Annotated in this window: 50 protein-coding genes and 2 pseudogenes (1 of these 52 running past the window's edge); 30 read left to right on the top strand and 22 right to left on the bottom strand. The window is 73.3% G+C overall.

Features of this window, described 5'->3' with window-relative positions; all coding sequences use genetic code 11:
* Positions 1-8 precede the first annotated feature (8 nt).
* Positions 9-1472, top strand: a complete 1464-nt coding sequence (locus ACZ64A_RS24405) for a phytoene desaturase family protein (protein WP_469813074.1) — start codon at positions 9-11, stop codon at positions 1470-1472.
* On the opposite strand, the gene ACZ64A_RS24400 is transcribed toward ACZ64A_RS24405, so the two are convergent.
* From ACZ64A_RS24400 to mdlC, 4 genes are all read right to left on the bottom strand, one after another.
* Complete coding sequence (locus ACZ64A_RS24400) at positions 1453-1827, bottom strand: VOC family protein (protein WP_469813072.1); 375 nt, start codon at positions 1825-1827, stop codon at positions 1453-1455. The two genes, ACZ64A_RS24405 and ACZ64A_RS24400, sit on opposite strands and share 20 nt — an antisense overlap.
* Positions 1828-2043: 216 nt before the next feature.
* The gene (locus ACZ64A_RS24395) at positions 2044-3288 is read right to left on the bottom strand and encodes an MFS transporter (RefSeq protein WP_469813071.1); all 1245 of its coding nucleotides are present in this window, start codon (positions 3286-3288) and stop codon (positions 2044-2046) included.
* Between the two features lie 54 nt (positions 3289-3342).
* Complete coding sequence (locus tag ACZ64A_RS24390; RefSeq protein ID WP_469813069.1) at positions 3343-4797, bottom strand: benzaldehyde dehydrogenase; 1455 nt, start codon at positions 4795-4797, stop codon at positions 3343-3345.
* Between the two features lie 73 nt (positions 4798-4870).
* On the bottom strand, positions 4871-6451 hold the full coding sequence (mdlC, locus tag ACZ64A_RS24385) for a benzoylformate decarboxylase (protein ID WP_469813067.1): 1581 nt from the start codon (positions 6449-6451) through the stop codon (positions 4871-4873).
* Positions 6452-6559: 108 nt separating this feature from the next.
* Here mdlC and ACZ64A_RS24380 point away from each other — a divergent pair, with 108 nt between their 5' ends.
* The gene (locus ACZ64A_RS24380; protein ID WP_469813065.1) at positions 6560-7495 is read left to right on the top strand and encodes a LysR family transcriptional regulator; all 936 of its coding nucleotides are present in this window, start codon (positions 6560-6562) and stop codon (positions 7493-7495) included.
* Here the strand turns inward: ACZ64A_RS24380 and ACZ64A_RS24375 are convergent.
* Entirely contained in the window at positions 7492-8913 is a 1422-nt protein-coding gene (locus ACZ64A_RS24375; RefSeq protein ID WP_469813064.1) for a cellulase family glycosylhydrolase, read from the bottom strand. The genes ACZ64A_RS24380 and ACZ64A_RS24375 overlap by 4 nt on opposite strands.
* 112 nt (positions 8914-9025) lie before the next feature.
* Between ACZ64A_RS24375 and ACZ64A_RS24370 the strand changes: the two genes are divergently transcribed.
* The 3 genes from ACZ64A_RS24370 (at position 9026) to ACZ64A_RS24360 (ending at position 11545) form a co-directional block, all read left to right on the top strand.
* Positions 9026-10567, top strand: coding sequence for a ricin-type beta-trefoil lectin domain protein (locus ACZ64A_RS24370; RefSeq protein ID WP_469813062.1), 1542 nt, complete (start codon positions 9026-9028; stop codon positions 10565-10567).
* 201 nt (positions 10568-10768) lie between these two features.
* A complete protein-coding gene (locus tag ACZ64A_RS24365; RefSeq protein ID WP_469813060.1) occupies positions 10769-10945 on the top strand; it encodes a hypothetical protein in 177 nt (58 codons plus the stop codon).
* A 186-nt stretch (positions 10946-11131) separates the two neighbouring features.
* A complete protein-coding gene (locus ACZ64A_RS24360) occupies positions 11132-11545 on the top strand; it encodes a hypothetical protein (RefSeq protein WP_469813058.1) in 414 nt (137 codons plus the stop codon).
* Positions 11546-11607: 62 nt separating this feature from the next.
* Here the strand turns inward: ACZ64A_RS24360 and ACZ64A_RS24355 are convergent, their stop codons facing one another.
* The gene (locus tag ACZ64A_RS24355) at positions 11608-11940 is read right to left on the bottom strand and encodes a hypothetical protein (RefSeq protein ID WP_469813056.1); all 333 of its coding nucleotides are present in this window, start codon (positions 11938-11940) and stop codon (positions 11608-11610) included.
* A gap of 290 nt (positions 11941-12230) precedes the next feature.
* On the opposite strand from ACZ64A_RS24355, the gene ACZ64A_RS24350 reads away from it, so the two are divergent.
* Positions 12231-14840 carry a helix-turn-helix transcriptional regulator gene (locus ACZ64A_RS24350; protein ID WP_469813054.1) on the top strand — a complete coding sequence of 870 codons (2610 nt, stop codon included), beginning with the start codon at positions 12231-12233 and terminating at the stop codon, positions 14838-14840.
* Between the two features lie 66 nt (positions 14841-14906).
* Here the strand turns inward: ACZ64A_RS24350 and ACZ64A_RS24345 are convergent, their stop codons facing one another.
* Positions 14907-16385 (bottom strand): glutamate-cysteine ligase family protein, encoded by a 1479-nt coding sequence (locus ACZ64A_RS24345; RefSeq protein ID WP_469813052.1) that lies wholly within the window; start codon positions 16383-16385, stop codon positions 14907-14909.
* A 221-nt stretch (positions 16386-16606) separates the two neighbouring features.
* On the opposite strand from ACZ64A_RS24345, the gene ACZ64A_RS24340 reads away from it, so the two are divergent.
* Complete coding sequence (locus ACZ64A_RS24340) at positions 16607-17203, top strand: hypothetical protein (RefSeq protein WP_469813050.1); 597 nt, start codon at positions 16607-16609, stop codon at positions 17201-17203.
* A 136-nt stretch (positions 17204-17339) separates the two neighbouring features.
* On the opposite strand, the gene ACZ64A_RS24335 is transcribed toward ACZ64A_RS24340, so the two are convergent.
* The 3 genes and pseudogenes from ACZ64A_RS24335 to ACZ64A_RS24325 form a co-directional block, all read right to left on the bottom strand.
* Positions 17340-17711, bottom strand: a complete 372-nt coding sequence (locus ACZ64A_RS24335; RefSeq protein ID WP_469813048.1) for a hypothetical protein — start codon at positions 17709-17711, stop codon at positions 17340-17342.
* Positions 17711-19447: an aa3-type cytochrome oxidase subunit I gene (ctaD, locus tag ACZ64A_RS24330; RefSeq protein WP_469813046.1), complete on the bottom strand. Its 1737-nt coding sequence runs from the start codon at positions 19445-19447 to the stop codon at positions 17711-17713. The genes ACZ64A_RS24335 and ctaD overlap by 1 nt, the downstream gene beginning before the upstream one ends.
* A gap of 268 nt (positions 19448-19715) precedes the next feature.
* Positions 19716-19865: pseudogene (locus tag ACZ64A_RS24325) on the bottom strand (helix-turn-helix domain-containing protein); the annotation flags it as partial.
* A gap of 183 nt (positions 19866-20048) precedes the next feature.
* Here ACZ64A_RS24325 and ACZ64A_RS24320 point away from each other — a divergent pair.
* Positions 20049-20570, top strand: coding sequence for a hypothetical protein (locus ACZ64A_RS24320; RefSeq protein WP_469813230.1), 522 nt, complete (start codon positions 20049-20051; stop codon positions 20568-20570).
* A gap of 9 nt (positions 20571-20579) precedes the next feature.
* Here the strand turns inward: ACZ64A_RS24320 and ACZ64A_RS24315 are convergent, their stop codons facing one another.
* Positions 20580-22646 (bottom strand): SpoIIE family protein phosphatase, encoded by a 2067-nt coding sequence (locus ACZ64A_RS24315; RefSeq protein WP_469813044.1) that lies wholly within the window; start codon positions 22644-22646, stop codon positions 20580-20582.
* A gap of 264 nt (positions 22647-22910) precedes the next feature.
* Between ACZ64A_RS24315 and ACZ64A_RS24310 the strand changes: the two genes are divergently transcribed.
* The gene (locus ACZ64A_RS24310) at positions 22911-25592 is read left to right on the top strand and encodes a SpoIIE family protein phosphatase (protein ID WP_469813042.1); all 2682 of its coding nucleotides are present in this window, start codon (positions 22911-22913) and stop codon (positions 25590-25592) included.
* Positions 25593-25638: 46 nt separating this feature from the next.
* Here ACZ64A_RS24310 and ACZ64A_RS24305 read toward each other — a convergent pair whose 3' ends face one another.
* Positions 25639-26610 (bottom strand): hypothetical protein, encoded by a 972-nt coding sequence (locus tag ACZ64A_RS24305; protein ID WP_469813040.1) that lies wholly within the window; start codon positions 26608-26610, stop codon positions 25639-25641.
* 288 nt (positions 26611-26898) lie between these two features.
* Between ACZ64A_RS24305 and ACZ64A_RS24300 the strand changes: the two genes are divergently transcribed.
* The 4 genes from ACZ64A_RS24300 to ACZ64A_RS24285 all read left to right on the top strand — a co-directional run bounded on the left by ACZ64A_RS24300 (position 26899) and on the right by ACZ64A_RS24285 (position 32458).
* On the top strand, positions 26899-27339 hold the full coding sequence (locus ACZ64A_RS24300) for a DUF7144 family membrane protein (RefSeq protein ID WP_469813038.1): 441 nt from the start codon (positions 26899-26901) through the stop codon (positions 27337-27339).
* A 12-nt stretch (positions 27340-27351) separates the two neighbouring features.
* The gene (locus ACZ64A_RS24295) at positions 27352-29178 is read left to right on the top strand and encodes a glycoside hydrolase family 15 protein (protein ID WP_469813037.1); all 1827 of its coding nucleotides are present in this window, start codon (positions 27352-27354) and stop codon (positions 29176-29178) included.
* A gap of 464 nt (positions 29179-29642) precedes the next feature.
* Positions 29643-31709 (top strand): putative Ig domain-containing protein, encoded by a 2067-nt coding sequence (locus tag ACZ64A_RS24290; protein WP_469813035.1) that lies wholly within the window; start codon positions 29643-29645, stop codon positions 31707-31709.
* A 272-nt stretch (positions 31710-31981) separates the two neighbouring features.
* Complete coding sequence (locus ACZ64A_RS24285; RefSeq protein WP_469813034.1) at positions 31982-32458, top strand: ATP-binding protein; 477 nt, start codon at positions 31982-31984, stop codon at positions 32456-32458.
* 132 nt (positions 32459-32590) lie between these two features.
* On the opposite strand, the gene ACZ64A_RS24280 is transcribed toward ACZ64A_RS24285, so the two are convergent.
* The 6 genes from ACZ64A_RS24280 to ACZ64A_RS24255 all read right to left on the bottom strand — a co-directional run bounded on the left by ACZ64A_RS24280 (position 32591) and on the right by ACZ64A_RS24255 (position 37374).
* Positions 32591-32851, bottom strand: a complete 261-nt coding sequence (locus tag ACZ64A_RS24280) for a GlsB/YeaQ/YmgE family stress response membrane protein (RefSeq protein WP_469813032.1) — start codon at positions 32849-32851, stop codon at positions 32591-32593.
* A 114-nt stretch (positions 32852-32965) separates the two neighbouring features.
* Entirely contained in the window at positions 32966-33325 is a 360-nt protein-coding gene (locus ACZ64A_RS24275; RefSeq protein ID WP_469813030.1) for an STAS domain-containing protein, read from the bottom strand.
* Between the two features lie 106 nt (positions 33326-33431).
* Entirely contained in the window at positions 33432-33803 is a 372-nt protein-coding gene (locus ACZ64A_RS24270; protein WP_469813028.1) for an STAS domain-containing protein, read from the bottom strand.
* Complete coding sequence (locus tag ACZ64A_RS24265; protein ID WP_469813228.1) at positions 33800-34867, bottom strand: cobalamin B12-binding domain-containing protein; 1068 nt, start codon at positions 34865-34867, stop codon at positions 33800-33802. The genes ACZ64A_RS24270 and ACZ64A_RS24265 overlap by 4 nt, the downstream gene beginning before the upstream one ends.
* Before the next feature lie 26 nt (positions 34868-34893).
* Entirely contained in the window at positions 34894-36567 is a 1674-nt protein-coding gene (locus ACZ64A_RS24260) for a PP2C family protein-serine/threonine phosphatase (RefSeq protein WP_469813027.1), read from the bottom strand.
* 246 nt (positions 36568-36813) lie between these two features.
* Positions 36814-37374: a Dps family protein gene (locus ACZ64A_RS24255; protein ID WP_469813025.1), complete on the bottom strand. Its 561-nt coding sequence runs from the start codon at positions 37372-37374 to the stop codon at positions 36814-36816.
* Positions 37375-37874: 500 nt separating this feature from the next.
* Between ACZ64A_RS24255 and ACZ64A_RS24250 the strand changes: the two genes are divergently transcribed.
* The 8 genes from ACZ64A_RS24250 to ACZ64A_RS24215 all read left to right on the top strand — a co-directional run bounded on the left by ACZ64A_RS24250 (position 37875) and on the right by ACZ64A_RS24215 (position 45449).
* Positions 37875-38378 (top strand): SRPBCC family protein, encoded by a 504-nt coding sequence (locus ACZ64A_RS24250; RefSeq protein WP_469813023.1) that lies wholly within the window; start codon positions 37875-37877, stop codon positions 38376-38378.
* Positions 38371-39990: a phytoene desaturase family protein gene (locus tag ACZ64A_RS24245; protein ID WP_469813021.1), complete on the top strand. Its 1620-nt coding sequence runs from the start codon at positions 38371-38373 to the stop codon at positions 39988-39990. Before ACZ64A_RS24250 ends, ACZ64A_RS24245 begins: the two co-directional genes overlap by 8 nt.
* A 43-nt stretch (positions 39991-40033) precedes the next feature.
* Entirely contained in the window at positions 40034-40483 is a 450-nt protein-coding gene (locus ACZ64A_RS24240) for a hypothetical protein (protein ID WP_469813019.1), read from the top strand.
* A 145-nt stretch (positions 40484-40628) separates the two neighbouring features.
* On the top strand, positions 40629-41510 hold the full coding sequence (locus tag ACZ64A_RS24235; protein ID WP_469813018.1) for an SDR family oxidoreductase: 882 nt from the start codon (positions 40629-40631) through the stop codon (positions 41508-41510).
* A 30-nt stretch (positions 41511-41540) separates the two neighbouring features.
* Positions 41541-41777 (top strand): hypervirulence associated TUDOR domain-containing protein, encoded by a 237-nt coding sequence (locus tag ACZ64A_RS24230; RefSeq protein ID WP_469813016.1) that lies wholly within the window; start codon positions 41541-41543, stop codon positions 41775-41777.
* 15 nt (positions 41778-41792) lie between these two features.
* Entirely contained in the window at positions 41793-42272 is a 480-nt protein-coding gene (locus tag ACZ64A_RS24225; protein WP_469813014.1) for an MSMEG_6728 family protein, read from the top strand.
* Between the two features lie 130 nt (positions 42273-42402).
* Entirely contained in the window at positions 42403-44040 is a 1638-nt protein-coding gene (locus tag ACZ64A_RS24220) for an SDR family oxidoreductase (protein ID WP_469813013.1), read from the top strand.
* A 5-nt stretch (positions 44041-44045) separates the two neighbouring features.
* On the top strand, positions 44046-45449 hold the full coding sequence (locus tag ACZ64A_RS24215) for a cryptochrome/photolyase family protein (protein WP_469813011.1): 1404 nt from the start codon (positions 44046-44048) through the stop codon (positions 45447-45449).
* A gap of 222 nt (positions 45450-45671) precedes the next feature.
* Here the strand turns inward: ACZ64A_RS24215 and ACZ64A_RS24210 are convergent, their stop codons facing one another.
* The gene (locus ACZ64A_RS24210) at positions 45672-46721 is read right to left on the bottom strand and encodes a MerR family transcriptional regulator (protein ID WP_469813010.1); all 1050 of its coding nucleotides are present in this window, start codon (positions 46719-46721) and stop codon (positions 45672-45674) included.
* Between the two features lie 238 nt (positions 46722-46959).
* Between ACZ64A_RS24210 and ACZ64A_RS24205 the strand changes: the two genes are divergently transcribed.
* The 5 genes and pseudogenes from ACZ64A_RS24205 to ACZ64A_RS24185 all read left to right on the top strand — a co-directional run bounded on the left by ACZ64A_RS24205 (position 46960) and on the right by ACZ64A_RS24185 (position 51497).
* Positions 46960-47532, top strand: a complete 573-nt coding sequence (locus ACZ64A_RS24205; RefSeq protein WP_469813009.1) for a sigma-70 family RNA polymerase sigma factor — start codon at positions 46960-46962, stop codon at positions 47530-47532.
* A 291-nt stretch (positions 47533-47823) separates the two neighbouring features.
* A complete protein-coding gene (locus ACZ64A_RS24200; protein ID WP_469813007.1) occupies positions 47824-48087 on the top strand; it encodes a WhiB family transcriptional regulator in 264 nt (87 codons plus the stop codon).
* 229 nt (positions 48088-48316) lie between these two features.
* Positions 48317-50080 carry a PP2C family protein-serine/threonine phosphatase gene (locus ACZ64A_RS24195; RefSeq protein ID WP_469813005.1) on the top strand — a complete coding sequence of 588 codons (1764 nt, stop codon included), beginning with the start codon at positions 48317-48319 and terminating at the stop codon, positions 50078-50080.
* Positions 50081-50164: 84 nt separating this feature from the next.
* A pseudogene (locus ACZ64A_RS24190) lies at positions 50165-50506 on the top strand (MMPL family transporter); the annotation flags it as partial.
* Positions 50507-50567: 61 nt separating this feature from the next.
* Entirely contained in the window at positions 50568-51497 is a 930-nt protein-coding gene (locus ACZ64A_RS24185; RefSeq protein WP_469813003.1) for an SDR family oxidoreductase, read from the top strand.
* Positions 51498-51506: 9 nt separating this feature from the next.
* On the opposite strand, the gene ACZ64A_RS24180 is transcribed toward ACZ64A_RS24185, so the two are convergent.
* The gene (locus tag ACZ64A_RS24180) at positions 51507-52199 is read right to left on the bottom strand and encodes a TMEM175 family protein (RefSeq protein WP_469813001.1); all 693 of its coding nucleotides are present in this window, start codon (positions 52197-52199) and stop codon (positions 51507-51509) included.
* A gap of 156 nt (positions 52200-52355) precedes the next feature.
* Here ACZ64A_RS24180 and ACZ64A_RS24175 point away from each other — a divergent pair, with 156 nt between their 5' ends.
* From ACZ64A_RS24175 to ACZ64A_RS24160, 4 genes are all read left to right on the top strand, one after another.
* A complete protein-coding gene (locus ACZ64A_RS24175) occupies positions 52356-52643 on the top strand; it encodes a hypothetical protein (protein ID WP_469812999.1) in 288 nt (95 codons plus the stop codon).
* A 16-nt stretch (positions 52644-52659) separates the two neighbouring features.
* Complete coding sequence (locus tag ACZ64A_RS24170) at positions 52660-52977, top strand: hypothetical protein (RefSeq protein ID WP_469812997.1); 318 nt, start codon at positions 52660-52662, stop codon at positions 52975-52977.
* A gap of 145 nt (positions 52978-53122) precedes the next feature.
* Complete coding sequence (locus ACZ64A_RS24165) at positions 53123-53770, top strand: LamG domain-containing protein (protein WP_469812995.1); 648 nt, start codon at positions 53123-53125, stop codon at positions 53768-53770.
* A gap of 46 nt (positions 53771-53816) precedes the next feature.
* Complete coding sequence (locus tag ACZ64A_RS24160; RefSeq protein WP_469812993.1) at positions 53817-54638, top strand: ATP-grasp domain-containing protein; 822 nt, start codon at positions 53817-53819, stop codon at positions 54636-54638.
* A gap of 14 nt (positions 54639-54652) precedes the next feature.
* On the opposite strand, the gene ACZ64A_RS24155 is transcribed toward ACZ64A_RS24160, so the two are convergent.
* Both ACZ64A_RS24155 and ACZ64A_RS24150 read right to left on the bottom strand, forming a co-directional pair.
* Positions 54653-55639 carry a DUF5914 domain-containing protein gene (locus ACZ64A_RS24155; protein WP_469812991.1) on the bottom strand — a complete coding sequence of 329 codons (987 nt, stop codon included), beginning with the start codon at positions 55637-55639 and terminating at the stop codon, positions 54653-54655.
* Positions 55636-56555 carry the 3' portion of a phytoene/squalene synthase family protein gene (locus ACZ64A_RS24150; RefSeq protein WP_469812990.1) on the bottom strand. Its footprint extends 103 nt past the window's final position, so the window shows 920 of its 1023 coding nt (coding positions 104-1023); its start codon lies beyond the right edge, outside the window — the gene reads right to left on this strand; it ends in the stop codon at positions 55636-55638. The genes ACZ64A_RS24155 and ACZ64A_RS24150 overlap by 4 nt, the downstream gene beginning before the upstream one ends.

Genomic DNA, 56555 nt, shown 5'->3' with positions numbered 1-56555 from the left:
ACCCCGCGATGACATCGGCGGTCGTCGTGGGCAGTGGGCCCAACGGGCTCGCCGCCGCCGCCCTGCTGGCCGTCGCGGGGCTCGAAGTGACCGTGCTGGAGGCCGCCGACGCAACCGGTGGCGGCACCCGCAGTTCCGAGGCTCTGGTACCGGGACTGCTGCACGACCATCACTCGGCCATTCATCCCATGGCCGTCACCTCACCGGCCCACCGCGCACTGCGTCTCGACCGTCATGGACTGCGCTGGCGGTGGGCCGTCGTCGACTGCGTACACCCGCTCGACGACGGCACCGCCGGGGTGCTGCTGCGGTCCGCCACACGGACCGCTCACCTGCTCGGAGCCGACGGCGCCCGCTACCGCGCACTGGTCGAGCCGTCGGTGACACACTGGGACGCACTCGCCCCGGACATCATGGGCCCGCTGCTGCGCCTGCCCGCCCACCCCCTGCTCCTGGCGCGGTTCGGGCTGCCCACCGCCCTGCCCGCCGCCACCCTGGCCCACATGTTCAGTACGCCTGAGGCCAGGGCCCTGTGGGCCGGCGTCGCGGCCCATGGTTTCCGTCCGCTGACCCGGCCCTTCAGTTCGGCCGTCGGCCTGGGTCTCCTTGTCGCCGGGCACGCCACCGGATGGGCCGTCGCCGAAGGGGGCTCGCGATCCATCGCCCGCGCCATGGAACACGTGCTGCGCGAGCACGGCGGCACGGTGCACACCGGCGTCCATGTCACCGACCACCGGCAGCTCCCACCCGCCGACGTGACCCTGCTCGACCTCGACCCCGGCCAGGCCGCCGCCGTCTACGGTGACCGGCTCCCGGCCCGCACCCGTGCCGCCTACCGGCGCTACCGTCGCGGGCCCGGCGCCTTCAAACTCGACCTCGCGGTGCGAGGCGGCGTCCCCTGGCGCAGCGCATCCGCCCGCCGTGCCGCCGCCGTGCATGTGGGCGGTCCCTTCGCCGAGGTCGCCCGGGCCGAGCGGGAGGTGGCGGCCGGGCACATGCCCGAGCGCCCCTTCGTCCTGGTCGGCCAGCAGTACCTGGCGGACCCCTCCCGCTCGGCCGGTGACATCCACCCCGTCTGGGCCTACGCCCATGTCCCGCACGGATACGACCAGGACGCCACGCGCGCGATCCTGGCCCAGCTGGAGCGCTTCGCACCCGGCGTGCGCGACCGGATCGTCGCCCTGCGTGCCACGCCGCCCGCCGCCCTCGCCGCGGGCAATCCCAACTTCACCGGCGGGGACATCCTCACCGGTGCCGAGACCGTCCCGCGCCTGCTGTTCGGCGCCCGCCCGGGACTCGACCCCTATGCCACGGGCCTGCCGGGCGTGTTCCTCTGTTCGGCTGCGACCCCACCGGGTCCAGGCGCCCACGGCATGTGCGGCGCCGGGGCGGCGCAGTCGGCGCTGCGCCACCTCGGCATGCCGCCGGCAGTGCTGCCGTCGGCACGGCTTCCTACAGATACGGCCGGGTGATCAGCTCGATCGCATGACCGGCCGGGTCCTTGAAGTAGACGCCCCGCCCACCGTGTTCGTGGTTGATCTCGTTCGGGCGCCGCATCTGCGGGTCGGCCCAGTGCTCGACGCCGCGCTCGCACAGCAGCCGGTACGCCCGGTCGAACAGCGCGTCGTCGACGAGGAAGGCGTAGTGCTGCATCTGGATCTCCACCGGCGGTTCGGCGAACTGCAGCAGGACACCGTCGGGGAGCTGGATGTTGGTGAACGGGCCCCAGGACGGCGCGGGCGGAACCTCCAGCAGCTCGCGGAAGAAGCGAGCGGATTCCTCACGGTCCTTGGCGGCGATGATGGTGTGGTTGAAGCTGACGGACATGTTTCGGCAGACCTCGTGATCGGGTGAGGAACGGATGGGTGCTCGTGGTTCACGAGCACCGGGAGGTCCGCGTGCCGAGGCGTGGGGGTGCCGGCCGGGCACCCGCGGTGGGATCAGCTCTCCACCGGATCGCCGATCCGTGCATGGCGTAGAGCCGGTCCGGTGTTCACGTCCCGGACCCTACGCGGTCACGACCCACGCCCACAACTCGGTTTGTCAGAGGGCGGGTTCGGCGGCCGGCTCCACGCCTGCCCGAGGAGCACGGCCCGGCAGGATCAGCACCGCGAGGACGGCGAGGACGGCCACCGCGGCGAAGAAGTAGAAACCCCACGGATGCCCGACGCCGGCGGCCACCAGCGCCCCGCTGACCGACGGGCCGACGATCGAGCCGAGCCGGCCGATGCCCGAGGCCGAGCCGAGCGCGGTGCCCCGCACGGACGCCGGGTAGAAGGACGTCACATAGGCGTACACCAGTACCTGCGCGGAGAAGACGAAGACACCGGTGAGGAACACCACCGTGTCCAGCAGCAGATCGCTGTCCGTCCGGACGCTCAGCAGCGCCAGCATGACCGCAGCCGTGGCGAACCAGCCGATCGTGGTGCTCTTGATGCCCCGCCGGTCCGCGACGAACCCGGCCAGGACGAGACCGACGACCCCGCCGGCGTTGAGGACCAGCAACTGCGTCACGGCCGTCGGCACCGGATAGCCGGCGTCGTTCATCAGCTTCGGCAGCCAGGTGTTGAGGCCGTACACCAGCAGCAGCCCCATGAACGACGCGAGCCAGACGCCCACGCCCGCCCGCAGGTACGCCGGCTTGAGCAGTTCCGTGAAGGGAACGCGCGTGGTCGCCTGCTCGGCCCCGCGGGCCCGCGCGAACGCCTCCGACTCGGGCAGCCGGAACCACTGGATCGCGGCGACGGCGAGCCCCGCCGCACCGAGGACGTAGAAGAGCACCTCCCAGTCTCCGGTGACCTCCAGCGCGAGCAGTGAGGTGATCACGGCCCCGGTGTGGTAGCCGGTCATGGTCAGGGTGCTGGCCCGCGCCCGCCGCTCGGCCGGCATGTGCTCGGCCATCACCGTCAGGGACACCGGCATACAGGCGCCCAGACCCAGTCCCGCCGCCAGCCGCAGCAGGGCGAACACGGTGACCGAACCGGCCAGTGGCACCAGGATGGTGAACAGCGAGAACAGCACCACCGAGCCGATGAGTACCACTCTGCGGCCCAGCCGGTCGGCGAGCGGGCCGACGGACACCGCGCCGATCGCGACGCCCACCAGGGACAGCGTGGCGATGGTCGTGGCGTCCCCGGCGGTCATGCCGAGGTGACGGGTCTTCAGCAGGGTGGGGATGATCGCGCCGAGCACGACGAGGTCGTAGCCCTCGAGCAGGACGGTGATCCAGCACAGGACCACCGTCCAGGCGCCGCGGCCCGGTATGGGGGAGGGGTGAGCGGATGTCATGGGGAGGTGTTCTCCTCGAAGGCGGCTGCGGGAGACGGCACGTGCGGGGACGGGTCAGAACGGGTAGTCGGCGATGTCGGGGCGGACGGTGAGCCACTGGGTCTCGGTGAACGCCTCGATGTTCGCGGCGGCACCGCCGAACCGGGAACCCGTGCCGGAGGCCTTGACCCCGCCGAAGGGGGCGTTGGGCTCGTCGTTGACGGTCTGTTCGTTGATGTGGACCTTGCCGGAGTCGATGCGGTCGGCGAGCCGCATGGCCGCCCCGACCTCACCGAGGATGCCGACGGACAGCCCGTAGGGGCAGTCGTCGACGATCCGGGCGGCCTCCTCCACCGTGGAGAAGCCCATGACGGGTGCCACGGGGCCGAAGATCTCCTCCTGCCAGGCCGGCATGTCCGTCGTCAGCCCGGTCAGCACGGTGGCGCGGTATCCGGCCCCCACGATCTCGCCGCCCGCCGCGACCTTGGCGCCGGCGGCGACGCTGTCCGTCACGATCGTGTGGATCCGCTCCAGCTGGCGGCGGTCGATGATCGGGCCGAGCGCGACCTCCTCGCGCGCTGGCGACCCGACCGGCAGCGCCTCGGCCTTCGCCGCGAGCGCCGCCACGTACTCCTTGAGCAGCGACTCGTGGACGAGGTGCCGTCCGGTCGTCATGCAGATCTGCCCCTGGTGCAGATACGACCCGAAGGCGCCCGCGGACGCCGCCTTCGCCACGTCGGCACCCGGCAGCACGACCAGCGCGTTGTTCCCGCCGAGTTCGAGATGCGCCCGCTTCAGCAGCCGCCCGGCCCGCTCGCCGATGGCCCGCCCGACCGGTGTGGAGCCGGTGAACGACACCACCCGCACCTCGGGCGCCTCCACGACCGCCTGCCCCACCGAGCCGTCACCGGGCAGCAGGTGCAGCAGCCCGTCGGGCAGCCCGGCCTCCTCGAAGACCCGGGCGATGACGACACCGCCGCTGACCGCCGTCCGCGGATCCGGCTTGAGCAGCACGGCGTTGCCCAGGGCCAGGGCCGGCGCCACCGAGCGCAGCCCCAGGATGAGCGGGAAGTTGAACGGGGCGATCACGCTCACCACACCGGCGGGCCGGCGGCGCGCCAGGGACCAGCGGGCCTCCTCCGAGGTGAGCACCTCGCCCTGCGGATGCGTCGGCAGGCCCGCGCACTCGAAGCACTCGCCGATCGCGAGCCGGGTCTCGAAGCCCGCCTTGGCCCGCACCGAGCCGGCCTCGCGCACCAGCCAGTCCTCGATCTCCACGGCGTGCGCGGTGAACAACTCGCCCGCGCGCCGCAGCACGTCCGCCCGCCGCCGCGGTGACGTGCGGGCCCACTCCCGCTGCGCCTCGGCCGCCCGGACGGCAGCCCGGCGTACGTCGTCGGGGGTGACGACCCCGATCGTGCCGAGCCGGTCACCGGTGGCGGGTTCGACCACCGGCTGTGCGGAGGCGGAGCTGTGCCAGCCCCCGCTGAAGAACCTTCCGCTCCAGACGTCGCTGTCCAGGAGTGTCATCGGCTGTTGCCCTTCTTCGTCTTTTCGTCTTCTCGTCTGCTCGTCACGGGTCGGTCGGGGGGGGTATCGACGGTCAGTTGGGGGTGGTGAGCGCGGTGTCGACCTGGATCAGCCGCGGTCCGCCGGGGCGTACGGCGAGCAGGGCCCGCAGCTCCTCGGCACCGGACGCGTGGACGGCCGGGACGCCGTATCCCTCGGCGATCCGGGTGAAGTCGAGGCCGGGGATGTCCAGTCCGGGCGCGTCCGGCACCCCGAGCAGCCCGCCGAACCAGCGCAACGCCCCGTAGGTGCCGTTGCGCAGCAGCACCACGGTCAGCGGCAGCCGGAGGCGGGCCGCCGTCCACAGGGCCGTGATGCCGTAGTTGGCCGAGCCGTCGCCGGTGACCCCCACGACGGGGCGGTCGGGCCGGGCGAGCGCCACGCCCACGGCACCGGGCAGCCCGAAGCCGAGCCCGCCGGCCGCCGGGAAGGAGTAGGAACCGGGCCGGCGCAGGTCCATCTGGCGCCACCACGCGGCGTTCGTCGACGTCGACTCCACGACGTACGCCGTGTCCTCGGGCAGCGTCTCACGCAGCGCCGCGAAGACCTCCTCGGGGTGAAGACGTCCGTCCTCGGCCGTCAGCGGCGGCGGCACCGGCCGGTAGGCGCCCGGGGGCGCGGTGGGCGCGTCGAGGGAGGCCAGCAGCAGCTCGATCACCGCACCGGGATCGGCGACCAGCGCCTCGCCCATCGGTGCCCGCGCCGCGGCGGAGGCATCGCCGGTGATCTGCACCAGGCGGGTGCCCTGCGGCAGATAGCGGCCCGGGAGGTACTCGTGGTAGCGGAAGACGGGCGCGCCGAGGACCAGCACCAGGTCATGACCCTCGAAGGCCTGGCGGACGGGCTCGATACCCGCCGGAAGCACACCCCGGAACTGCGGGTGCCGGTTGGGGAAGGGCAGGCGGAACAGCGAGGGCGCCGCCCACACCGGGCCGCCCAGGGACTCGGCCAGCCGTACGGCGGCGTCGAAGTGACCGTCGGTGTCGATGTCACCGCCCAGCACGAGCGCCGGCCGCCGCGCGGAGGCCACCTGCTCCACGAGCCACCGCGCATGCTCCGCGCCGGGTGAGCCCGCCTGCCGCACCTGCCGGTCCAGGACGGCGGAGGCGTTGTCCCCGGCGTCCGCGGCCCAGTCGTCGTAGGGCACGGACAGATACGTCGGACGCCGCTGCAGCCGCGCCTCGAAGACCGCCTGCGCCAGCGCCCGCGGCACGTCCTGCGCGCAGGCCGGCTCGGCGGCCCAGCCGACGAGGGGTTTCATCAGCGCGGGCGCGTCCACATTGGTCAGGTTCGCCTCCGGGCCCATGGCGGCCCGCACCTGCTGTCCGGCCACGACCACCAGCGGCGTACGCGAGGCGACGGCGTTGGTCAGGGCGCCCATCGCGTTCCCGGACCCGGCGGCCGCGTGCAGGTTGACCAGCACCGGGCGGCCCGTGGCCTGGGCGTATCCGTCGGCCATGCCGACGACCGCGCCCTCGTGCAGACCCAGCACATAGCGGAAACCGTCGGGCAGCTCCGCCAGGAAGGGCAGCTCGTTGGAGCCGGGGTTGCCGAAGATCGTGGTCAGCCCCTGGCGGTGGAGGAACTCGTGGGAGACACGGCGAACGGAGGGCACGGAACGGTCCTTTCCGAAGTGACGAGCGCCACGCTAAAGATCCCGCGACATGGACTCCAATAGATGTTTCCGCGCGGCGATATAGAAGCGATCGATAGAGTGATCGGCATGAGGAGTTTCGACCTCAACCTGGCCCGCGTCTTCGTCCTGCTGTACGAGACCGGCAGCGTCACCGCCACCGCCGAGACGCTGCACCTCACCCAGCCCACGGTGAGCTACAGCCTGGCCAAGCTGCGCCGGCACTTCGGTGACGAGCTGTTCCGCCGCACCGGCCGCGGACTGACCCCGACCGCGGGCGCGCGCCGGCTGTACGAGCCGCTGCAGCGGGCGCTCGCGGAGATCGACGGCGCGGTGCGCCAGGCCGACGCCTTCGACCCCGAGACCATGCCGGGCCGTTTCACCCTCGCCCTGTCCGACCTCGGCGAGGCGACTCTGCTGCCCCGCCTCCTCGCGGCGGCCCGGGCGCGGGCCCCGCGCGTGTCGTTCACCGTGCGCGCCCTCGACGTCGAGGAGGCCGAGGACCAGCTGCGCCGCGGTGACCTGGACGCCTTCGTGGCCACCCCGGTGCTCACGTCGCACAGCACCGTGCGCATCCCGCTGTTCGGCGAGCGGTACGTCGCCATGGTCGCCGCCGACCACCCCCGGGTGCGCGGCGACGCGGTCGGCCTCGACCAGCTCGCCGCCGAGCACCACGCGACCGTCTACGGGCCCAGCGGGCACGTCGTGCCCCGCGAGGTGCTCGCCACGTACGGGCTGCTGGACCGGGTGGCCGTGGACGCCACCCGGTTCTCGATGCTGCCGTACCTGCTGGAGCAGACCGATCTGATCGCGATCGTCCCCGAGTTCGTGGGGGAGGTCTTCACGGCCTCCCGCCGGCTGCGCCTGGTGCGCCTGCCCTTCGAGACGGAACCGATCGAGGTGGCGCTGTACGCCCGGCACGAGTCCTCGCGCAGCCCCGCCCAGCGGTGGCTGGTGCGGTTCATGGCCGACGTGCTCGGCGAACGCGTCAGCCCGGCCCAGCTGCCTCCGTCCACGGTCCGCTAGCCGGCGGCTCGACGGACGGTGACGGTCACCTCGCGACCCGGCGCGGCCGGCACCCACGCCCGGCCCGGCGCTGTGCGCAGCACCGTCGCGTCGGCGGTGACCCGCCAGCTGCCCGGGGGCAGGGACAGCTCGGTGAGCCGCGCGCCGTGCCGGGCGGCGCGGTAGACCAGCCGGTACACACCCTTCTCGGGGTCGTACGACGCGGAGCGCACCGTGCCGGCCACGCTCTCCGCGTACGGCTCGGCGGTCAGCTCCTTGTTGACGCGCAACGCGCTGGAGCCGTCCAGCGCGCAGTACCCGCCGCCGTAACACCAGACATAGCCCGCCCAGCCGGAGGTGTAGCGGGCCAGGGAAGCCATCGCGTCGGCGTAGAAACGCCGCATGTTCGGCAGGGAGTTGTTCAGCGGCCCCCACTCGCCCACCACGACCGGCACCTTGTACTGCTTCGGGTACGCGACGATTGCCCGCTCGTACGCCTCGATCCATCCGGCGCCGGGGTCGTAGTCGGCACCGGCCTCCATGGCGGTGTTGTAGAAGTGCGGGGCGTACACCACCTTCGGGTCGTCGATCCGCCCGAGACCGGTCGGCACACCCTCGCCGACGATCGGTGTGGGCTCGACGAAGACCCAGCCGTTCCGGTCGGCCGAACGCACGGCGTCGGCCAGGCGGTTGTACATCGGGGTGAGCTGTTCCCGCTCGATGCGGCCGGCCGCCGTCGGCAGGTCCTCGCCCTCCTTCGGCTCGCCCATCGGCTCGTTGATCAGGTCGTAGCCGAACACCGCCGGGTGATGGGCGAAGCGCTGGGCGAGTACCCGCCAGGCGTCGGCCTGGGCGCGGCGCAGATCGGGGTCGTCGTAGAGGTGGGTGAAGGCGCGCTGGACGGCCGGCTCGAAGTACTCGGCGAACCAGTCGCCGGGGTGCGGGGTGAACGGCAGCCCGTCGGTTCTGGTCGCCCACTCGGGTATGCCGCGATGGCCGAACGCGGGCCCGAAGACGTCCTGGTGGGCGTCGAGCACCACGTTGAGGTCATAGCGCGCGGCCCAGTCCAGGATGCGCTGGATCTTGCGCAGATACGCCTCGCTGTACTGCCCCGGCCGTGGCTCCAGGTCGTCCCAGAAGACCAGCAGCCGGGCGAAGTCGAAGCCGTGCGCGCGCAGGTCGCGGAAGTGCCGCTCGGTGATGGCGGACAGCGCCTTCTCGCCCCGGTTCGTCTTGTCCTCGACGTTCCAGCCGCGCAGCGTGAGCACCCGACCCTGCCGGTCGGTGAGGTGAGGGATGCCTGTCATGTCCGCCGGCCGGGGCGGGGCGGGGGCCTGCGCATGTGCCGGGAGGGTGGCGGGAATGAGCAGCGCGGCCGCAACCGCACTCGCCGTCAGGGTCGTTCGCAGCACGGACACCTCCGGGGTCGGTGACGCCATCGAGCCGCCGAAACGGAACTTGAGACTCCCTCAACTTCACTCGGCAGAGGTATTCCCAAACGCGGCTACCGGCCAGTAAATACCGTGGGTAACCCCACGTCCAGGAGGAGTCATGAGACGCTCCGGGTACCGCATCCGGTGGACCGTCACCACCCTCGCCGCCCTGCTCGGCCTGGCGACGGCCGCCCTCCCCGCCACCGCGACCGCCGCCGACGGCGCCCCGCGGCAGGCGTATGCCGCTCCGCTGTCCGCCACCCCGCTCCCGCCCGACCTGGAGGCCGTCCGCGCCGCCGAGGCCACCAAGCTCTACGGCGACCCGGCCGAACGGCCCCTCGCCGACCGCAGGACCGCCCTGATCTCCCTCGGCGACAGCGAGATCTCCGGCGAGGGCGTCGGCACCTACGAGGCACCCACCAACGGCCCGGACAACTGGTGCCACCGCTCACCCGACGCCGCCATCCACCGCACCGGCATCCCCGCCGACCTCACCTACAACGTCGCATGCTCCGGCGCCTACACCGGCAACATCCGGATCGGCGGCGCACAGCAGTACGCCGACGAACTCGTCCAGAGCGACAGCCTCGCCGTCAAGGCGCGCAACACCCGCATCAAGATGGTGCTGCTGGTCGCGGGCGCCAACGACGACCTCCAGTTCGGCCCCGTGATGACCGACTGCGTCGAGCGCTACCTGCTCTCCCAGGGGCCCTGCGAGCCGAAGTACGCCCCGGGCTGGCAGGCCCGCGTCGACGCCCTCGTACCCAAGGTCGAGCAGACCGTCCGCGACCTGAAGTCCGTGATGCGCGACGCCGGTTACGCCGACGGCGACTACAAGCTCGTCCTGATGAGCTACCCCAGCCCCATCGGCCCCGACTTCCGCGACAACCCCGACTTCACCACCAAGCTCGCCTGCGGCGGCCTCGGTTACGACTCCGACACCGTCTGGGGACGCAACACCGCCGTCCCCGCGTTCGAGCGCGGGATCCGCAGGGCCGCGGCCGACACCGGCGCCTTCTACCTGGACAACTCCCGGCTGTTCCACGGCCACGAGGTCTGCACGGAGAACACCTGGGCCCGCGGTCTGTTCATCGACGTGACCAAGCCCGGCCTGCCCGACGAGAACTCCGTGCGCCAGTCCTTCCACCCCAACGCCCGCGGTCACGCCGCCTTCGCCGCCTGTCTCACCCGCTTCTACGCCGCCGGTCTGCGCGAGGCGTCCTGCGCGGACGTCGACTCCTCGGGCACACCGACACTCTTCCCCTTCGCCTGGGACGACGTCTACACCGCGCTGCGCAACGAGGCCACCGGCACCTGTATGGACGTCACCGCCTCCCGGAGCGCGAACAACACCGGCGTGCTCGGCTGGGACTGCACCGGCAACCGCAACCAGCACTGGTGGTACGACCCGGCCCGGCAGACCTACCACACCGAACTCACCCAGGACCGCTGCCTGGACGTGCCCGGCGCGCAGTACCGCGCGGGCGCCGCGCTGATCGTGTGGAACTGCTCCGGCGCGGCGAACCAGAAGTTCGTCCGCGACGGCGCCACGATCCACCCGGCCGCCGCGACGGGGCTGTGCCTGACGCAGTCGGCACCGCGCGAGCCACTGCGCCTGCAGAACTGCGACGGCTCGGCGAGCCAGCGGTTCACCTCATGAGCACCGACGCGTGAAACCGGCCGGCCGGAGCACCGCCCCGGCCGGCCACCACCGGAGCACCGCCCCGGCCGGCCACCACCGGAGCCGGCGCATGCCGCCGTGGTTCTGCGTGAGCGCCGTGCGCGTGTGCGGCCCGACTCGGGGCATCCGCAAGTGTGTTCCCACGCGAAAGCGGAAGCCGACTCCGAAGGGAAGGGCATCGTGCTGGCTGTCGTCTCGGCGGTTCTGTTCTTCATCGCCTTTTTGATCAATGCGGTCGACATCTCCACCAACGACACGTTCACCTCGACCAACGTCATGCTGCTCGGCCTCACGGCGCTCGCCCTGCACCTGGCGGGGGTGGGCGGCGGCTGGTCGGTCCGCGGCCGCAGGCGCTGACGTGCACCCCTGACACACCTCGCGCGGCCCGTGCAGCAACCGGAACGCCACCACTCTCCCGGACAACCACTCCAACGAGTGAATTACAGGATGAATTTCCGGACGTCTCCCGCTTCGTCCGGTGTGCTGAGCCGCGCAGGCCCGAACGGGACGGGGCCGGCCGACGAGGCAGGGGGAGTGGGGCGTATGCGTCTCTTCGTGTGGTGTGCCTGGGTGCTGACGGCCGTTCTGGGCGGCTATCTGGCCACGGTGTGGATCCGCCACGGGGGGCTGCGCCAGCGCACGCCCGGCGTGACCCGGCTGCCGCTGTGGCTGGTGCTCGGGCACGTCGCGCTCGCGGTGGCGGGACTGGCCGCGTGGACCGCCTATCTGCTGGGCGGGGTGCGCGGTTCGGCGTGGGCGGCCTGCGCGGTCGTCCTCATCGTCGCGGCCTTCGGTTTCATGATGCTGCTGCGCTGGCTGCCCAGTTCGGGCCGCCACTCGAACGCCGGGGGTGCCACCGCCGAGCGGCACTTCCCGCTGACCGCCGTCGTCGCCCACGGCACCAGCGCCGGTGCCACCGTGCTGCTCGTGGTCCTCGTCGTGCTGCGCATGGCGTAGGGCCGGGCGCGCCGGGGGCGGGCCGGCTCAGTATGGCGGTCCGTGGCGCCGCGCGGCCCCGGTCACGTGCCCGGCGTGCGCTGGGTGGGCGCGCCCGCGCGGGGGCGGGAGCGGGTGAACCAGCCGTGGACGGCGTCCCAGGCGTGCGCGCGGGCGGCCTCCCAGTCCGGCTCCCAGCCGGGCCGCACCCCGCGCGCCCCCCACCCGTCGGGCCGGCGGCGCGGCACGTCGAGCCCGGCCGCGTGGGCGGCGAGGGCCGCGTCGCACACCTCGCGGGCGATCCGCACGGCTTCCCGGCCGCTGTCGGCCTGGCCGGTGAAGACATAGCTGCCTCGCCGGTCGGGCTGGGCCGGATGCGTGATCGGGACGTCGACCTGGAAGAACGGCTTGGCCACCACGTCCACCTTCCTGTGTCGGTCGGTCGGTGTGACGAACGTATGGGCGATCGGCCGTACCTGCCATCCGGGGAGGGGGCCCTACGTATACGCAATTAACCCGCTGTGTGCGCCACGGCTCCGGTCGATCCCGACCGGAGTCTTTTGTTCCGCCCCACCTCGGACGCACAATCGTCGTTCGAACGCTGGCAGATCCGGGGGCCGACGGCTGGAGCAATGTGGTGGCGCTTGGTGACGCTCCGTGGATACACAGGCTGAAGCGGACGCTGGACGGCGAAGCCGGCCGGCCGGTGCTCGTACTCGTGGAGGGCCCCGCCGGCTTCGGCAAGAGCCGTCTCGTCCGCTGTCTGACCACGGCTCCCTGGGCGGCCCGCACGCCCCGTGAGGTGTGGACCTGCGGAACCGGCGAGCCCCCCGCCCTGCCCGCCGGGGACGGACCGCTGCTGCTCGTCGCCGAGGACCTGCATCGGGCGCGGGACCGGGACATGGCATGGCTGCACGAGGTGCTGGAGGGCGCGCGCCCGGGACTCGCGGCCGTGGTCACCTACCGGCCGGAGGACCTGCCCGAGCCGGGACTGCCGCTGGGCACGCCACCGCCGCACTACCCGCCCCAGCTGTCCGTGCGCAGGCACCGCCTGCGGCCCTGGACCGCCGACGACGTGCGCAGGTTCGCCGCCGAGGCCCTGGGCAGGCGCTGCACACCGGAGGCGGTCGCACGGCTGCACGAACGGTCCGCGGGCTTCCCGCAGGTCGTCGCCGACCTGGTGGAGGCGCTGGGGGACTGCCCCGATGCGCAGTGGTACACCCCGGCCGACGTGGACGCGGCCGGGGTTCCGGTGCGCCTGGCCGACCTCGTGCGGGGCCGTGCCGCCGCGCTCGCCGAGGACCACCGGCCCGTCGTATGGGCGGCGGCCGTGCTCGAGCGGCCCGCCACCGACACCGAGCTGATCGCCGTGGCGGCCCTCGGAGCGCGGGAGGGCCGTACGGCCCTGATCGCCGCGCTGGCGTCCGGACTGCTCGTGGAGGCCGCCGACGGCCGCTACCGGCTGATCTGCCCGCTCGCCGCCCAGGCCCTGCACCAGGTGCTGCCCGGTCCGCTCCGCGCCCACCTGCACGGACGGGCCGCCGACGCGCTCGGTGCCCGGCAGCCGGCGTCCTGGTCGGAACTCGCCCGCCATCGCCGTGCCGCCGGCCGTGTGCGCAGCTGGCTGCGGGCGGTGGAGCGGGCCGCGGACGAGGCCCACGCCCTCGGGGAGAGCGCCCGCTACCAGGAGGCCATCGGGCTGCTCGAACAGGCGATGGCCTCTCCGCTCGTCTCCCCGCAGGCCAGGGCCCGGCTGGCGCCCGTGCTGGCCCGCAGCGCCGTCGACGGGCTGCGCTCCGACCAGACCGTCGAGGCGCTGCAGCGCGTCGTCCGCGACGACACCCTGCCGGCCGCGGTGCGCGGCGAGATCCGTCTGGACCTCGGGCTGCTCATGGTCAACCAGGTCGGCGGCGAGGACGGCCGCGCCGTGCTGGAACAGGCCGCGGCGGAACTGCGCGAGGAGCGGCCCGCCCTCGCCGCGCGGGCGATGTGCGCCCTCGCCTCACCGCGCTGGCCCGGCACCGGCGCCGATGTGCACGAGAAGTGGCTGCGGGCCGCCGGCCAGGCCGCCGCCGACAGCGGCGACGAGGCCGCCCGGGCGGCCGTGGCCACGGCCCGGGTCACCCTCGCCACCATGCGGGGCGACCCGCGGGGCTGGGCGCTGATCGACGACCTGCCCACCACGAGCACGGACGCCCAGGCGCGCCGGCACGCCGCGCGCGGGCTGTGCAACGCCGCCGACGCGGCGGTCTGGCTCGGCCAGTACGAACGAGCCGAGAAACTCCTCGCCGAAGGCGTCGAACTCTCCGTGACCAGCGGCTCGCCGTTCACCGAACACACGGCGCTCGGCGCCCGCCTGACCCTGGACTGGATGCGGGGACGCTGGCAGGGGCTCGCCGAGCGGTGCGAGACGTTCGTGGCCGCCACCTTCGACATGCCGCTCATCTCCAGCGACGGACGGCTGGTCCTCGGCCTGCTGGCGCTCGCCCAGGGCGAGTGGGGCCGGGCGGTGTCCTGGCTGTCGGGCGAGCGCGGCACAGCACCGGAGTACGTCTCGCCGAGCCAGTCCGCCACCATGTCCGGCGCGCTGATCCGCCGTGAACTGGCCCGTGACGAGGTGGCGAACGCGGCCGCCGAGGCCCACACGGCCTGGGAGAAGGTCGCCCGCAAGGGCATCTGGGCCTGGGCCGCCGAACTGGCCCCCTGGGCGGTCGAGGCGACGGCCCGCGCGGGCCGCCTGACGGAGGCCCGGTCCATGGTCGACGCCTTCGCCGCGGGACTGGACGGCGTCGACGCGCCCGGCGCCCGCGCCGCGTTGATCTGGGCCCGGGCCGCGCTCGCCGAGACCACCGGCGAGGCGTCCGAGGCGACGGCGCTGTACCGCGAGGCGTGCGCCGCCTACGGCGCGCTGGGCCGGCCGTACGCGCGGGCGCTGACCGCCGAGGGCGCCGGACGCTGCGCGCTGACCGCCCGCGACGGCGGCGGGACCGACTCCACCGCCGCCGAACTCGCGTCCTGCGTCGAGCAGTTCACGCGCCTCGGCGCCACCTGGGACGCCGCCCGTACCCGCGCGCTGCTGCGCGCGCACGGCCCCGCGCCCGAACGCCGCCCGAACGGCCGCCCCGCCTACGGCGACCAGCTCTCGCCGAGGGAACGCGAGGTGGCCGAACTGGCCGGCTCGGGACTCACCAACCGCGAGATCGCCGCCACCCTGCACCTGTCGCCGCGCACCGTGGAACAGCACGTGGCCCGCGCCATGCGCAAGCTGAACCTGGTCTCACGGCAGCAGCTGGCCGACCCGGGCGACGGCATCTGAGACCCGCGGCACCGATCGGCACCGCCGGGCCGGGCCGACACCGGGGCCACCCGGCCCGCGAGGGGGTCAGTCGACCGGCCAGGTGTGCGCGGGGGCGTTGAGATGCATGTAGTCCATGTACTGCTGGGTCATGCGCCGCAAGGTCTCGTGGCGGCCCGTGTGGGCCAGGCTGTCCAGATGGTGGAACATCTCCGTCTGCCACACCGCCCCGTTGCGCGCGGTCACACACCGCTGCTCGATGATGCCGAGCAGCGGCTCGCGCCACGCGTCGTCCATGCCGGAGCGTTCCAGACCCCGGTGCGCCATCGGCAGCAGCCGCCGCAGCACCAGCTCCGGCACGGGCACCTCGCCCATGCCCGGCCAGTACAGGCGCGCCTCGATGCCGTCCCGTGCGGCGGTGTGCAGGTTGTCCTCGGCGGCGGAGAAGGACATGCGCGACCACACCGGGCGCTCCTCTTCCACGAGGGCGCGGGTCAGGCCGTAGTAGAAGGCGCCGTTGGCCAGGGTGTCGGCGACGGTCGGGCCGGCCGGCAGGACGCGGTTCTCCACCCGCAGGTGCGGCTTGTCGTGGGCGATGGCGTAGACGGGCCGGTTCCAGCGGTAGATCGTGCCGTTGTGCAGGGTGAGCTCGGCCAGGTGCGGGATGTCTCCGCGTTGCAGCGTCTCTTCCGGGTCCTGCTCGTCGCACAGGGGCAGCAGCGCGGGGAAGTAGCGCAGGTTCTCCTCGAACAGGTCGAAGACGCTGGTGATCCAGCGCTCCCCGAACCACACGCGGGGCCGCACCCCCTGCACCTTGATCTCCTGCGGGCGGGTGTCGGTGGCCTGCTCGAAGAGCGGGATGCGCGTCTCGTGCCACAGTTCCCGGTCGAACAGGAACGGCGCGTTGGCGGCCAGCGCGACCTGGACTCCGGCGATGGCCTGGGCGGCGTTCCAGTAGTCGGGGAACTCCTGCGGCGAGACCTGCAGGTGGAACTGGGTGCTGGTGCAGGCGGCCTCGGGAGTGATCGAGTCCGCGTAGGTGCGCAGCCGGTCGACGCCGCCGATCTCGATGTGCAGGTCCTCGCCGCGGGCGGCGAAGATCTGGTCGTTCAGCAGGCGGTAGCGCGGGTTCTCCGACAGCGCGGCCTCGCCGACGTCCTGCTGCCGCAGCGTGGGCAGGATGCCGATCATGATGAGGTGGGCGCCGACCGACCGGGCACGCTGCTCGGCGTGGTTGAGGGCGCCACGGATCTCCGCCTCCCAGGAGTCGGGGCCGCCCTCGGTGAGCCGCCGGGGCGGGATGTTGATCTCCAGATTGAACCGTCCCAGCTCCGTCGACCAGGCCGGATCCGCGATCGCCTCCAGCACGTCGCTGTTGCGCATCGCCGGCTCGCCCCGCTCGTCCACGAGGTTCAGTTCGATCTCCAGACCGACCTGGGGCCGCTCGGCGTCGAACCGTGCCTCGCGCAGCATCTGTGCGAGGACGTCGAGGCACTGCTGCATCTTGCTCCGGTACCGGCGTCGGTCCTCACGGGTGAAGACCAGCGCCGGGACGTCCCGTCCCATGGGCCCTCCCGGTCGCGCCCGACTGCGCTGCCTCTCACCCCAGAATCGCACCGCGGACCGAGAGCGACCAGACGGGACGACGGCATGCGCACCGGAGCCGGACCACACCGCACCCTCGCCGAGCCCGTCCGCCGCACGGGCCGGCCCACTGCGTCACACACCGGCCGCGCACCGTCATTACGATGCTCACGGCGATCGGTCGACAAGGGGGCGGCGGGACGATGGGTGACTTCTTCGAGCGGATCGTGGACGTCGAGGTGAGCGGCAAGGACGCCGGGCCGCTCGCGCGGCGGACGGTCGACCGGATGATGGCCGAGGGGCTGATCACCGCGGGGACGTCAGGGGACGGGATGTACAGCCTGCATGTGGACGAGGGCCATGTGCCGGGCCCGCACTGGGCGCGAGCCGTGGCCGACACGTCGGACCCGACCTGGCTGCCGGGCCCGGTGGCCGTCGTCGTCGGGCGCCACCACCACGTCGGGGGCCAGGGACAGGACGAGGCGGACTACGCCGTCTGCCCGCGCTGCCGGACCCGGACGGTCGTCATCGACCATCCGCAGGCATGGGAGGCGGACGAAACGATCTGGCGGCCCTTCAAGGACGGCATCACTGCCTGGGAGGAGACCGGAGAGGGCACCGCACCCTGTTTTGCATGCGGTGCCCTGGTCCCGGTCACCGAGTGGCAGTGGGACGAGGGCTTCGCGCTGGGCGCCCTGGCCTTCGAGTTCTGGGGCTGGCCCCCGCTCGCCACCGACTTCGTCGAGTGGTTCGGCCGGCAGCTGGGCCACCGCATCGCCCACCACATGGGCAAGTTCTGATCCACCCGGCGAGAGCCCGCGCGCACCCCGGCCGGGCCCGCGAGCATCCCGGCCGGGCCCGCTAGCATCCCGCAGGGCCCGCGTACGACGAAGGGGCGCGGCCCGGGCGGCCGCGCCCCTTCGTGTGGTGGTTCGCTCAGCGCAGCGCCGTGGACACCACGGCTCCGACCCCCGTGGCGCAGGCCAGTACGGCCGACCCCAGGAGGGCATGCCAGGTCAGCAGGCGCCGGCGCAGCTCGTCGTAGCGGGCCTCGTACTCGCGGCGCAGCTCGCCGGCCCGCCGCAGCGTCGTACGCAGCCTCTCCCGGGTGAGTTCGAGGTGCGCCTCGGCATAGAGCCGGGCCACCTCCTCGCACTGCGCGGTCGTCAGCCACGGCAGGCCGGCGCAGAAGGCGTCGGCCGCTTGCCGCGCCCGCTCCCGGTCGGCCTCGGCGAGGAGGTAGCCCTCGACTTCGTCGGCGAGCGACGCCCCCTGCTGCCGGGCGAGGGACCGCGCCGGGTCCGTCATCACCGCTCGCCCTCGTGTCCGGCGGCGTCGATGGCGTCACGCCGGCCCGTGAGCTCCTTCTGGTCCAGTTCGGAGATCTCCGGGTGGTGCAGGTCGAACGCCGGGGACTCACTGCGGATCCGCGGCAGGGTGAGGAAGTTGTGCCGCGGCGGCGGGCAGGACGTCGCCCACTCCAGGGAGCGGCCGTAACCCCACGGGTCGTCGACACCGACGTGCTTGCCGTGCTTCGACGTCTTCCACACGTTGTACAGGAACGGCAGCATGGACAGGCCGAGTACGAAGGACGCGATCGACGAGATGGTGTTCAGGGCGGTGAAGCCGTCCACCGCCAGGTAGTCGGCGTAGCGACGCGGCATGCCCTCCGCGCCCAGCCAGTGCTGCACCAGGAACGTGCCGTGGAAGCCGACGAACAGCAGCCAGAAGGTCATCTTGCCCAGACGCTCGTCGAGCATCTTGCCGGTGAACTTCGGCCACCAGAAGTGGAAGCCGGAGAACATCGCGAAGACGACCGTGCCGAACACCACGTAGTGGAAGTGCGCCACCACGAAGTACGAGTCGGAGACCTCGAAGTCCAACGGCGGCGAGGCGAGGATGACGCCGGTGAGGCCGCCGAAGAGAAACGTGACGAGGAAGCCGGTCGCCCACAGCATGGGTGTCTCGAAGGAGAGCGCCCCCTTCCACATCGTGCCGATCCAGTTGAAGAACTTCACCCCCGTGGGGACGGCGATCAGGAAGGTCATGAAGGAGAAGAACGGCAGCAGTACGCCCTGGGTGACGTACATGTGGTGCGCCCACACGGTGGCGGACAGCCCCGCGATCGCGATCGTCGCGGCCACCAGACCCATGTAACCGAAGATCGGCTTGCGCGAGAAGACCGGGATGACCTCGGTGACGATGCCGAAGAACGGCAGCGCGATGATGTACACCTCCGGGTGTCCGAAGAACCAGAAGAGGTGTTGCCACAGCAGTGCGCCGCCGTTGGACGGATCGTAGACATGGGCGCCGAACTTGCGGTCCGCCTCCAGGGCGAACAGCGCGGCCGCGAGGACCGGGAAGGCCAGCAGCACCAGGACACCGGTCAGCAGCACGTTCCAGGTGAAGATCGGCATGCGGAACATGGTCATGCCCGGAGCGCGCATGCAGATGATCGTGGTGATGAAGTTGACCGAGCCGAGGATGGTGCCGAAGCCGGAGAAGGCCAGACCCATGATCCACATGTCGGAGCCGATACCGGGCGAGCGGATCACGTCCGACAGCGGCGTGTAGGCGAACCAGCCGAAGTCCGCCGCACCCTGTGGGGTGAGGAAGCCGGCCACCGCGATCAGTGATCCGAACAGGTACAGCCAGTACGCGAACATGTTGAGCCGGGGGAAGGCGACGTCCGGCGCACCGATCTGCAGCGGCATGATCCAGTTGGTGAACCCGGCGAACAGCGGTGTCGCGAACATCAGCAGCATCACGGTGCCGTGCATCGTGAACGCCTGGTTGAACTGCTCGTTCGACACGATCTGCAGACCCGGCCGGGCCAGCTCGGCGCGCATGAGCAGCGCCATGACGCCGCCGATCAGGAAGAAGGCGAACGACGTCGACAGGTAGAGCGTGCCGATCGTCTTGTGGTCCGTGGTCGTCAGCCACTTCACCACCACATTGCCGGGACGCTTGCGCCGCAGCGGCAGCTCGTCCTGGTAATAGCCCTCGTCGGCTGGGGAACCTTGGGGTTCGTTGAGGATGCTCACTAGTGTCTCTCTCGAAAGACCGGCTTCGCCACGTCAGTCAGGCCATCCTTGCCGGACGCAGACCGGGGCGTCGCCCGGAAGCAGCGACACGCGGCTGTTCACGTGACGATCGCACACGAATGGAGCACTGGACGCGGGCCGCGAGCGGGGGAGCGGGACACCGGCGGCGGGCTCGGCCGCGCGGGTGACACCCGGCCCGGCGCGCCGGCCGACGGGCTGCCACGTCCGGCCCGGCACCCGTGACGCGGTGCGCCGTCACAGCTCGCCGTCACAGCTCGCGCGCGGGCCAGTCCAGCAGGCGGGCGCCGATGACGGCGGTCTGCAGCTTGTAGCGGTGCGCCGGGTCGGCGGGATCGGCACCGGTGAGCTTGTGGATGCGCTCCAGACGGTACGTCATGGCGCGCACGCTGAGGGAGAGCCCGCCCGGACGCAGACCCTCGGCGGGCCCGGAGAGCACCCGCTGGTGCGGGCGATCGCCGCGTTGGGTCTGCTGGCTGAGCGGGTGGCGGCCGTGGAGTCGGCCATCAACCGTGCGGCCCTGCCCCGCGATCCGAGCTTTTGAACATGTTCAATTCCGGCGTATGCTGCCGCCATGAGCGATGTGAGCGGCAGAGCCGCCCTGCTGAAGCGCGTCCGCGCCTGGCTGATCTTCTTCGTCGTCTGCCTGGTGCTCAGCGGCGCCACGGCCTTCCCGCTGGTGCACGAACTGCACTGGACCGAATCGGCGCTGCGGGCGCTGTCCGTGCCGGACCGTCTGCCGGGCCTGATGCGCTGGATCGAGCGGGTGCGCGAGGGCCTGGACGCCACCGACACCCGGTACCCCTTCCTCCTCTACGGCACCGACTGGCTGGCCTTCGCCCACCTGGTCATCGCGGTGGCGTTCTACGGCCCCTACCGCGACCCCGTCCGCAACATCTGGGTCGTCGAGTTCGGGATGATCGCCTGCGCCGGTATCATCCCGCTGGCCCTCGTCTGCGGCCCGCTGCGCGGAATCCCCTTCTGGTGGTCGGTGATCGACATGTCGTTCGGCGTGTTCGGAGTGATCCCGCTGTACGTCGTACGCCGCAAGATCAAGCAGTTGGCGGCGATGACTCCGAACGCGCATGTGCTCGCGGCGGGCTGACACTGCCTCCTACAGGGCCCGCGCCACCAGAAGCGCCACGTCGTCGTGGTCGTCGGGGTGGCGCAGTCCGTAGAGGAGGAGGTCGCAGGTTTCCTCCAGGGGGCGTTCGGGTTCGTCGAGGAAGCCGAGGAGGGCGGCGAGCCGGTCGTCGATCGGGTGCTGGCGGGTTTCGACGAGGCCGTCGGTGTACAGGACCAGCACGTCTCCGGGCCGCAGTTCGGCCGTGGTGGTCTCGAACCGGATGCCGCCGATGCCGAGCGGGGCACCGGAGGGCACCTCGAGCAGCGTCGGCGGTTCGCCGACGCGGGCCAGCGCGGGCGGCATGTGACCGGCGTTCGCGATGCAGCACTGTCTGGTGTGCGGGTCGTACACGATGAAGACGCAGGTCACGATGTAGTGCTCGAGATCGCAGGTGATCTTGTCCAGATGGCGGAGCACTTCCCCTGGGTGCAGGTCCAGATCCGCGTACGCGACGGTCGCCGTCCGCAACCGACCCATCGTGGCGGCGGCGTCGATGCCGTTGCCCATGACGTCACCGACGACCAGGGCGGTCTTGTCGCCGGACAGCTTGATGACGTCGTACCAGTCGCCGCCCACCTCGCTGGTCGCCTGGGCCGGCTGGTACCGGGAGGCGAGCTCGAGACCCGTGTGGTGGGGCGGATGGTCGGGCAGCAGGCTGCGCTGCAGGGTCAGGGAGGTGTTGCGCACGCTCTGGAACCAGCGGGCGTTGTCGATGGCGATCGCCGCGCGGCCGGCCAGTTCGCCGGCCAGGACGACGTCGTCCTCGTCGAAGGGGACCGGATTGCGGGTCCGCTTGAGATCGAGGGCGCCGAGCACCTCGCCATGGGCGATCAGCGGCACCGCGAGATAGGAGTGGACCCCCGCGCGGCCGAGCAGCGCGGCGGCCTCGGAGTCGCGTGCGATCCGCAGCAGGTCCTCCTCACCGACGTGCCGCACGAGCACCGGCCGGCCCGTGTGGACGCACAGGGTGACCAGGCGGTCCCCTTCGTAGGCGGCGAGCTCACCGGGGGCGTCCGCCGCACGCAGCGCCACGGAGGGCTGCGCCGCCTTGAGAGCCAGGGCACGGAACAGCTCCGGGCCGTTGTCCGGCTCGCGCATCCGGCGGCAGGCCAGGGCGGAGTCCAGTACGTCGACGGCGACCACGTCGGCCAGCGCCCCGCTGGCGATCTCGGCCAGCTCGGCGGCGGTCTGCTCCACCTCCAGGGTGGTGCCGACGCGGGTGGAGGCGTCCGCGATCAGGGCCAGCCGGCGCCGCGCCCGGTCGGCCTCCGCCGCTGCGCGGTGCCGCTCCGTCACGTCGACGACCGAGATGGCCGCGCCGAGCACCCGCCCGCCCGGGTCCTCCAGGCGGTAGAAGGACAGCGACCAGGCCCGCTCGTGCTCGGGGTCGGAACGGGGCCGGCCCACGTGGTACTGGTCGAGCAGCGGTGTGCCCGTGGTGAGCACCTGCCGCAGCGCCGACTCCACGGTGTCGACGTCGGCGAAGGGCAGCGTCTCGCGCAGATGACGGCCGATGTGGTCCTCGGCGGGGATGCCGTCGATCCGCTGCAGCGCCGGGTTGACCAGGAGGTAGCGCAGATCGGGGTCCAGCAGGGCGAGACCGATCGGGGACTGGTTGATCAGCCGTTCGCACAGCGCCAGATCCGTCTCGACCCGCTGCAGCAGGCTGTGATCGGCGGCGAGCCCCAGGGCGTAGACGTCCCCGAGGTCGTCGAGCAGCCGCATGTTGCGGAACTCCATCAGCCGCGTGCTGCCGTCCTTGTGCCGCACCGGGAAGGCGCCCGCCCAGCTGCGGCCCGTCCGCAGGACCTCCGCGAACAGTTTCAGCACCCCGTGCAGATGCTCGGGGTGGATGATCAGCCGGGCCGCGGGTCTGCCGAGGGCCTCGGCCGCCGAGTAGCCGAACAATTCCTCCGCCTGCGGGGTCCAGAAGACGATGCGCCCTTCGACGTCGAGCACCAGGGCCGCCACGCTCAGCACGTCCAGCAGACTGGTCTGCCGGTGCGGCTCGGTGCCGTACTGATCACCGTCGGGCGGGAAGGTCTCGGCTGTCATCCCTGCGCCTCCTGTACCGGTCGGCAGCACCCGCCGGCCTTCGCCGTCCTCGCCGCACGGCGCTGAACCCGGCCTCTCCATGCTCCCTCGCCTCCCCGGCGGGGGCGACACAGCCCCGTCCGGCCTGCGGCCGCCCTCTTCCGGGCGGGCGGGCCATGCACATCCGGCGGACAAGAAGCACCATGGTCCTGTAAGCGGACAAGAGGGATCACGGTCGGTCACGCGGAACGGAGGCGACCGTGATCCTGCCGAAGGACGCACGCCATGGACTCTGCGCGAAACGGCTCCGAGCCACCCGCGGCCGCGGGTGCGCGCGCCCTCTTCGACGCGTCCACCGACGCGGCCGCCGTACTGTCCGGGCACGGCGTGGTGCTCGGCTGGACCCGCGCCGCCCAGCACCTGCTCGGCTACCCGGCGTCCGAGGTCGTCGGCCGGCCCGTCACCCGGCTGGCCGCCCTGCCCGGCGACCCCGTACGCGTCGCCGCGGTCGCCGAACGCTGCCGGGCCGGCATGGGCTGGAACGGTGTCATCCCGGTCAGGCACCGCGACGGCCACCGCGTCGAGGTCGATCTGCGGGTGTCCGCCGCCTTCCGTCTCGGGGGCGACGAGTGCTTCCTGCTCTCGGCGCGCGAACGCAGGCAGCGGTGGGGCGTGGGGGAGTCGGTCCTCGACGGGTTCCTGACCCGCTCGCCCGTCGGCATGGCGGTGATGGACCGTGCGCTGCGCTACGTATGGCTCAACGACACCCTGGAACGCATCGGCGGCGTCCCCCGCGAACAGCGGCTCGGACGCCGGCTCGGCGAGCTGCTGCCCGGCCTGCAGACCGACACCCTCGAAGGGCTGATGCGCAAGGTCCTTCAGACCGGGGTCCCGGTCACCGACTACGAGTACGTCGGCTGGAGCTGGTCCGACCCCCACCGCCGGCACGCCTACTCCACGTCCTTCTTCCCCCTCGTGGACGCGGACGACACGGTCACCGGCGTGTGCTACATGGTCCTGGACGTCACCGAGCGGTGGACCGCCCGCCAGCTGCTGTCGCTGGTCAACGAGGCCGGCGCGAGCATCGGCAGAACGCTCGACGTGATGCGCACGGCCCAGGAGCTCGCCGACTTCTCCGTGCCGCGCTTCGCCGACTTCGTCGTCGTGGACCTCCTTGAACCCGTCCTCAGCACGGCGGGACACGGCACCTGGCTGACCGACGCGGGGCCGGCGCCGGCCCGGACGGTGATGCGGCGCGCCGGGATGCGCTCGGTGCGAGAAGGCTGTCCGGAGGCCGTGGCGGGCATCGGGGACCGGGTGGCCTTCCCCGCGCCGACCCGGGACATGGACACGCTCTTCACCGGTGAGCCGACCTTCGTCCCCGTGCTCGACCCGTCCGACGAGCAGTGGGCGGTCCGGCAGCCCGGCCGGGCCGCGCGCATCCGGGAGTTCGGGCTGCACTCCCTCATCTCCGTGCCGATGCGGGCCCGGCACACCGCCCTGGGCCTCACCACCTTCGTCCGCTCGCTCAACCCCGTGTCCTTCCAGCCCGACGACGTCCTGGTGGCGCAGGAACTGGTGGCGCGAGCGGCGCTGTGCGTCGACAACGCCCGCCGCTACACCCGGGAGCACACGGCGGCCGTCACCCTCCAGCGCAGTCTGCTGCCGCACGCCCTGAGCGGGGGGACCGCGCTGGACGTGGCCTCGTACTATCTGCCCGCCGACCCGACGGGCGGGGTCGGCGGCGACTGGTTCGACGTGATCCCGCTGTCCGGTGCCCGCGTCGGTCTGGTGGTCGGCGACGTGGTCGGCCACGGCATCACCGCGGCCGCGGCGATGGGCCGGCTGCGCACCGCCGTACAGACCCTCGCCGACATGGAGATGCCCCCCGACGAACTGCTCGCCCACCTCGACGACCTGGTGCTCCGGCTGAGCGAGGAGGAGACCGCGGGCCTGCGCGACGAGATGTCCCCCGGCCGGGGCGGCGCGACGCCCCTCGGCACCGGCACGACGCCGACCTGGACGGCCACCGACGGCGGCACCGGCACGACGCCGACCTGGACCGCGACCGGCGGCGGCGAGGCCGCCGAGCGGCCCCGGACCGCCGACAGCACCGAGACCGGCGAGCGGCATCCCGGGGCCCCGGACCGTGACAGGCCCACCGCCCGCACCGAGCCCGCCGAGCACGGCGCCACCGCCTTCCTCGGCGCGTCCTGCCTGTACGCCGTGTACGACCCCGTCACCCGCCGCTGCACGATGGCCCGCGCCGGCCATCCGCCGCCCGTCGTCGTCGCACCGGACGGCGAGGTGCACTTCCCGGCGCCGCCCGCCGGCCCGCCGCTCGGCCTCGGCGGGATCGGCTTCGAGACCGGCGAGATCGAACTGGCCCCCGGCAGCCTCCTCGGTCTGTTCACCGACGGACTGATCGTGGGCGCCGATCGCGACATGGAACGCGGCATGTCCCGGCTCGGCGAGGCCCTCGCCGAGCCCGGCGCCGATCTGGGCACCCTGTGCCGGAGCGCCGTCCAGCGCCTCGTACGCCCCCCGCAGTCCGACGACGTCGCCCTGCTCCTCACGCGCACCCACGCGCTGGGCTCCGACCAGGTCGTCTCCTGGGACGTGCCCCTCGACCCCGCCGCCGTCGCCGACGTGCGAGGCCGCGCCACCCGGCAGGTGGAGGCATGGGGTTTCGGGGACCTGGCCATGGCGACCGAACTGATCGTCAGCGAGCTCGTCACCAACGCGATCCGCTACGCCGCACCCCCCATCCGGCTGCGCCTCCTCCGCGACACCCGGCTGACCTGCGAAGTCGCCGACGGCAGCAGCACCGCTCCCCGGCTGCGCCACGCCCGCAGCACGGACGAGGGCGGCCGTGGCCTGTTCCTGGTGGCCCAGCTCGCCCACCGCTGGGGAGCCCGCTACACACCCGAGGGGAAGATCATCTGGGCCGAGCAGGAGATCCCCTGAGCCGGACCCGGCCGATGTCCTCGCCCACCGTGCTCACCGGCCGGCTTCACTGTCCGCTGTCGCCGTCGTCGCCCCTGCGGTGGCGGCGGACGAGCCACACCACGCCCGTCGTGGCGGACACGGCGGCGACCGCGAGCCCGGCGGCGGCCCACCTGCTGCCCGCGAACCTCAGGTCGGCGAAGAGGAAGGTGACGGTGACCACGATGGGGAGCAGCAGCGACAGCACGGCCCGTCCCGCCGCGAACAGCAGGGCGGGGTCGAGCCGGGAGCGCGGGCGCGCGGCACCACCGGCGGACCCGAAGTAGTAGGTGTCCGTGCGCTCCAGCAGCCGGCGGGTCGCCGACCGGTACGACACCACCATGTAGGGCACCCACACCAGGGGCGCCACCATGCCCGCCGCCAGCACCAGCACCACCAGGCCGATCCGCCCCGCCCGGACGTACCAGGGCGGCCGGCTCGCCTCGGACGCTGGTGTGAGCAGGCCCAGCAGGCGGGCCATGCGCAGGGTGAGGTGCCACAGGCCGGCACGGCGGGTGCTCTGCGCGGCGGGGCGTTCCTCGCCGAGGAGGACGCGCTCCGTCGCCGCGAGTGCCTGCGCGGCCCTCCGGGTGTCGGCGTGGACGCCCTGCAGGACGAGGAGGTCGGCCGCCCGGTCCCGGGACGTGGGGTCCCGGCCGCTCAGCGCGGCCAGCTCCAGCACCGTGCGGGCCTGGCCGAGCAGCGCGGCGCAGAACGCGAACGGCACCAGCAGCAGGACGGGCCCGCCGACGAAGGCCCCCTCGGCCAGGACGGTGCGCTCGCCGCGCACGGTCACCCGGTGGCGCAGCTCGTCGAGGGACGCGTCGGGCCGCTGGTCGCGCAGGTGTGCCGTATGGCGTCCGGCGGCGTGCCCCAGGTGCCGTACCGCGAACAGTGCGAGGTGTTCCGGAAGGCGCCCGGGATCGGCCCGCAACTGACGCAGCAGCGAACGCGGCAGCGACCGTCCGGCGGACGGGGGAGAGGGTTGCGGCACCGTCATCTCCGGGGCCGCGTGCCGAGGGCCGGCAGCACGGTCGGCACGGCGACCGCCGTGGTCGGGAGCGGTGTCAGCGGGTGCGCCATGCGTGGCATTCAAACGGCCCGGTGCCCGGCCGGCGGTCGCTCACGGCCGGGCGCCGGGCCGTGTCACCCGCTCGGCCCACCCCACATGGCCGCAGCCCACCGGCCGCCGGACGCTCGAAGCGCCGGCAGATCTCCCGGTCTGCGACGTCACGGCGGTTCCCGCGACCGAGGCCACGGAAGCCGCCGGGCAGGAGAAGGGACCCCCATGAGCCAGGCCGCACAGCCGAACCGATCCGGCAGCCCTTGGCAGCCGCAGCCGGCCGAAAGAAGCGGCGGCTGGGCCGCGGGCGGGGTCGTCTTCGCCGCCGTCATGATGCTGTGCAGCGGCGTCCTCGCCGTGCTCCAGGGCATCGCGGCGGTCTCCAAGGACGATGTGTACGCCCGCGTCGGCACGTACGTCTACGAGATCAACCTGACCGGGTGGGGCATCATCCACATCGTCATCGGCGCCCTCGTCGCCCTCACCGGGGCGGGCCTGCTCAAGGACATGGCCTGGGCGCGGCTCGCGGGCATCTTCCTGGCCTCGCTCAGCCTCATCACGCAGTTCCTGTTCCTGCCCTACCAGCCCGTGTGGTCCCTGGTCATGATGGCGATCGACGTCTTCGTCGTCTGGGCGCTGGCCGGCCACCGGGAAGCGACGAGCTGACACCCGGGCGCCGTGCGACGCTACCCGCCCATCGCCGACCACGGCCTCGTCGGAGACCTGCAGACCGTCGCGCTGGTCTCCGCCGAGGGCGTGGTCGACTGGCTGTGCGCTCCCCGTTTCGACTCGCCCAGTGTCTTCGGGGCCCTTCTCGACCACGACCGCGGCGGCCACTTCGCCCTCACCGTGGACGGCCCGGACGTCACCACCCGCCAGCTGTACTTCCCGGACACCGCGATCCTCGTGACCCGGTTCCTGACCCCGGAGGGCGTCGGCGAGGTCGTCGACCACATGCCCCTGGACCGCCCGCGCACGCCGAGCTCCCGGCACCGGCTGATCAGGGTGATGCGGGTGCCGCGCGGTCGGATCCGGTTCCGCCTGGCCTGCCGCCCGCGCTTCGACTACGGCAGGGCGCGGCATCGCCTGGAACTGCACGAGGGTGTCGCCCGTTTCGCGGGCCCCGGCATGGACGCCCTCCTCCAGCCGCTCGGCGCCGTACGCCTGGAACGGGACGGCGACGACGTGCGCGCGGCCGTAGAGCTGACGCAGGGGCAGACGGCCGCCGTCGTCCTGACCCTGGACGCCACGGGAGCGCCGCCCGGGCCCGCGCCCACCCTCGAGCAGGTGCAGGACACCTTCGACGCCACCCGCGACTTCTGGCACGGCTGGGTCCGCCGCAGCCGCTACCGGGGCCGCTGGCAGGACGCGGTGAACCGCTCGGCGATCACCCTCAAGCTGCTCACCTACGCCCCCACCGGCGCCCCCGTCGCGGCGGCCACCACGAGCCTGCCCGAACAGCTCGGCGGTGAACGCAACTGGGACTACCGCTACACCTGGGTCCGCGACGCCTCCCTGTCCGTCCACGCCCTGCTCGACCTGGGGCACGAGGAGGAGGCGCACGCCTTCCGCCAGTGGCTGGGGCTGCGCCTGCGCGAGCAGCGGACGGTCACCGGTGAACCCCTGCAGATCATGTACCGGGTGGACGGCGACCCCCACCTCGACGAGGAGGTCCTCACCCATTGGGAGGGCTACCGAGGCTCGGCGCCCGTCCGCGTCGGCAACACCGCCGCCCGCCAACTCCAGCTGGACATCTACGGCGAGGCGGCCTGGGCCCTCACCGGTGTCCACGACGCCCGGTGGTCCGGCTACGGCTACGACGGCTGGCTCGGTCTGTCCGACACCCTCGACTGGCTCACCACCCACTGGGACCGGCCCGACGAGGGCGTCTGGGAGACGCGCGGCGGCCGGCAGGACTTCACCTACAGCCGGGTGATGTGCTGGGCCGCCTTCGAGCGCGGCATCACCCTCGCCACCGCCTTCGCCCGCCCCGCCGACCTGGCCGGGTGGACGGCGGCGCGTGACGCCGTCTTCCGGCAGATCATGGACCGCGGCTGGAACGCGCAGCGCGGGGCCTTCGTCCAGCACTACGGCAGCGACGTCCTCGACGCGTCCCTGCTGCTGATGCCCGCGGTGCGGTTCATCGCGCCCCGGGACCCGCGCTGGCTGTCCACGCTCGACGCGATGGACACCGAACTCGTCTCCGACGGCCTGGTCCACCGCTACAACCCCGCCGCCTCACCCGACGGCCTGCGGGGCAGCGAGGGCACCTTCTCCCTGTGCAGCTTCCTGTACGTGGACGCCCTGGCCCGCGCCGGCCGCCTGGACGGGGCCCGCTACGCCTTCGACAAGATGCTGACCTACGCCAACCACGTCGGCCTCTTCGCCGAGGAGATCGGCCCCCTGGGCGAACAACTGGGCAACTTCCCGCAGGCGTTCACCCACCTCGCCCTGATCACGGCGGCGACCACCCTGGACGAGGCGCTGGACCGCGCCGAGAGCTGACCGCGCACCAGCCCCGGCCGTCCAGGCTCCGGCGCTGACGCCCGTTCCGCGCCCGCGCGCGGACCGGCCCGGCCACGCGCCCACCGGCCCGTCCAAGCCGCCCGCCCGTGTGCGGCTCAACTCACCCGAGCCACCCGGCCGTTCATGATGGGGCCCGCGCAAGCCGCGCGGCCCGCGCGCGGACCGGCCACGCTCGCGTCGGCCGCGAGGTGAATCAAGGCCGGCCCAGCGACCTCCAATGACGGTGCCAATCGCATCCTATGGAGGAGCAAAGAATTCCCTGCGGGTACTGCCCCTCCGCTCGCCGCGGACTTATGTTCCTCCCGCACCCTGTCATGCAGCGTTCAACCGGCATGCGGGGCGCTGAGTGTCATGCTCATGACTGCGTCGTTCTGCCGCCGCTGCGCGCGTCACGGGCCTGCCCACCCAGTGCGATCCCCACCTCACAACGGAGGCAGTACCCCATGCGTGAGTCACGCCCGAGCGGGCGTCGGCCGAGTCTGCGAAGACTCGCCGCCGTCGCCTTCCCCGCGCTCGCCCTCACCGTCACCGGACTCGTCGCGGCACCCACGGCCGGCGCGGCCCAGGTCGCCACGCCCGCGCCGCACGCCAGCAAGGTCACGCAGAACCACAGCGCACTGACCGCACCCGAGCGGCAGACGTACCACTCCACCGGCAAGGCCGGCCAGAAGGTGCCCACCACGCACCTGTGCGCCACCGCCGAGCCCGGTCAGGCGTCGTGCTTCGCCCAGCGCCGCACCGACATCAAGCAGCGGCTGGCCTCGGCCCTCGCCGCCGCGACCCCGTCGGGCCTGTCCCCGGCGAACCTGCACAGCGCCTACAACCTGCCCACCACGGGCGGCACCGGCATGACGGTCGCCATCGTCGACGCCTACAACGACCCCAACGCCGAAGCGGACCTGGGCACCTACCGCTCCACCTACGGCCTGTCCTCCTGCACCAAGGCCAACGGCTGCTTCAAGCAGGTCAGCCAGACCGGCTCCACCACCTCGCTGCCGACCAACGACACCGGCTGGGCCGGCGAAGAGGCCCTCGACCTCGACATGGTCAGCGCCGTCTGCCCGAACTGCAGCATCATCCTGGTCGAGGCCAACTCCGCGAACGACACCGACCTCGGCATAGCCGAGAACGAGGCCGTCGCGCTCGGCGCCAAGGTCGTCTCCAACAGCTGGGGCGGCTCCGAGGCCTCCACCCAGACCACCGAGGACACCCAGTACTTCAAGCACCCCGGCGTCGCCATCACCGTCTCCTCCGGTGACTCCGCCTACGGCGCCGAGTACCCGGCGACCTCCCAGTACGTCACCGCCGTCGGCGGCACCGCGCTCACCACCGCCTCCAACTCCCGTGGCTGGAGCGAGTCGGTGTGGCACACCAGCTCCACCGAGGGCACGGGCTCCGGCTGCTCGGCCTACGACCCGAAGCCGAGCTGGCAGACCGACACCGGCTGCGGCAAGCGCATGGAGGCCGACGTCTCCGCCGTCGCCGACCCGGCCACCGGCGTCGCGGTCTACGACACCTACGGCGGCTCCGGCTGGGCGGTCTACGGCGGCACCAGCGCCTCCGCCCCGATCGTCGCCGGCGTCTACGCCCTCGCGGGCACCCCGGGCACGACCGACTACCCGGCGAAGTACCCCTACCAGCACACCGGCAACCTGTACGACGTGACCAGCGGCTCCAACGGCTCCTGCACCACCTCGTACTTCTGCACCGCGGGCGCCGGCTACGACGGCCCGACGGGCTGGGGCACCCCGAACGGCACCGCCGCCTTCACCGCCGGCACCAGCACCGGCAACACGGTCACCGTCACCAACCCGGGCAGCCAGTCCACCGCCACCGGCTCCTCGGCGAGCCTGCAGATCCACGCCACCGACAGCGCCGGCGCCACGCTCACCTACAGCGCCTCCGGCCTGCCGACGGGGCTGTCCATCAACAGCTCCACCGGCCTGATCTCCGGTACGGCGTCCACCGCCGGCACCTACCAGGTCACCGTCACCGCGAAGGACTCCACCGGCGCCTCCGGCTCGACGTCCTTCACCTGGACCGTCGGCTCGGGCTCCACCTGCTCCTCATCCCAGCTGCTGGCCAACCCGGGCTTCGAGTCCGGCAGCACCGGCTGGACCTCGACCACCGGCGTCATCACCAACGACACCGGTGAGGCCGCCCACGGCGGCTCCTACAAGGCCTGGCTCGACGGCTACGGCTCCTCCCACACCGACAGCGTGTCCCAGTCGGTGACGATCCCGGCCGGCTGCAAGGCCACGCTCACCTTCTACCTGCACATCGACACCGCCGAGACCGGCAGCACCGCGTACGACAAGCTGACGGTCACCGCCGGTTCGACGACCCTGGCGACGTACTCGAACGTCAACGCCGCTTCGGGCTACGCGCAGAAGACCTTCGACCTGTCCTCGCTGGCGGGCCAGACGGTCACCCTGAAGTTCAACGGCGTGGAGGACTCCTCCCTCCAGACCAGCTTCGTCGTGGACGACACCGCCCTGACGACCAGCTGACGCCCCGCCACACCACACCCGTCCCGCACGCGGAAGCCGTCCGCGTGCGGGACGCGGCGTTGCCGGACCGGTCCGGGGGGTGCGCCCACGCCGGCCGGGGGCGGAATCGGACCGGTGTCCGGGGAACCCCGTCGGCCGGGAGGGGGTGTGCGCAGGCGTACCGTTGCCTGCGGCTTCCGGCGCCGCCGACCGGCCGGACATGCCCGGCGCTGCCGCCGGGCATGTCCGGCCCTGCGGCGGGAAGACGTGGGCTCATGAACGGGGGAACGCGAATGGATCCGGTGGATTCGGCGCCTGGCGGTGAAGGTGTGGCCGGCCGCGAGCCGATGCAGGAGATCGTCGCGCTCGACGGGGAGGGCGCCTGCATCGCCGAGGCACGCCGTCATGCGGCCGGGTTTCTGGCCCGGGTGCAGCGGGAGTACGGGCTGCCGGTGTCGGCGCGCGCGATGGACGTGACCCGGCTGGTGGTGAGCGAGTTGGTCACCAATGCCCGCAAGTACGCGCCGGGGCCGGTGCTGATGGAGCTGCGGGTCGTCGGCGGTCTCGTGGAGGTCGTCGTCCGGGACAGCGATCCGTCGCTTCCCGTGGCCCGGGCCGCCGATCCGGGACGGGTCGGACAGCACGGACTGGAGATCGTGATGGCGGTCGTGCAGGGGTTCGAGGCACAGCGCGAGCCGCTCGGCAAGCGCGTCACCGCCCGGATCTCCCTCGCCGACCCGTCGCAGGAGCACCTCGGCGGCCTCGGCTAGGCGAGACGCCCCTTCGGCCGGCCGCCGGACGGTGTGGGCGCGGGGACCGGAACCGCCGTACAGCGGGCTGCCGTGGTCCCGAGCCCGGGCCGGCCCCGGCGGCCAGGGGCCGACGGAGCCGGGCACCCGGGTTCATGCACGACGTCGGGCCCACATCGGAGTGACCAGGGCGATCAGGACCGCCGCGACGCCGATCTGGAGGATGTGGCGGATCCAGTCGATACCGCCCGTGTCGCGGACGCCGAGACCGCTGGCGAGCAGGTTGCCGACGACTCCGCCGACGATGCCGAGGAGGACCGTCAGCCACAGCGGGATCGGCTGGCGGCCGGGAATGACGAGCTTGGCCAGCAGACCGATGATGAGGCCGGCGACGATGGCCCAGAGGAACGACACGCTCTTCTCCCTCCCTGTTCACCGGTGAGGTTCACCCGTGAGTTCAGTGGTTCGTTGATGCATCTCCCGAATGCCCGCGCTCGCGGTCCGTACGCCTGCGCGATCCGTTCGGCCTCAGACGCCGTCCGTGCGCATGGCCTGGGCGCGCGAGTCGGTGACCGTGAAGTGGTCCCGGGTGCCGGTGAGGGTGAACAGCCGCTCCACGGCCGGGTGGAAGGGGCCGAGCAGGATCAGTTCCCGGCCGTCGGCCCGGTGCTGGTGCCACGCCTCGAGGAGGGCGTTGAGCAGTCCGCTGTCGGCGAACGTGACCTGGGACAGATCCACCACGGTCACCCGGCGTGCCGACTCCTCGGCCTCCGCCCAGGCGGCCTGCAGCAGGTCGTCCTCGTCGTAGTCGACCTCGCCACGCACGCTGATCTCGAAGACTCGGTCATGGCAGGTCACCTTCACGGTCGCCCTGTTCTCCCACTGCATCCGTCGTCCTCGTGCCCCTGGTCCGCTCGCGCGACGGCGCCGGTGCCGTCTGCTCCTGTGATCCTCTCCTACCCCGTCCGGGCGATGAGTTGCCTGACGAAAGAGGTCAGGTGGCGTGGGCCCCGCCGGCGTCGTCGTCCTCACCCGCCAGGGCGGTGAGATGAGAGAGCGTGCCGGTCTGGCGCAGCAGGCGGTCCAGTACGGCGGAGCGGTCCTCGACACTCAGGACGGACCCGGCGGCGCAGACCCGCCGGTGCACCATCAGCAGCGCCGACAGGCCGACGGAGTCGATCCAGGACAGCCGGGCGCAGCTCAGGCGCACCACGCGCACGCCGGGACGCCGGATCAGGTGGTCGCTCACCGTGTCGACCAGCTGGTCGCCGGTGTCGAGATACAGGTCGCCCTCGACGTCGACGGTCAGCTCGTGGGACCGGTGGGTGACGGTGAGACGCAGGGCGGTGGGCGGCAGATCGGTCATATGTCGCTGAGGGGTCCGGGGACAGGGGACAGGGCACGGTCGGCCAGGGCGGCGGTCCCGTCGTGCAGCAGGCGCAGGGCCCGGGGGAAGTCGCGCAGCGGGCCGCCGAGTACCTCGAGAGCGACGATCACGGAGTGCGGGGGCACCCGCCGTGCGTGCAGCACGTCGGCGGTCCAGGTGAGGAACGTGGTGAAGAGGTCGGCGTCGTCCACGTAGAGGGCGGTGGCCAGGAAGGCGACGATGTGCGCCAGGTCCTCCGCGGTGCGCTCGCGCTGCTCGTCGCTGTAGCCGCGCAGGGCCGGGAAGCGCTCCTCCAGGTCCGTCAGTGTCTGCCTGACGAGACGACTGCGTGACTGGACGACGAACGTGTACTCCTGGTCGGCCAGGTGCGGCAGGTCGTCCACGGCCAGCCGGGCCGTCGCCGGGTCCGGCGGCGGCAGCCCCTCGTCCAGTACGGCCGCGGCGGCGCGGGCGTCCGCGGCCCAGCGGTCGGCGCCCAGCGCGCGGGCGTAGCGACCGTCCGGTCCGAAGGCGCGGCCGCCGGCCATGACCGGGACGCCGACGGCCTGGCAGGCGGTGACCGCGGCGTGCGCGGTGGGCAGGTGCGTGGGCAGCGAACCGGACAGCAGGACCGCCTGCGCACCGGTGTGGTGCAGATGCGCGACCAGATGCGCGGTGGGTGTCTGCGCGCCGAGGTAGTCCACGTGCCAGCCCCGCAACCGCAGCACCTCGGCGACCAGCCGGGCCGGCAGGGCGTGCCACTCGCCGTCCACGCAGCTCACCGTGACCCGGCCCCTGGACGCGCCCGCGTGCGTGTCCGCGCGGCCCGGGCCGTGGACCAGGGCGGTGACGACGCGTTCGCTGATGGCGGTCGCCGCGTGTTCCTGCGCCACGGTCAGGCGGTCCGCGGCCCATTCGACGCCCACCCGGTGCTGGACGGCGGCGATCACGTCCAGCAGCAGGGCCTCCTCGTCGATCCCGTCGGCCAGGGCCCGGTGGGTCAGGTCGACGGCCGCGAACTCGTCCCCCTGCACAACGGCCTGCCACAACGTTTCCACCAGCATGCCCGTGGCGGTCACCGCGGGAGCGCTCACCGGTTCCTCCTCGCCGGCGTCGAGCCGGCTCGGCCCTGACCGCCCACCACCGTCAGCTCCGCCGAGCGCGGCGCGCTGATGGCGACGGTGGCGATGTCGTCATGGCTGCCCGATCCCACCCACTGGGCGGTCAGCATCTGGATCCGCTCGACGACGGCCTCCGCCGGCATGCCCGCGCACTCGGCGAGGGCTCGCTTGAGCCGGTGGTCGCCGAACAGTTCGTCCCCGAGCGGGCCGCCGCGGGCCTCACTGACCCCGTCCGTGTACAGGACACAGGTCTCCCCGGGCCGCAGGGTCACCTCGGCGCTGACGGAGGTGACCTTCGGCAGGGCCCCTATGAGCGAGCCGTGCGTGTCCGCCTCCTCGACGCTGCCGTCCTGGCGGACGATCAGCGGGGCGAGATGACCCGCGCTGGTCAGCCGCAGGTCCGCCTTGCCTCCGCGGCGGCGCACCGACGCCAGCACCAGGGTGGCGAACCGGGTGTGATGGGAGGAGAGCAGCGCCCCGTTGAGCAGGGTCAGCATGCGCGGGTGGTCGGCGGCCAGCGGCAGCAGCGCGTGCAGGGTGTTGCGGATCTTGCCGGTCAGCACGGCGGCGTCCAGGCCCTTGCCGGCCACGTCACCGAGGACCACCAGCGTCTCCTCGGCGGGATCGGCGCCGGGGTGGACGTCGTAGAAGTCGCCCCCGATCCGTTCGTTGTCGCGCGCCGGGCGGTAGGCGCCGGCGTAATCCACGCCGTGCACGCTGCGCAGGCTCGGCGGCAGCAGCTCCCGCATCAGGGTGGTGGTGATGGCGGTCTGCTCGGTGTACAGACGCGCGGCGGACAGGGCCGCCCCGGCACGGGCGGCGAAGAGACGCGCGAACAGTTCCTCGTCCTCGCTGAAGGCCCGTTCGTGGCCGGAGCGAAGCAGGATCAGCGCACCGGCGGGCACCCCGTGCCCGGGCAGCGGGGTGACGATGACGGAACCGATCGGTGCGGTGAACTCCGGCGGATGGACCCACTCCGGCAGGACGGCCGGGTCGATCCAGCGCGCCGGGACGGGCGGGAACCCCTGCAGGGCCTCGGCGAGACCGGGCACGCGGTGCGCGTCGACCTGCGCGGTCACCTGGGTCACCGGCCCGCCGCGGTGCGCGTACGTCAACGCGTGGCGGTGGCCCAGCGGCGGGGCGACGAGCAGGGCGGCCTCGGCGAGATGGTCGGTGGCCATCCGCGCCGTCATCTCCATGCAGCGCGTCAGGTTCATCGTCGACAGCAGCTGGCCGGCCACATCGGACAGCAACGCGGACCGCCGCCGGGCGTCGGCCAGCGCGGTCTCGGCGATCCGCCGGTCGGTGTCGTCGACGAGCCACCACACCACACACCCGTCGTCCGACAGGGTCGGATGGGCCTCGAAGTGGCGGTCCGCGATCGCCCCGTGGGCCGGCAGTGCGCCGACGCGGTCCCCGGCGGCGAGCCGGGTCTGCGCATCGGCCAGCCAGGAAGGTGCGGTGTCCCGCCATCGGTCACCGGCTGCTGCGCAGGGCCACAACATCCGTGCGGCGTCGTTGAGTTCCACCACGCAGCCGTCCCGGTCCGTGACGATCACCGGGAACGGGGACAGGTCCCAGGCCGCGCCGCCGTGGACCACGGCGGCGGAAGGGCGGGCGGGGGTGCCGCTGGCATCGAACACACGCGGGGGCACGCCATCGGCGCGCCCCACCACCTCTCTACGACAGAAAACAGATGTCCTCCGGCAACAGTCCCGCATGAAGCCCTACGACGCAAGCGGCTTGGGGGCGACCCGGCCCAGGGTCCGCTGCCGACGGCCCGGCGCCGGCCGCCCGGTCCGCGTGTCCGCGCGGCGCCCGCGGGCCGGCGGCAGCGGCTGACGCCGGCCCCCGTGCCGCTCTGCCGTCGATGTGACAGCCGGTCAGGTTCAGAGGTCGCCGCCGCGAGCAGCGCCCTGCTCCTCCGTCCTCGCCCCGTCGGTCGCGAGCGAGCCGCCCGCGCTCTCCAGGTGGGCGCGCACGAACCACTGGAACTGCTCCAGGTCCCGCAGCTGCTCGATGAGCAGGTCCTCCGTGGCGGGGTCGATCTCGCCGGCCTCCTTGACCGCGGCGCGCACGCCCTCGATCACACCCGTGTAGACGACGTCGAGCGCCCCGAGGTGGGCGAGCGCGTCGGCCCGGCCGAGCGAGTAGTCGTCCCACTTGCGCTCGGCGACGAGCGCGCCGGGCGTGCCCTGGGCGACGCCGCCGAGTGCCGCGATGCGCTCGGCCACGTCGTCGGCCATGTCGCGCACCCGGTCCACCTGCGGGTCGACCATCTCGTGCACGGCGATGAAGTGCGGGCCGACGACGTTCCAGTGGATGTGCTTGAGCGTGAGGTGGAGGTCGTTGAGCGCGTGCAGGCGCAGGCGGAGGAGGCCGATGAGCCGGCCGGCGGCCTCGCGCTCGATGCCGGGAACCGTGTAGCGGGGGGTCAGATCCTGGGGCACGTGAAGCTCCTTGGTCGTGCGGTGTCGTGCTGGGGGACCGGTACGGGCGCGCCGGACCGGTCCAAGATCGTGTTGCATTCGTCTGCCCCGTTCTTCGCGATCCATGGCTGCCCCGGATGCACGCCGCCTCCGGGGACCGCGGCAGGCCGGGCGGGCCCGAGGGGCCGGCGGGTGTACGGCGAACGGCGCACAGCGAGATCACTCGCATGGGTTACGTATGCTTTCCGTGAGCCGAGGAACACGGAGAGTACGCGCGCGTGGCCGCCTGCTTCCTCCTCCGAGCAGCCGGTGTCCCGTCCGCGCCGCGGTCCGGCGCCGACCGATCCTGCCCACGACCGGGTCGGCGTCGGGCCACCAGACCCACCCGCCCCGGCGCGCTCACGCGCTCCGGGCCGGTCCCGCCCTCCGCTGTGGCGAGGGGGTCCGGTTGGACGCGTGAGGTGGGGGCACTCGGCAGCGGCCGGTCGCACGACCGGCCTTGCGTACCCCTGGAGGCGCTCGTGGCCGTTCGTCACCGCCTGATCAATGCCCGTCCCGACGACGTGTGGCAGGTCCTGGCCGACGGCGCAGCCTACCCGCGCTGGGTGGTGGGGCCGTCCGGCGCCGAACCGGTGCGCGGGCAGTGGCCGCAGCAGGACGCGGCGATCCGCTACGAGATCCCGCTCGGCCCGCTGCGCCTGTCCAACGAGACGATCGTGCGCCGCTGCGAGGAGGGCACCGCACTGGAGCTGGAGGCCCACGCGGGCCCGCTGGGCACGGCGCGCATCGCGATCGAACTGCGGCCGTGGGGCGACGGATGCCTGGTCATCGTCGACGAGCACCCCCTGCAAGGCGCCGGCGGGATGCTGCACAACGCGGGCTTCGAGGTCCTGATCCAGCTGCGGCACCGCGCCATGCTCGCCCGCCTCGCCAAGCTATGCGAGGCCCGGGCCCGGGGCGAGGAGCACGGCGGCGCGGGCGACCTGGCCGGCGCCTCCACCGCACACGGGCCGGGTCATGCCTGACGCGGTGGTGATCGGGGCCGGACCCAACGGGCTGGTCGCCGCCAACGTCCTGGCCGACGCCGGGTGGAGTGTGCACGTCCTGGAGGAGCAGCCGGAGCCGGGCGGCGCCGTGCGCCACGACCGGGGTGTGGACCCGCACTTCGTGAACGACCTGTTCAGCTCCTTCTACCCGCTCGCCGCCGCGTCCCCCGTTCTGGCCGGGCTGCGGCTGCACGAACACGGACTGCGCTGGAGCCATGCGCCCAGCGTCGTCGCCCATCCGCTCACCGACGGCAGCTGCGCCGTCCTGGACCGCGACCTCGACGCCACCGCCGAGTCCCTGGACGGCTTCGCGCCGGGCGACGGGGCCGCCTGGCGCCGTCTGCACGACCTGTGGGAAAGCCTGCAGCCCGACCTGCTGAACGCCCTGTTCACCCCCTTCCCGCCGGTGCGCGCCACAGCCCGGCTCGCCCTCCGGCTCCGGGCGGCCGGCGGCGTGCGGACGGCCCGCTCCCTGGTGCTGCCGGTGCGCCGGATGGGGGAGGAGGAGTTCCGCGGCGAGGGCGGCCGGCTGCTGCTGGCCGGCAACGCGCTGCACGCCGACCTCGCCCCCGAGTCGGCCGGCAGCGGGGGATTCGGCTGGCTGATGGCCATGCTGGGCCAGAGTCACGGCTTTCCCGTCCCCGTCGGCGGCTCCGGTGCCCTGACCCGGGCCCTCGTCGCGCGACTGCGGGCACGCGGCGGCCAGGTGCACTGTGGACGACGCGTCACACAGGTCGTCGTACGCGACGGACGGGCCGTCGGCGTACGCACCGCGCACGGCGAGAGCGTCGCGGCGCGCCGGGCGGTGCTGGCGGACGTGTCGGTGCCCGCGCTGTACGGGGAACTGGTCGCCGCCGAGCATCTGCCCGCACAGCTCATGAGCGACCTGAAGCGCTTCCAGTGGGACTTCGCCACCTTCAAGGTGGACTGGGCCCTCGACGGCCCCGTCCCCTGGGCGGCGGAGCAGGCCACACGGGCCGGGACGGTGCACCTGGCGGACGGAGTGGACGAACTCACCCGGTTCGCCGCACAGATCGCCATGCGGCAGGTCCCGGACCGCCCCTTCCTGCTGTTCGGCCAGATGACCACCTCGGACGCCACCCGCTCCCCGCGCGGCACCGAGTCCGCGTGGGCGTACACCCACATCCCCCACGACATCCGCGCCGACGCCGGCGACGAGGGGATCACCGGGCAGTGGAACGCCAAGGAGCAGGAACTCATGGCCGACCGCATGGAACGCCAGGTGGAACGCTTCGCACCGGGCTTCCGCTCGCTGATCCGCGCGCGGCGCGTCCTGGCGCCCCCGACGCTGCAGTCGCTCGACGGCAACCTGGTCGGCGGCGCCATCAACGGTGGCACCACCGCCCTCCACCAGCAGCTCCTCTTCCGTCCCGTGCCCGGCACCGGACGCCCCGAGACCCCCGTCCCGGGCCTGTACCTGGCCTCCTCCGGAGCCCACCCGGGCGGCGGTGTGCACGGTGCCCCCGGCGCCAACGCGGCGCGCGCCGCACTGCGCCGTCACCTCCCCCCGGGCCGCGCCGGACTGCAGCGGCTCCTCGCCCGCCGTGACCGCACCGGCGCCAGACGCTGACCGTCCGCCCCGACGCCTGCGGCCCGTTCCCGTGGAGGAACACATGAACGAACACCCGGACGGCCCCGACGGCCACCACCGCCGCCCCGACGGGCTCAGCGACAAGACCGTCGAGGCCCTCGGCGCGCTGTCCAAGGCGCTGGAGACGACCGAGCGGGCCCGCGGCCGTCTGTACGACTTCCACCAGCTGACCGGCACCGCCGACTTCCAGCTGGACCGCGCCGTGGAACTCCTGCACGAAGCGGGCCACCCGGAGTGGGCGGAGAAGGTCCGCGCCGAGATCCTGGGCCGCAACGTCATCCCCGGACACTGGACGTTCCAGATCGTCGAGGCCTACAACGCCACCTACTACCGGCCCTTCCAGGAGCTCGAGGCGAGCGCCGTGCAGGAACTCGCGCAGGGCCGCGACCACTTGCTGGAGGCGGAGCTGAAAGAGGAACGCCGCACACCCGGCCACCCGCACCACACGGCACGGCCGCCCGAGCCGGAGTGACGGTTCCGGCAGACCCGGGCGGTCCTCGGCAGAGCCGTCTCGGGCCCGGCCCCGCCGCCGTACCGGCTCGGCCGCATCCGGGTGAGCCCGTGGTCGCGAAGCACTGGCGGGAGGCCTCGCACCAGCCGGGAAGGGAAGGTCACCGATGGACAGCAGCCCGCTCGCCGGCCGGACCGTGGTGGTGACCGGAGCCGCCCGGGGGCTCGGCGCGGCCCTGGCGCGCGAGGCCGCCCTGCGGGGCGCCCGGGTCGCCGCGCTCGGCCATGAGCGGGACGCCCTGGAGGCGCTCGCGGCGTCCCTGCCCGGCCCGGCGCTCGCCCTGGAGGCCGACGTCACCGACCCGGAGGCGCTCGCGGAGGCCGCCCGCACCGTACGCGCCCGTCTCGGTCCGGCCTCGGTCGTCATCGCGAACGCCGGGATCGCCGAGGGCGGCCCGTTCCTCGCCTCGGACCCGCTGACCTGGCGGCGTGTGGTCGAGGTGAACCTCGTCGGCAGCGCGTACACCGCCCGCGCCTTCCTGCCCGACCTGCTGGCCACGGCCGGCCACCACCTCCAGGTGGCGTCCCTCGCCTCGCTCGGCGCGGCGCCCCTGATGAGCGCCTACTGCGCGGCCAAGGCCGGCGCGGAGGCCTTCGCCCACAGCCTGCGCGCCGAGGTCGCCCACCACGGCATCAGCGTGGGCATCGCCTACCTCAACTGGCTCGACACCGACATGGTGCGCGACGCCGACCGGTACGCCGTCCTGCGCGAACTGCGTGCGCACATGCCGCCGCCCGCCCGCCGCGTGTACAGCGCCCAGGCGGCCGCCGTGCGGCTGACCCGGGCCGTGGAGCGCCGCCGTACCGCCGTCTACCTGCCGGGCTGGCTGCGCCTGGTGCAGCCGGTGCGCGCCGCCCTGCCACCCGTCGTGATGCGGGTGGCCCGGCACGAACTGCCCCGGCTGGAGGCCGAGGCAGCATTCCAGGACACCGGCCCGCTCGGCGCGGGCGGCCTGGCCGACCGCGCGGCACACCGGCCGGGCGGCTGACCCCTGCGACACCTCGGTGAAAGGAACGCCATGGCACGCCGCACCAGCAAGAAGTCCGACGACCGTCTCGACAAGGGCGACGAGGTCACCTGGAAGAGTCACGGCAGCACCACGGAAGGCACGGTGGAACGCGAGATCACCGGCCGCACGAAAGCCGCCGGCCGCACGGTGGACGCCTCCCCGGACGACCCGCAGTACGAGGTGCGCAGCGAGAAGTCCGGCAGAACGGCGGTCCACAAGCCGTCCGCGCTGCACAAGAAGAAGTGAACCAGGACCCCGGCCGTGCAGACGTTCCTCACCCGCCCCGGGTTCCGGCAGTCGGCCCACGACCTCGACCGGCGCCGGCTCGGCAAACAGCGCGTCGAGGCCCTCCAGGTCCTGCGCGGCCTGACGGTGCCCGGCTACGGCTGGCGCCGCCACCCGGCCGTACGGATGTGGACCGGGTACGAGGAAGCGCTGGTCCGGTACGGCCTGGAGGTCTGCCGGGTGTGGCGGGAGCTGGGTCACCAGGACAGCTGCGCGGCCTCCCTGGTCGCCGGTTTCGCCGCGCAGCACCCCGGCGCCCCGGTGCGTGACCAGGAGGACCTGGCCCGGGCCGGAGAGCTGCCGCCATGGCTGGGGGACGCCGCCTTCCACCGCAGTCACCAGTCTGCCCTCGTGCGCAAGGCCCCCGAGTTCTACGCCGACCGCTTCCCCGGCGTACCCGACGACCTGCCGTACGTGTGGCCGGCCTCGGACCGTGAGGCGCCGGCCGGCTCGTGAGGCACCGGCCGGCTGAGGAGCCGTCCACGCCGTCACCCGACCGCCGCCGGCCGCGGGCGCATCCGCCCCGGGGTGAGCCAGCGTAGAGATCGCACAGACACCTGCGACGGCGACCGGCAGAGGCGGGCTCATGCGCGACGACCACCCCACCACGACCGAGAACGGGACGTCGGGCCGTGAACCGCTCGTCTGCCTGGTGACCGGTGCCAGCGGCTACATCGGCGGCCGGCTCGTCCCGGAGCTGCTGGCCGCGGGCCACCGGGTGCGCTGCCTGGTCCGCACGCCCCGCAAGCTGCGCGACCATCCGTGGGCGGACCAGGTGGAGATCGTCCCCGGCGACGTCACCGACGCCGGCTCCGTGGCGGCGGCGATGCAGGGCGTGGACGTCGCCTACTACCTGGTGCACGCGCTCGGCAGCGGCCGTGACTTCGAGGACACCGACCGGGCCGCGGCCGGTGTCTTCGGCGAGCAGGCCCGCCGGGCCGGAGTACGCCGCCTCGTGTACCTCGGCGGACTGACCCCGCAAGGCGTCCCCGCGGCACGTCTCTCCCCGCATCTGCGCTCCCGTGACGAGGTCGGCCGCATCCTCCTCGGCTCGGGGGTGCCGACCGCCGTCCTGCGCGCCGCCGTCATCATCGGCTCGGGATCGGCCAGTTTCGAGATGCTGCGGTACCTGACCGAGCGGCTGCCGGTCATGGTCACACCACGCTGGGTGCACACCCGTATCCAGCCCATCGCCGTACGGGACGTGCTGCGCATCCTGGTGGGCTGCGCCGGACTGCCGCAGGACGTCAGCCGCACCTTCGACATCGGCGGACCCGACGTCCTCACCTACCTGGAGATGATGCAGGGGTACGCGGCCGTCGCCGGACTGCCCCGCAGGCTCGTCGTCCCGGTGCCCGTGCTCACGCCCGGCCTGTCCAGTCACTGGGTCGGCCTGGTCACTCCCGTGCCCGCCTCCATCGCGCGCCCGCTGACGGAGTCGCTGCGCCACGAGGTGGTCTGCGGCGAGAACGACATCGAGCGGTACGTCCCCAGCCCGGCCGGTCACCCCCTCGGGTTCGACCGGGCCGTCGCCCTGGCCCTGGAAAGGGTGCGCGAGGCGCAGGTCAGCACCCGCTGGTCGTCGGCCGCGGTGCCCGGCGCGCCCAGCGACCCGCTTCCCACCGACCCGGACTGGGCCGGCGGCAGCCTCTACACCGACGTACGGGAACGCGCCGCGGACGTGGCGCCCGACGCGCTGTGGCGGGTCGTCGAGGGCATCGGCGGGGAGAACGGCTGGTACTCCTTCCCGCTGGCCTGGGCGGTGCGCGGCTGGCTCGACCGTCTCGTCGGCGGCGTCGGGCTGCGCCGGGGACGGCGGGACGCTCGGCGGCTGCGCGTGGGCGACTCGCTGGACTTCTGGCGGGTCGAGGAGATCGAGCGGGGCCGGCTGCTGCGGCTGCGCGCCGAGATGCGGCTGCCCGGCCTCGCCTGGCTCGAGATGAGCGTGGAGGGCGACGGCGGCGGCCCCGTCCGGTACCGGCAGCGGGCGCTGTTCCACCCGCACGGGCTGCTCGGCCACCTCTACTGGTGGAGCGTGTCGCCCTTCCACGCGGTCGTCTTCGGCGGCATGGCCCGCAACATCGTCCGCGCCGCGGGCCGCGCCCGCCAGGAAGAGGAGCGGTCCGCCCGCACCCCGGCGCGCCACGGCCCCGCCCCCGCATCCACATCCGCCGCTGGGCCGGAAGACAGCTACGACCGCCGTCGCCCACCGCAGGGGAGCTGACACCCATGCACGTCTCGGTCGTCCTGTTCACCTCCGACCTGCGCCTGCACGACCACCCGCCGCTGCGGGCCGCGCTGGAGGCCGCCGACGCGGTCGTCCCGCTCTTCGTGCGCGACCGGGCGGTGGCCGCCGCCGGGTTCGGCGCGCCCAACCGCAGCGCCTTCCTCGCCGACTGCCTGGCCGACCTGGACGCCTCCCTGCGCGAGCGCGGCGGACGGCTCGTCGTGCGCTCCGGCGACGTGGTGGAGGAGGTGTGCCGCACCGTGACCGAGGCGGACGCCGACGAGGTGCACATGGCGGCGGCGCACAGCGCCTTCGCCACCCGCCGTGAGGACCGGCTGCGCCGCGCCCTGGAGGCGGACGGCCGCCGCCTGTTCGTGCACGACGCGGTCACCGTGGCCGTGCCGCCCGGCGAGGTGACCCCGTCCTCGTCGGACCACTTCGCCGTCTTCACGCCGTACCACCGGCAGTGGTCGCAGGTGCGGCTGCGGGCGGTCGCCCCCGCCCCGCGCCGCGTGCCGGTCCCCGACCAGGTGCACGGCGAGCCGCTGCCCGCACGCGCCGAGGTGGCCGGTGTCTCGCCCGCGCTGGCGCGCGGCGGCGAGAGCGAGGGCCGCAAGCGGGTGGCCGCCTATTGGCGGCGCGGCCTGGACGCCTACGACGACACCCGGGACGACCTGGCCGCCGACACCACCTCCCGGCTCTCCGCCCATCTGCACTTCGGCACCCTGTCCGCGGTGGAACTGGTCCACCGCGCGCACCGCCGCGGCGGGCCCGGCGCCGAGGCGCTGGTACGGCAGCTCGCCTGGCGGGACTTCCACCGCCAGGTGCTCGCCGCCCGTCCTGCCGCCGCCCGCGCCGACTACCGCACCAAGCACGACCGCTGGCGCTCCCGGCGCACCGCGCGGGCCGACATCGAGGCGTGGCAGGAGGGCCGCACCGGCTTCCCGGTGATCGACGCGGCGATGCGGCAGCTGCGTCACGAGGGCTGGATGCACAACCGGGCCCGGCTGCTCACCGCGAGCTTCCTCGCCAAGACGCTGTACGTCGACTGGCGCATCGGGGCCGACCACTTCCTGCACTGGCTGGTCGACGGCGACGTGGCCAACAACCAGCTCAACTGGCAGTGGATGGCCGGCACCGGCACCGACACCCGGCCGAACCGGGTCCTCAACCCCGTCACCCAGGCCAAGCGGTACGACCCCGACGGGACCTACGTCCGGCGCTGGGTGCCCGAACTCGGCGGGCTGGACGCCCCGGCACTGCACGAGCCGTGGAAGCTCCCCGCCTCCGAGCGAGCGGCCCTCGACTACCCCGCCCCGGTGGTGCAGTTGGCCGAGGGCCTCGAACGGTTCCGCCGAGCCCGCGGCAGCGACGACCGGGCCGCGCCTTACGCGGGCCGGCGGTGAGGCGGGCGGTCGGTCTGACGGCGCTTGGCGGAGTCGCGGTGGGCGGGCGCTCGTCCCCTGCCGTTGCCTGGCGCTGCCGCGGCGGGGCGAGCAGCCGCTGTGACGGGCGCATGGGCCTGCGGCGGTGGGGCGAGCAGCCGCTGTGACGGGTGTATGGCCCCGCCGCGGTTGGCGTGCAGCCGTCCTGACAGGCACCTGTCCCGCTGCGATGAGCGGGCGCCGTCACCCTGCCGGAACCCCGCCCCGCCGCTCTCCCCTCGCCCGGGACCGGTGTACGCCGCTGTCGTCGGCGTAGAGGCGGCTGAGCGTTTCGACGGCGTCCCGCAGTCCGGAACTGCGGGGGAAGCCGGCGGACGCCCGCCGGTCCCAGCCCGGTCCGACCGGCAGCACCACGGGCCGCCTGCGCGCACCCGCCGCCCCCCATTCGAGTCCGGCGAGGTGCCGGGCCAGCGGCATGGAAGCGGTGGAGCGGGTCTGCGACCACAGGACGATCGCGGCCGCGCCGGTGCGCCGCACGCACGCCAGCAGGGCCTCCGCCGGCACCGCGGCGCCCAGCATCCGGGTCGGCACGCCGCGCTCGCCCAGGGCGGCGACCAGCGCCTCCAGGGCCAGCGAGTGCTGTTCGCCGGGCGTACAGGCGAGCACGACGGGCGGGGATCCGGAGTGGGGTTCGGTGCGCGGCAGCAGCAGGGGAGCCGTGCGCAGGGTGCTGGAGATGTGCCAGGACAGCAGGTGTTCGACCTCCACATAGCGGTCGCCGGACGACTCCCATTTGCGGCCCACGGCACGCAGCGTCGGCACCATCACCTCCTCCCAGGCCACCACCAGGCCGTGCTGTACGACGCTGTCCGCCAGCCGGCGTTCCAGTTCCGGCGCGTCCAGCCGCACCGCGGCACGGGCCAGGCCGCGGCACTCCTGACGCACGTCGCCGAGCGGCAGCCCGCTTCCGGGGCCGCCGGGCCGGGCGGCAGCGGGGGAGGGGAGCGGCGGAGTGCTGTCCGGCGCGGCCGCCGGGCCGGCGGGGGGCGCGGCGGCCGCAGTCACGGTGCCGTCCTCGGCGAAACGCAGCCGGGCCACCCGCGCCGCCTCGGCCGGCGGGGCGCCCGCCGCCGTCAGCCGGCACATCTCCTCCACCATCGCGATGTCCCGGGGCGTCCAGCGGCGGTGCGTGCCCTGGCCGCGCACGGCCGGACCGAGTCCGTAGCGCCGGTCCCAGGAACGCAGGGTGGTCGGGGACACGCCGAGCCGGCGGGCGAGGGCCCCGGTCGTCACGCCCGCGACCGTGGACGTCCCGTCCTCGTGGCCGGTCCCGGCACCGACCGGGTTCCTGATGTCGCCGGACAGAACGGCCCCCTCTCGTGCGAGCTGCGTGGGCGGACGGGTTGCGCGCGGGCCCCGGCTCCGCTGCTTCCGGTGCGCTATCGATGCAAGTTGTTCCCATGGTCCCCGTAGCCGCAGTGTGAAGCAAGACCCGGGGCTCCCGCCCGCGGCTTCGCACAGGAGGCTCGACATGAACCGGCTCCCCTCCACGCCCGGCTCGACCGCGCTGCTCGAATCCGGCGACCGGGACGCCGGCGACGCCTGGACGCTGCTGCACCGGCAGTGGTCGGGGCTCGTCCACGGTCTGGCCCGGCAGGCGCTCGGAGATCCCCGGGAGGCAGAGGACGTGACCCAGCAGGTGTTCACCGCGGCCTGGCGCGGGCGCGACGGCTACGCCCCGGAGCGCGGATCCTTCCCCGCCTGGCTGGTCGGCATCACGCGGCGCAAGGTGGCGGACGCCCTCGCCGCCCGGACACGGCGGGCGGAACTGGTCGCAGCGGCGGCAGGCCGGGCTCCGGCGCCGCAGGACCGGGCCGGCGACGACCCGGAGGCCGCACTGGACCGTCTGGTCGTCGGGCGGGCCCTGGAACGGCTCAGCGAACCGCAGCGCCGCGTCCTGCGGCTCGCCTTCTACCAGGACCTGACCCAGACCCAGATCGCCCGCGTCACCGGCTGGCCGCTGGGGACGGTCAAGAGCCACACGCGGCGCGGCCTGGACCGCTTGCGCCGGAGCTTGCTGGAGGAGGGGGTGTCGGCCGGCTGACGGGGACGCTCCTTATCGATGCCGATCGACACAAATCGACACGAATCGATGCATGATCGATGCGTGATCGATGCGTCCGTGCGGCGGGCATCGCGGACCGCGCGCCCGCATGAGCCGACGAGCGTGAAAGTCCCTCAAGAGCAAACGGTTCCATATCTGGACAAAGTCGTCGTCGGTTACATAGCTTGAGTGCCACCTCTGCCGGGTGCACGACGTACGACACCCCCGGACGGCCCGTGCAGCCGCACGGTTGCCGGTCGCCGCCGGGCGACCCGCCATGGGGAGGACCCCGTGAACTGGCTCGACCTTGCCGAATGCCGCTTCGAGGACCCCGAACTCTTCTTCCCGCTCACCGAGGACGGGGCGTCCCTGCCCCAGATAGAACGGGCCCTGCGGGTCTGTCACCGCTGCCCCGTCATCCGGGAGTGCCGCACCTCCGCGGTACGGCACGGCGAGAGCGACGGCGTGTGGGGAGGGCTGACGGCCGGCCAACGCAAGGCGCTCTCCGCGAGGACGGCGGCCCGGCAGGCCCGCGGCTTCGGTGACACCGGCTGACGCCGGCGTCAGCCGCCGGCCGGCGGGTCCTGCGCCCGGTTCATCAGCGAGTGGCGCCACCGCGTGTCGGCGCTCCTCCGCGACCCCAGCCATTGCTCCAGCTCGGACGGCGACAACTCCTCGGGCGGCGTCGCGCGGCCACCCCTGCACGACGTACGGTTGGCGGTCAGCGAGCCGACGAGGCGCCATGGACCCGGGGGCCGCACGGAGAAGCCGAGGGAGCCGTCACATGGCAGGGCCCAAGCACACGGAGCAGGCGGGTGCGTCGCCGAGACCTGCGGTCCCGGCCGAGCTGGTCGCACAGCTCGATGCCATCGGGACCGGCGCCTACGTCGTGGACGCGGAGGGCTGCATCGTCGCCGCCAACGCGCGCGCCGCGGGCCTGCTCGCCCTGCCGGTGGAACGTCTCATAGGCAGGGACGCGCATGACCTCCTCCACCGCGACCTGCACGGGCAGCCGATCGCCAGGACGCAGTGCGCCATGCGGCACGCATTTCTCGCAGGGCGCCCGGCGCAGGCGGAGCGCGACTACTTCGCCCGCGGGGACGGCGTCCTGCTGCCGATCGGCTGGCACATCACGCCGTACTACCTCGGCCAGGAGCTCACCGGAACCCTGGTCCTGTTTCACCCCGCGGGCCGCACCGTGGCGAGCGCGTCACCGGCGCAGGGGGCCGGCCAGTCCCTGTCGGAGCTGGAACGACTGGCGCTGCTCGCCGAGACCACCACCCGGCTGACCTCCACCCTCGACGTCGACGAGGCGCTGGAGCGGTTGGTGGAGCTGGTCGTGCCCCGGTTGGGCGACTGGGCCGTGATCGACCTGATCACCGAACGCGACGAGGTGTGGCGCAGCACGGTGGTGCACGCCGACGGCGACCGCCTGACCCATCTCGAAGAGCTCCAGGGGCCGATGCCGCCCGTTCCCGAGGAGTCGCCCATGCCGTTGTCCCGGGCTCTGCGCGGCGTTTCCTCCACCGTCGCCGGCCCGCACACCTACCAGGGCGAGCCGGACTCCGGTATCGCGGTCGAGCAGCGCCGCCTGTTCGAGGCCACCGGAATGCACTCCGCCGCCATCGCGCCCATCCGCAGCACCCGCGAGGTCCTGGGCGCCCTGACTCTCGGCAGGGCGGCCAATCCGCTGCCCCTCACCACCGCCGACCTGTCGCTGCTGGAGGACATCGCGCGCCGTGCCGGGCTCGCCCTGGACAACGCGCGGCTGTACCAGCGCCAGCGCAAGGTCGCCGAGACGATGCAGAAGCACCTGCTGCCCCAGATGCCGCAGGTGCCGCATCTGCGGATGACCGTCCGTTATCTGCCCGCCCCGCACGCCTCGCAGGTCGGCGGCGACTGGTACGACGCCTTCCCGCTGTCGGACGGGGCCACCGCCCTGGCGATCGGGGACGTCGTGGGCCACGACCTGGAGGCCGCGGCGGGCATGGCGCAGGTGCGCAACATGCTCCGCGCCTACGCCTGGTCCCAGCAGGAACCCCCTAGCCGGGTGGTGCAACGGCTGGACCGGGCGGTCCAGCACATCACCGAGGTCACCATGGCCACCCTGCTCTTCGCCCGGCTCGAACGGGCAGACGCCGGCCACTGGCTGCTGACCTGGACCAACGCCGGCCACCCGCCGCCCCTGCTGCTGAGCCGCGACGGCGTGGCCGACTACCTCACCGACGCGCACGGCATCCTGCTGGGCACCACCGGCGCCCCCCGGCGCGCCGACGCCACGGTGACCATCCCGCCCGGCAGCACCCTGGTGATGTACACCGACGGTCTGATCGAGGAGCGTGGCCACTCGCTCGACGAGGGGCTCCAGCGCCTGCGCCGGCACGCCGCCGCCCTCGCCCACCGCCCGCTCGACTCCTTCACCGACCAGCTGCTGCGCCGCGTCCGCCCGGCCGACAACGACGACGACGTCGCCCTCCTGGCGCTGCGCATCCCCCTGCACGGCGAGGACGATCCGATGTGGACGGCGCACCGCCACTCGGGTGAGTGATCCACCGGGTGCCGACGGGGCGTGCGGCGACGTCAGGCTTGCGCCTGTGGTGCGTACCGATCTGGAGACTCGCCCGCGGGACACCTGCACGCGGTCGATCGGGGGGCCCTCGTCGGCGGTTACACCGCCCAGCAGTACGACACCCAGCGCACCGCCGCACACGACCGTACCGTGATCGTCCCCGTCGTCCTGGGGATCATCCTCGTCATCCCGCTCGCCTTCCTCGCGCAGATCGCCTTCATCGTCGCCTTCGGTGTCCTCCTCGACACGCTCGTGGTGCGCTCACTCCACGTGCCCGCCCTGGTCCGGGACATCGGCGCCGCCGTCTGGTGGCCCAGCCGGCTCCGCCACGAACAGGCTCCGCAACCGGGTGACCTCGCGCCGGTCGTGCAACCGATGGACGCCCACGGGGGGAAGAGGCGGTGACAGGGTCCACGGCCGCCGGCGGCCGTGGCGGCTGACCGGACCCGAGCCGAAGGAGAACGACATGCGTGAGGCGCCCGCCCGTGAAGGACCGCTCGCGGGACGCGTCGCCGTCGTCACCGGCGCCGCCCGCGGAGTCGGCGAGGCCCTCGCGCGTCGTCTGTCCGAGGACGGCATGCGGGTCGCCCTGCTCGGCCGCGAGGCGGCGACCCTGCACCGAGCCGCCGCCTCCCTCACCGGCCCCACCCTCTGCGTCGAGGCCGACGTGACCGACCAGGCCGCCCTGGACCGTGCCGCACGGCAGGTCGAGGACCGGCTCGGCCCCGCCTCCGTCGTCGTGGCCAACGCGGGCATCGCCGCGGGCGGCCCGTTCCAGCGCACCGACGCCGACCTGTGGCGGCGCGTCATCGACGTCAACCTCGTCGGATCGGCGAACACCGCCAGGGCCTTCCTCCCGCAACTCACCCGCGGCCGCGGCTACTTCCTGCAGATCGCCTCCACGGCCGCCTTCGGGTCCGCGCCCCTGATGAGCGCGTACTGCGCCTCCAAAGCGGGCGCGGAATCCTTCGCCCAGGCACTGCGGGGCGAGGTGGAGCCCGCCGGTGTGACGGTGGGGATCGCCTATCTGCACTGGACCGGTACCGACATGGTCACCGGCATCGACGACCACCCGGTCCTCGTGGCGCTGCGCCGTCACCAGCCGTGGTTCGCACGCCGGGTGCACAGCCCCGCCGAGGTCGCCGACCGGCTCGCCACCGGCATCGCGCACCGCGCCCCGCACGTCTACGCACCCGGGTGGCTGCGCTGGTGTCTGCCGCTGCGACCGCTCTTCCCCGCCGTGGTGAGCCGCGTCGCACGGCGGGAACTGCGCGGGCGGTCCACGGACGAGATGGCGGCCGACGTGGGCGTCCTCGGCGCGGGCGGCCGCGCCGACTGGGAAGCGTATGTGACCGCCGCCCGCGCCGACCCCCGTCCCGGTCCGCGAACGCCCTGAGCCGGCTTCTCAGGCCGAGGGCGCGGAGGGTGAACCGGTGGCCGAGGGGGAGCGGCGCAGCGGGGCCAGCTGGTCGAAGCAGTAGTAGACGGCGAGCACGGCATGCGTGGCGAGCATGGCGACGGGACTGACGTAGGCGAGGGCGACGGTCGCCAGGTAGCACACCCCTCCGACGCCGAAGCGGCCCAGCGCGGCGCGCAGATCCGACGGGGCGACCGGGGTGCGCAGGGCCCGCGCGTCCCCCGTGAAGGACAGCAGGAGCAGGGAGAAGGCGATCCCCATGACGACCATCGTCGCGGCGTAGACCGCGGCGGCGGTGTGCGCGTCGGTGTCCCGCCCGGTCAGATACGTGGCGAGCAGGCGGGTGGGGAACGGGATCACGGAGACGGCGAGCAGAAGGAAGAGGTTCGCGAACAGCGTCCGGCGGCCCACCCGGTGCGCCAGGCCGCACAGGGCGTGGTGGTTGATCCAGATGATCCCGATGACGAGGAAGCTGACCAGGTACGCGAAATAGGCCGGCCACTGCCGGCCGAGCGCGTGGGCGAGCGACTCGCCGTGCAGGGCGTCGGGCTCCGGCACCCGCAGATCCAGCACGAGCAGTGTGATGGCGATGGCGAACACGCCGTCACTGAACGCCTCCAGACGCGCGGTGCTGAAGTCGGCCGCGCTGCGGCGCCCGGAGACGCCCGGCTCGGTGGTCATCACGGCTCCGGTGAGGAAGGGGACAGGGGTGGACCTCGGTCCGACCCTTCCCCACCGGGGCACGGAGGAACCCCCGCCCCGACGGCCCGTATCGAACTCCGCCCGACGTGAATGCGGTGAAGTCGCGCTGCGGGGGTACCGGCACAGGACGTGTACATGTCTGCCCGGGAGGGGCCGATGGAAGCGGTGAAGCAGTTGCGGCAGCTCAGGACCGTGTACGCCTGGGGCGCGGCCGCCTGGAGCGGGTGTCTGCTGCTCACCTTCGTGGGGGAGCGCGGGACGACCCGGCAGACGGTGCTGCTGCTGGTGCTCCTCGCCGCCTTCCTGACCCTGCTGCTGTGGTCGACCTGGTGCCTGTGGGAGTCCGGGGCGCTGCGCGCGGTGAAGCGGCGGCCCGAGCCCGCGAGCGGTACGGCAGCGCGAGGCGGGGCAGGCGAGAGGTGACCTAGGGAGGATCACCATGACGACGTACGTCATCTCCGTGCCGGGCACGTTCACCGGCGGGGCCGCGCACGACGTGCGGGAGGAACTGGTGCGCGCGCTGCGCCCGGCCGACCCGCACCGCACGCACATGGGGGAGCGCGAGGACATCGACATCCTCACCGTCCATGACGACGACACCTTCACCGTCCGCCTCACCGTGGAGGCGGACAGCGGCCCCGACGCGGAGGGCAAGGCCCGCCGGCTCACCGAGTCCGCGCTGAACGCCGTCGGCCTGGACGACGGCGCGGCACTCCTGGGCCCGGCCGTGGTCACGGGCATCGACACCGGGGCGTGAAGCGGCGAGCGCTCACGCGGCACGCCCGCGCAGGTCACACGTTCGGGTGAAGCAGGGCTGTCCGTCCCCGCTCGCCGCATGACCGCGGCCGCCCGGGGGATGACCTCGTCAGCGCTGCCGGAGCGGCGGACGAAGGGAGCCTGCCGTGAGCGAGACCGTCTTCGTCGCGGACTTCACCTCCGAGAGCCAGTGGGTCGCGGGGCGGTCCTGGGCCTACCCGGACGGCGGCCCCACCAACCCGGGCGACGACAAGCTCGACCATCTCACCGCCGACCCCGCCTACGCCCGCACCGGCACGTTCCGCGCCACGCGCCGGTCCGACGGCCTGTGGGACACGGGCCTGCTGACCACGGAGGACAGCGCCGAGGGCTTCATGGTGCGCACCGGCGACCGCCTGGAGACCCGGGTCCGGCTGCCCGTCGGGCTCGGCGCCTGGCCGGCGATCTGGACGTGGCGCGACGGCGGCAACGAAGTGGATGTGTTCGAGTACCACCCGGACAACCCCGACCTGCTGGAGCTCACCAACCATGTGCGCCCCGGCGGCCGTTACGTCCACGACGACGCCGTCCGCCCCGGCGGGACCGTCGACCTCGCCGTGACGTTCGGCAGACGTGACGTCATCTGGTGGCTGAACGGCCGCGAGGTCTTCGCCGACGGCCGCGGGGTGGGCTCCCACTGGCACGCCTACCTGATCGTCAACCTCTCGGTGTGCGCGGGCCGCTACCACCCCCCGCCCGAACCCACGGCGGACGAGCTGTCGTACGAGGTCCAGAGCCTGCTCGTACGCCGGTGAGGGGGCGTGTGGATAGGGTGGTGGACCGCCGACCCAGGAGCTGCCCGTGCCCGCCCGCCCCCGTGTGCTGTTCGTGACCGACCTCGCCTATCCGGCCCGCGGGCGCCGCTACTGCGACGAGGACATCTTCCTGTCCGCACGGCTGCGGGACGACTTCGACATCGCCTTGTGCCACCCGCTGGACGCCGCCGTCCTCATGGACGCCTTCGACGCGGTCGTCGTCCGCAACAGCGGCCCCGTGCTGCACTACCAGCAGGAGTACGACGCCTTCCGCGAGCAGGCACTCGCCCGAGGCACCCGGGTGTACAACCCGCTGACCGGCCGCGGGGACATGGCCGGCAAGCAGTACCTGCTCGAACTCACGGCGGCCGGATTCCCGGTCATCCCCACCGTCGACCGGCCCGAGGACCTCGCCGCGCTGCCGGACACCGACGGCTACGTGGTCAAGCCGAAGGCGGGCGCGGACTCCATAGGCCTCAGAGTCGTGCCCCGCGCCGCGCTGGACGACCTGACCTACGGCGACGTGCTGGTCCAGCCCCGCGTCGACTTCCGCCACGAGGTGTCCTTCTACTACGTCGACCACGCCTTCCAGTACGCCCTGTACGCCCCCGACCCCGAGCGCCGCTGGGTCCTCGAGCCCTACGAGGCCACCGCGGCGGACCTGGACTTCGCCCGCCGCTTCATCGACTGGAACACCCTCGCCCACGGCATCCAGCGGGTGGACGCCTGCCGTACCCGGGAGGGCGACCTGCTGCTGGTGGAGCTGGAGGACCTCAATCCCTACCTGTCCCTGGACCGCGTCGACGAGCCCGTCCGTGACGCCTTCGTCGCCGCCATGACGGCCTCCCTGCGAAGCTTCCTGGACTGAGGGCGCGTGCGGCGTCAGCCGGGGAAGCGGCCGGTGGAGCGCAGTTCCCAGCGGCGCTCGGCGTACGCGAGGTCGTCGCGCCACAGTCGTCCCGACGCCGCGCGCATCAGCGGACGCAGCAGCGGGGCCGCTCGCCGGGCGACGACGAAGCCACGGCGGTCGGAGGCGGCCAGCACGGCCTCGACGACCGCGGTACGCGGCCGGCCGTGCGCGTCGGCGCCCAAGGGCGTGGCGTGCGTCTCCACGACGGACCCTTCCCCCTCGCCCCGCGTGATGCGCATGACGACGGTGCGCGGCCCGGGAGCGGTGAACACGGCCCGCACCGGCACGACCAGCCGCCCCGCCACCTTGAACGAGACGTCCACGGTGAAGGCGTCGTCACCGTCCTCGGGCGTGCCGACCACGGTGAGGTCGACGAACGAGTACGGGTGGAACCACGCCCCGTGCCACGGGTCCAGGCGGTTGGCCAGCACGTCACCGGGCTCGCAGACACCGGTGCCGGTGTAGACGGCCGTCAGGGCGCGCTCGCGCCCGGGACGAGGGGGCACGACCGGCGCGTCCGTCGGCGTCTCCCCGCCGGCCGCGTCGAGGCGCACCCACACCAGGACGCCGTCGTCGTGCACCGGCAGCGGCGTCCACCCGGCGTAGGGCCGGCCGTCGAGAGCCAGTCCGTGCCAGTGGCACACCAGCGCGCCGCAGCGCACCGGGCTGTCGCGCAGCGGCGCCCCCAGGTGCGGGCACATGCCGGGGCCGCCGACGAGCCGGCCGTCGGCGCCGCGCCAGACGACCACCTCCTCACCCGCGACCGTGCGGGCCAGCGGGCGGTCACCGCGTACCGCGCCGGACGCGCCGACGACGTACCAGTTCCCCGAGGCACGTGCCTCGGCGCGTTTGAGGGCCTGGGCGATCAGCGCCGGCTTGGCCTCGCGCCAGGTGGGCCGTTGCCGGTCCCACGGCACGGGGCTGCGGCGCAGCGACAGGGGGATGCGGCGGGGGCTCACGCGACCTCCTCCGGGACGGGCCGGTCCGCCCGGACGGGCGTGACGGCGGGCAGGGGCGCCGGCAGTGGGGGCAGCGGGCGGCGGGCGCGGGCGTGCCACCGGGCGAGGGCCACCCGGGTCAGGCCGTCGGCGGCCACCACGGCCCGGTGCCGGCGCGGGACCACCGCACGGCGGTGCAGCACGGCGTACCCGTCCCGGGCGACGGCGTCGAGAATGCCGCCGTACAGGACGAACGCGGTGCGGATGCAGGGGCGGGAGACCGGGTCGAGCATGGCGATCCCCGGCGCCGCCTGGCGGTACACGCCCCGTGTGAGCGCCGCGAACTCCTCCAGGGCGGCGGTGATCCGGCGGTCGCGGCGGCCCGAGTCACGGCTCCAGCGCAGCAGTGCGCGGTCGACGCCATGGCCGGCGAGCAGGTCGGCGGGCAGGTAGACCCGGCCGCGGTCCAGATCCTCGCCGACGTCCCGCAGGAAGTTGCTCAGCTGGAAGGCCACCCCGAGCGCGGCGGCGTGCGGTGCGGCCACTTCGCGGGGCACCACCGTGCCGAGGACGGGCAGCATCTGCAGGCCGATCACGGCGGCGGATCCGTGCATGTAGCGGCGCAGGTCGGCATACGTGGGGTAGTCCGTGACCGTGAGGTCGCAGCGCATCGCGGTCATGAAGTCGCGGAAGTGCGCGGGGTCGATGCCGTAGCGGCGGGCGGTGTCGGCGAGGGCGAGGACCACCGGTTCCTCGCTGTGCCCGCCGCGCAGACCCGCGGCCAGGGCCCGGTCGAGCCGTGTCAGCGCCTCGACGCGGACGGCGGTGTCCGCGGCGGGATCGAGCGAGTCGACGATGTCGTCGGCCCAGCGCGCGAACCCGTACAGGGCGTGGACGGCGGGCCTGCGCTCGACGGGCAGCAGCCGGGTGGCGAGGA

Source organism: Streptomyces sp. NPDC104814, from assembly GCF_055583185.1.
This window is presented reverse-complemented; position numbering and strand designations above follow the sequence as displayed.

Excerpts from the sequence above, each read along its gene's own strand:
- ACZ64A_RS24335 (WP_469813048.1), bottom strand. The coding sequence starts at position 17,711 with ATGACGGACCCGGCGCGGTCCCTCGCCCGGCAGCAGGGGGCGTCGCTC.
- ACZ64A_RS24405 (WP_469813074.1), top strand. The coding sequence starts at position 9 with ATGACATCGGCGGTCGTCGTGGGCAGTGGGCCCAACGGGCTCGCCGCC.
- ACZ64A_RS24275 (WP_469813030.1), bottom strand. The coding sequence starts at position 33,325 with ATGCAGTGGGAGAACAGGGCGACCGTGAAGGTGACCTGCCATGACCGA.
- ACZ64A_RS24310 (WP_469813042.1), top strand. The coding sequence starts at position 22,911 with ATGGACTCTGCGCGAAACGGCTCCGAGCCACCCGCGGCCGCGGGTGCG.
- ACZ64A_RS24395 (WP_469813071.1), bottom strand. The coding sequence starts at position 3,288 with ATGACATCCGCTCACCCCTCCCCCATACCGGGCCGCGGCGCCTGGACG.
- ACZ64A_RS24300 (WP_469813038.1), top strand. The coding sequence starts at position 26,899 with ATGAGCCAGGCCGCACAGCCGAACCGATCCGGCAGCCCTTGGCAGCCG.
- ACZ64A_RS24380 (WP_469813065.1), top strand. The coding sequence starts at position 6,560 with ATGAGGAGTTTCGACCTCAACCTGGCCCGCGTCTTCGTCCTGCTGTAC.
- ACZ64A_RS24240 (WP_469813019.1), top strand. The coding sequence starts at position 40,034 with ATGAACGAACACCCGGACGGCCCCGACGGCCACCACCGCCGCCCCGAC.
- ACZ64A_RS24180 (WP_469813001.1), bottom strand. The coding sequence starts at position 52,199 with ATGACCACCGAGCCGGGCGTCTCCGGGCGCCGCAGCGCGGCCGACTTC.
- ACZ64A_RS24265 (WP_469813228.1), bottom strand. The coding sequence starts at position 34,867 with ATGCTGGTGGAAACGTTGTGGCAGGCCGTTGTGCAGGGGGACGAGTTC.
- ACZ64A_RS24230 (WP_469813016.1), top strand. The coding sequence starts at position 41,541 with ATGGCACGCCGCACCAGCAAGAAGTCCGACGACCGTCTCGACAAGGGC.
- ACZ64A_RS24195 (WP_469813005.1), top strand. The coding sequence starts at position 48,317 with ATGGCAGGGCCCAAGCACACGGAGCAGGCGGGTGCGTCGCCGAGACCT.
- ACZ64A_RS24185 (WP_469813003.1), top strand. The coding sequence starts at position 50,568 with ATGCGTGAGGCGCCCGCCCGTGAAGGACCGCTCGCGGGACGCGTCGCC.
- ACZ64A_RS24375 (WP_469813064.1), bottom strand. The coding sequence starts at position 8,913 with ATGGCGTCACCGACCCCGGAGGTGTCCGTGCTGCGAACGACCCTGACG.
- ACZ64A_RS24170 (WP_469812997.1), top strand. The coding sequence starts at position 52,660 with ATGACGACGTACGTCATCTCCGTGCCGGGCACGTTCACCGGCGGGGCC.
- ACZ64A_RS24235 (WP_469813018.1), top strand. The coding sequence starts at position 40,629 with ATGGACAGCAGCCCGCTCGCCGGCCGGACCGTGGTGGTGACCGGAGCC.
- ACZ64A_RS24270 (WP_469813028.1), bottom strand. The coding sequence starts at position 33,803 with ATGACCGATCTGCCGCCCACCGCCCTGCGTCTCACCGTCACCCACCGG.
- ACZ64A_RS24390 (WP_469813069.1), bottom strand. The coding sequence starts at position 4,797 with ATGACACTCCTGGACAGCGACGTCTGGAGCGGAAGGTTCTTCAGCGGG.
- ACZ64A_RS24345 (WP_469813052.1), bottom strand. The coding sequence starts at position 16,385 with ATGGGACGGGACGTCCCGGCGCTGGTCTTCACCCGTGAGGACCGACGC.
- ACZ64A_RS24220 (WP_469813013.1), top strand. The coding sequence starts at position 42,403 with ATGCGCGACGACCACCCCACCACGACCGAGAACGGGACGTCGGGCCGT.
- ACZ64A_RS24315 (WP_469813044.1), bottom strand. The coding sequence starts at position 22,646 with ATGACAGCCGAGACCTTCCCGCCCGACGGTGATCAGTACGGCACCGAG.
- ACZ64A_RS24305 (WP_469813040.1), bottom strand. The coding sequence starts at position 26,610 with ATGACGGTGCCGCAACCCTCTCCCCCGTCCGCCGGACGGTCGCTGCCG.
- ACZ64A_RS24290 (WP_469813035.1), top strand. The coding sequence starts at position 29,643 with ATGCGTGAGTCACGCCCGAGCGGGCGTCGGCCGAGTCTGCGAAGACTC.
- ACZ64A_RS24400 (WP_469813072.1), bottom strand. The coding sequence starts at position 1,827 with ATGTCCGTCAGCTTCAACCACACCATCATCGCCGCCAAGGACCGTGAG.
- ACZ64A_RS24285 (WP_469813034.1), top strand. The coding sequence starts at position 31,982 with ATGGATCCGGTGGATTCGGCGCCTGGCGGTGAAGGTGTGGCCGGCCGC.
- ACZ64A_RS24175 (WP_469812999.1), top strand. The coding sequence starts at position 52,356 with ATGTCTGCCCGGGAGGGGCCGATGGAAGCGGTGAAGCAGTTGCGGCAG.
- ACZ64A_RS24340 (WP_469813050.1), top strand. The coding sequence starts at position 16,607 with ATGGGTGACTTCTTCGAGCGGATCGTGGACGTCGAGGTGAGCGGCAAG.
- ACZ64A_RS24370 (WP_469813062.1), top strand. The coding sequence starts at position 9,026 with ATGAGACGCTCCGGGTACCGCATCCGGTGGACCGTCACCACCCTCGCC.
- ACZ64A_RS24205 (WP_469813009.1), top strand. The coding sequence starts at position 46,960 with ATGAACCGGCTCCCCTCCACGCCCGGCTCGACCGCGCTGCTCGAATCC.
- ACZ64A_RS24360 (WP_469813058.1), top strand. The coding sequence starts at position 11,132 with ATGCGTCTCTTCGTGTGGTGTGCCTGGGTGCTGACGGCCGTTCTGGGC.
- ACZ64A_RS24245 (WP_469813021.1), top strand. The coding sequence starts at position 38,371 with ATGCCTGACGCGGTGGTGATCGGGGCCGGACCCAACGGGCTGGTCGCC.
- ACZ64A_RS24215 (WP_469813011.1), top strand. The coding sequence starts at position 44,046 with ATGCACGTCTCGGTCGTCCTGTTCACCTCCGACCTGCGCCTGCACGAC.